Raw genomic sequence first — 56,834 nt, 5'->3', positions numbered from 1 at the left:
TTAACAATTGGATCGATTATTGTAGCGGGTTCATTAGAGCTTATTTTAGCTCCTAATGGATTAGTAGATGGCGGGGTAACAGCCATTGCTATTATGGCGAATAAAGTTGCTGGATTGCCGCTTTACGGGGTGTTCTTAGGAATTAATATCCCGATTTTATTATTTACTGCAAAAGTAATGGGAAAGAAGTTCTTTATCCGTACATCCTATGCAAACGTTGTTACAACACTCGGATTAATCTATTTAAAACCATTTCCAGCAATTACAACTTCTGAATTGTTAATTGTTCTTTATGGCGGAGTACTATTTGGTGTTGGTGTGGGGATTGTAGTGAAAATGGGCGGAGCAATAGATGGATCAGAAATGTTAGCAGTTTGGATGAACAAACATTTTAAAGTACCGATTAGTACATTTTTACTTGCTGTAAATGCAGTTATTTTCACATTTGTAGCGATTTTATTTTCAATTGAACAAGCGATGTTCTCACTAGCAATTTTCTATATTGTTACGAAGATGATTGATTTCATATTAGATGGTATTAACCAAGGAAAGAGCGTTATGATTATTTCTGGCAAAAATAAGGAAATAGGCGATCTACTCATGAAAGAATTACAATTATCTGTTACGTATCTACATGGAGAAGGTGGTTTTTTAGGGGAACATAAGAGAATCATTTATTGCATTACAAACCGTTTCATTTATCCGAAAATGAAAGATCTCGTTCTCTCTGTAGATCCAACCGCTATCATTGAAGCTTCCTATTCAACGGAAACAACTGGTGTTAAACGTCCGGGAAGGACAGCGAGATCAGAAAAATAGTGAATGAAAATAGCTCCACGTAAGTATAACTTGCGTGGAGCTATTTTTATTTAGGGAACCAGGCCTTTTTCAGTAATTGGACAACGGTTTCGATACAATCCTCTGGAATACTGCCAAAACCGAGCAATACATAAGAATCTTCTTTTACATTATGAACAGAATCGTATGTGGAGAGAGGGTATAACTTAATACGTTCTTTTGCGGCCGTATGAATAAGTTCTTGTTCATTCATCCCGTTATGAACGTGAAGTACGATATGAAGTCCTGATTGTTCCCCGAGTATACGAACGTTATTACCCATTTCGGTTGTAATACATTTAATTAAAGAAATGTGTTTTCTTTTATATAACGTACGACTGCGATTAATATGGCGTTCCCAATCACCATTTTGAATAAAGGTGGCAAAGGTAAGTTGTTGCAGCGTAGAAACCGTTTGTTTAAACATACCACCAAGATCTTGATAAGCTCTTAAAAGGTGAGGAGGTAAAACGATATACCCCATTCGTAAAGAAGGTAAAAAAGATTTTGAGAAAGTTCCCATATAAATAACACGTTCATTTGAATCTAGTCCTTGTAAAGAAGGAATGGGTTTTCCTATATAACGAAATTCCCCGTCATAATCATCTTCAATAATATATCCCTTACAATCATTCGCCCATTTTAATAACTCGAGTCTTTTAGATAACGGCATAATGATTCCAAGTGGAAATTGGTGAGAGGGAGTCACATACGCTACATTAGAACCCGATTCACGTAAAGCGGAAATATGAATCCCTTTATCGTCTAAAGGGATAGGGTGGACGGGAAGGCCAGAACTTTGAATCATAGCAGGTATACGGTGAAATCCAGGATTTTCGATTCCGTATTCTTTTTTTGAACCAAGCAGTTGAAGTAGTAGCCAAAGAAGAGGCTGCGTACCTGCTCCAATAATAATTTGATCAGGTGAAGAATGTACCCCGCGAGCATGATATAAATACTTTGAAATATGCTCTCGTAGAACGAGCTCACCTTGTGGATCTTCTTTAGCAAATAATTCATTTTCATACTGAAATAAAGTTTCGTGTAATGCTCTTTTCCAGTTTGTTATAGGAAAAGCTTTTTGATCAATAAGCCCTTGACTACAATCATAATCATATTGTTCGTATTCTTTATTATTTGCACTGTTTGACGCAATTTGCTGTTTCTTTTGAATGACATCAATATCAACTTCTGCAACAAAAATCCCACGTTTCGGTTTGCTTTCTACATACCCTTCAGCTAGTAATTGTTGATAAGCGGATTCCACTGTAATACGGCTCACATTAAGTTGCATAGCTAAATTTCTGTGAGAAGGAAGGCGTGTACCGGCACGTAGTGATCCATGAGAGATTTCTCGTTTCATATATTCATAAATTTGTAAGTAAAGGGGTGTTTTACTTTGTAATACTAATGGGATAGTCAGATCCATTCGTAGACGCTCCTTTTCATACTGGCCTTATAAAAAAGAATAAAACTGTCACTTAAGCTAAGGGCAGTGGCTTTCTATAATGATGATATAACATTTAGAAAATTTTATAAATAGTAAGGGGAGAATCATAATGAATATTAGAGAAGTAGTAACAGAAGCGGATTTACATGATGTATTTCCCGTATTACAGCAATTGCGAACTAAACTTTCAAGAGAAGAAGCAAGTTCTTTATTTCAAAAAATGAAAGAAGAAAACTATAAACTATTTTCGCTACGTAATGAAGAGGGAGAAGTTGTGAGTCTAGCTGGTGTAGCGATTTGTACGAACTTTTATAATGAGAAACATGTTTTCGTGTATGACCTTGTAACGGCAGAAGCTCACAGATCAAAAGGGTATGGTAAAGTTCTGTTGTCATATGTAGAAAAATGGGGGGAAGAAAAAGGGTGCAGCTCTATCGTTCTTACATCTGCGTTTCCAAGAATGGATGCACATCGTTTTTATGAAAGAGAGGGATATGATAAGGTAAGCTATTCTTTTTATAAAGAGTTATAATATTAAGTAGGTTCCGTGTGTGAAAATATATGGAACCTATTTTTGGCAGATTTGAGCTAGGAACAGGTCGAATATTAGAAATTAACAAGGGAATATTGAATTTGGAGAATGTTAGGGGCGTTTATATTTGGAAAAAATAAAGAAATTATCTATACCAAATGATGTACGAGTCATTATGATTTCTGATATTCATGGGGAATTAGATCTTTTTAAGGAACTACTACATAAAGTTAATTTTAAAGATGACGATTATTTAATTATTAATGGTGATCTTTGTGAGAAAGGAAGAAATAGTATTGGCGTCGTAAACTACGTGATGGATCTTATAGTTAGCAAGCCAAACGTTTATGTAATTGAAGGGAATTGTGAAGTTGTAGTGGAAGCGCTTGTAAATGAAAACCCTGCGCTAATACATTATTTATGTACGCGAAAGAATACAATTTTTAATGAGTGGCTAGGGCAATTGAAAGTTACCGTTAATGAAGAAAGTGATATTTGTGAAGTGAAAAACATATTGATGGGCCATTTTTCAAAAGAAATAAAGTGGCTAACAGAATTACCAACAGCGATTGAAACAGAAGATTATATCTTTGTACATGCTGGCCTTGAAGATAGAGAGGATTGGAAAGAAACAGAACGGAAAAGTGCGATAGCAATGCCGGAGTTTTTCAATAAATCACATAGAGCAAATAAGTATGTAGTTGTCGGTCATTGGCCTGTTGTAAACTATTCTGATGAAGCACCATCTAACAATCCAGTTATTGATAAGGAGAAAAAGATTATAGTAATTGATGGCGGAAATGCAATTAAAGAGGTAGGACAATTAAACGCATTTATCATTCAGAGGACAAGAGCAGGTGATACGTTTTCTTATACATATGTAGATTATTTTCCAGAGTATGAAGTAACAGCAGATTTTAATGCGAACTCAGAAATGCAGGGCGGAGTGACATATCCGTATTATTACATAGAACCGATGGAGAAGATGCAAGATTATACGATATGTAAGCAAAGAGAAACGAATAAATTACTCTCTGTGAAAAATGAATATATTAGGAAACTTGATTCAGGCGAATACACAGTGAAAACCGATATTTCTTGCGCACAAATAAGCGTAAGTAAAGGTGACATTGTTTCTCTCATTGATAACAGCTGTTCAGGATATGATTTAATTAAAAGAGATGGAGTAGAAGGCTGGATAGAGAAAGGTATTTTAGTTGAGATAGAAAAGATGAAATAGGAGGTATGGAGCCTCCTATTTTTTTATTATCTTTTTATATGAGTAGATTGCTTGCTGTCTTTCATAAGTAAGTAAATTGTACTCGGTAAAATGACAATCGTCATCCCTAAAATAATTGTGAGTATAGCATAACCTCTATACGGAGCAGGAATGATAAATGGAAGCCCAGCTAGGAAAATACCTGCTATCATCATTGAAATACTACAAATATTTGAAGCTCTTTTTTCAAGGTGCTTATCATTCCATTCCAATGAAATTGTTGATTTACTCGTATCAATTTTGGAACTGAAATAGCCTATTAATATAAATAAAAGCCCCAATGCTAAAAATATTAAATGATCAAGAGGGGGTGCGAAGCCAAGAGCGATGAGGACGATGACAATATCGACAAAAAATAAAAATAGTAAAATTGTGTTGCCGATCCAAAGGAAAGATTTCTGGTTACTCGCTGCTTTAGATAAAGCTAAAAATAAAAAGAATAAGAAGGAACATATAATTATATTTACGATAACAAAAGTGCTTTTATCCATTGTTGACGTAGGCGTTCCATTGAAGTCCCATTTCGTAACAATACTTAATGGTAAGAAGAAATAGAGAATAATATTTGTCGTAATAATAGTGAGAAATAAAGCAATACTAAATCGATTATTCATTGAATCACCAGCTTTCTACATGAATAATTGGTATCTTATAACAAAATTATACAATACAATAAACGATATTTGTTTTGATTTTTCTGAAAAAATATTATAATTATATATGAAATAAAGAGGATTGTAGGAGGGAATTATGCAAAACGTAATATTAAAAGGGAATAAAGTAACAATTCGTACAATTGAAGAATCAGATATAAACCCAATATGGAATCTCGTATTTAAAGAAGAAAATCCAGAATGGAAAAAATGGGATGCACCGTATTTTCCGTTTTCAATGCAAGAATACCAGCCTTATAAAGAGAGGATGCAAACGCGTTTAAAAGAAGAACCTCTATCTAATTTAATTATAGAAAATAACGGCCAAATTATAGGGACGGTCGGGTTTTATTGGGAATATAAACCGACGCGTTGGTTAGAGATGGGTCTTGTTATTTATAATCCAAATTACTGGAATGGTGGTTATGGTACAGAAGCGTTAACGTTATATCGAGATTTACTATTTGAAAAGATGGAGATTGGTAGAGTAGGGATCACGACTTGGTCTGGCAATGAACGCATGATGAAAGTAGCGGAGAAAATAGGAATGACTTTAGAAGGTAGAATGCGAAAATGCCGTTATTATAACGGGACGTACTATGATTCTATTCGAATGGGGATGATTCGTGAAGAATGGGAAGCGCTATATGTAACGAAGGGATGAGGAAGTATGTACGCTATTATTGCTACATTTGATCGTGTGTTTACTAATAAAATTATAGAATTGCAAAATGAAATAACAAATATCATTGGCACAAATCAATTAGCAGGAGTAGAACCTCATATTACATTAGCTGATTACCATGAGTTAGACGTTCATTTATATAAGAAGAAATTAGAGGCGTTTGTAGCTGTTCAAGAGAGTATGGCAGAGGTAACTTTTCCTTCTGTTGGAACTTTTCCTACTAACGGAACAATCTTTCTAGCACCGACTATTACAGATGAATTGTTAAGACTTCATCATTCTTACCATGATAATTTTAAAACTTTTCATGATAATCTTAATTCATATTATGTGCCAGGAAAATGGGTTCCGCATTGTACGATTGCAAATAAGTTACATGTAAATCAGTTTTTAAGTGCAATGGAATATATTTATGAAAAATTTGATCATGCAACAGCTTCAATTGAGAAATTAAAATTAATAAAGGTGAATTATGAAAATGGTACTGCCATTTCTTCTAGTATATTAGCAGAATATAATTTAAAGAGAATGGAGACAACGAGATGACATATGTAATTAGAGAAATGAAGCAAGAAGACATTCATGCTGTACAATCAGTAGCGAAAATAGCTTGGCATGATACATACGAAGGAATTATCCCGAGAAAGATTCAAGACAGTTTCTTAAACGAGGCTTATTCTGATGAAAAAATGAAATATCGTCTTGAAAATACATATTTATTCGTTGCGGAAGAAGAGGGAGAAGTAATTGGCTTTGCGAATTTTTCACCCGTTAGATTGCAAAACGAAGCAGAATTAGGCGCGATTTATTTGTTACCAGATCAGCAAGGAAAAGGGATAGGAAGTGCTTTATTAAAAAAAGGGTTAACGGCATTAAAAGGAATTCGAAAATTATACATTCATGTAGAAGCAGCGAATGAAAAAGGAAAACATTTTTATGAAGCGAAAGGTTTTGCGCAATTAGAGGAATTTGAAGAAGACTTTGAAGGACATATGATGCAGACAGTAAGGATGGTTTTATACGTATAGGGAGGACTAGTAATAAAAATTTTTGATTTTAGTGAAAAAGTAGAGAGCTATAGCTCTCTACTTTATTTAGCAATGAATCGTTTAGCTTTAATAATATGTTTCATTTCGATACGAGGTGTTACACCTTGTACCCAATCTGGATCAAATTCTATCCAATCCTTATCTAGGCTTTGTAACAAATCAAAGTCAAAAATTCTGGGCCAGGTAGCTAACATTTTATCTTTTGGAAAACCTTCTGTTTCAAATTGATCCCATTCCTCCTCCGATTTAGCTATAGGACCATTATTTAAAATAGAGTGCCAAGTATTAAAACAAGACCAAAGAATGTCTTCATCTCGTATGTCTAATGTAAGTATGACGCCTTTTTGACCTTTAGATAAAAGTGCTGGGCGGTTTTGATCAGGTCTTTTACTCCAAACCCATACAGGATAAGTTCGGCCATCATAATTAGGAATTCTCTCTTTCATCTGTCTCATCATCCATGCATATGGAGATTTGAAATGAGGCCAAACATATTTCTCATTTCCCTGATAAAAACCTTCTTCTTGCATTTTTCTATAAATGTGAAGTGGTTGTACAGTATATACTATCAAATAGACACTTCCAATCTAATCTAATCTAATTATGTAATGAATTTTTATTTACTTAATTATCTTGCATGGAAAAACACAAAATATCAAATTTGAAGTGCCCTTGAAGTGTTAGAGACATCTTTACAATTCAAGGTATTTTTTTGTTTTTGCAGAAATTATAAAAATATTTTTGCAATCAATATAAAATTTTATGTTTAGTTCACAAACTTTCGGAAAAACTAGGAAAGATATGACAAAGGAGGTTATGAACGGTGGATCATCCAATTCAAGGATTAATAAAAGCGGCAATGGAAAATTTAAAAGAAATGGTCGATGTAAATACGATTGTAGGAGAGCCTGTTCAAACGGCTGACGGTGGTGTGGTGTTAACGGTTTCTAAAGTAGCGTTCGGGTTTGGAGCAGGGGGTTCTGATTTCCAAACGAATGATGGACAAAGAGCGAACGGTAACCCTGCATTTGGTGGCGGTAGCGCGGGTGGTGTTTCTATTACACCGGTAGCATTTCTTGTGGTGAATAAAGATGGAGTAAATATTCTTCATCTACAAAATGCGACACATTTAGCAGAAAAAATGATTGAATTAGCTCCACAAACAATTGATAAAATTCAATCGATGTTCCAAAAAGATAAAAAGAAAGAGGGAAATCATCATCCTCAAAACCCAGATGAAATCCTTTAAAAACGCCTGCTCAGGAGCAGGTGTTTTTTCTTGTAATCAGTATGTAATAAAACACATGAAATTGTAAATAGTTTTTGAATTTTTTTCTATGTTTCTAAAATTTTTCATGTTAAAATATGCTATAGAATTGAAACATATAAAACGAAGGTGGCTAGGTGCTTTGTCTGGAGGATCTGACCAAGTAAAGAATATGATATACATTAATGGTAATCGTCGGGGTCATTGTTTTATTACATCAGGAATTACGTTTAAAGAGTTTGCAAGTAACATCCCTTCACCGCTTCATCAAGTGTTGCTTTTGAAGCATAACTTTGAATGGACAGATTTTCATTATCATACTTTATTTGAATATGTTGAGGAAGAAAATATACATAAGCTAATTCAAGCAGAGATTGATGAATTTGATGAATTTTGTTGGGTAGATTTTGATGATGCAAGCGATTTAGATGAATTAGAGCCAAAAGAAATTGCAGAGCTTTTATATTTGGCTCACAAAAAAGAACCACTTGCAAGAACATTCTTTCCGCTATTGAAAAATAGATTTGTTTATTTTTCACATGATGATGGATGGTACAACAAAGTGTATTATCGCAGAATTGCTGACTTTGTAGGCATGTTAAGTAAAGTCATTCCTTATAAACTCGGTGCTTTCGGTAAGAAACGTTTTTCTTTGTTCCAAAAATCAAAAATTTTCCCAGCAATTTCGAAAGAAGTGATTATGGGGCTTATTCCATTAATGGAAGATGGTCTTTATATTGATCTAGCAGGGAAAATTGAGTCAAGAAGGGGTCTAGAAATTCCGGTATATGTAGTTGGTTCGTATGAAAGTACGGATGAGGTACTAGACAATATCGATGAATTGAAAGAAGAAGCAACAGAGACAGGTTGGCTCATTTTTGATAAGAAAGAACAAGAATGGCAATGGGTTGTGGACTAAGAAAACTTGGCGCATGAAGTCAAGTTTTCTTGTCATTTGAAAGGAGTACAAATGAAGAAATATTATACAATTGTGGGTATGATAAGTATTATTCTCGTGGCTATTTTACTTATTACTTGTCCGAAAGAATCAGATTTTAAAGTGTATGTAGAGGACAAGTATGCATTAAAATGTGATGAGAGTAGTTTTGAATGCACACAAAATGTAGATGGTAAAAAAGAAAAGCTACAATTTGAAAGTACAGATGCACGAAATAGTGTATTCTTTATGACTGTAAAGCAAACATTTAAAACAGAAGCTGGTGTTACGAAAGAATATAGCGGAGTAGGGATGTTTGGTACATTTCTTTTTGTTTCAGAGAAGACTTTCTAGTAATAGAAGGTCTTTTTCTTATGCTTATGTTCATATAGATGAAGTAAGACAAGCATAGGAGGGGTAGTGATGAAGAAGACATGTATCGTTTGCGGTGGTGAGGAGTTTTTTTCCTCAACTTTGTATGCACGTACCAAACAAGATTGGGCATATGCACAAAATATGTATCGATTTGAAAAGGTGTTTATTGAGCATCGGGATGAAGAGAATTATCCAGTGTTTCAAGAAATTACAGCGAAACATTGCTGTGGATGCGGTCATATTATGTTGTATCACGAATGAACACACCAAGTATAACTTGGTGTGTTTTTTTAAAACGCTGACAAAGCAAGCGGATAGAGTAAAGTAAATAAAACAGAAAAACTACCAAAACCAATTGCAGTATATCCAAGTGTTCGTGCTCCGAAATTGACAGCTAATAAGCCGACTAAAATCGCAAGAGAGCCGAGTGTAACCGGATAAAATGCAATTGAGAAAAGCGAAAGAAATAAAGCGACATAGCCTACCATTGCACCGGTATTTGTACCTTCTATTTCATTTGCAATTTCTTTACGGTTATGTCTAATTGGAATGCCAGCTGGTGATATTTCAGCTGCATACTCTTCGTTTTTTTCACCACTTTTAAAATGATGATTTCTCTTTCTTCGCATGTACATCCCTCTCTTTCAATTGGGTGTACATATAGTATCTTACATAAATAGAAGAACATGAGTATGAGTTAAACCCAAGTAAAGCAAAAATTGGAGAATAAAGATTCCCTCGTTAGCTTGTACATCTCCTAATGAAGATAAAGTGAAACTTTAATAAGTGGGGGTTTTCTTCATCCCCCACTGATTATTAGCTGAACCAATCGGACTTTTATGGGCAGTTGATCCCCCACCTAACTTCTTTGCTTTCTCTGCATTTTGAGGTGGGGGTCTTACTGCCCATTAAAGCGGGATAAACAGGAATTTTGGAAAATGATGTAGAATGAAATGAGTGATAAAACGTGAAGGCAGGGGAATGTATGACGAAATTTAATTGGCATGAATCAGCAGAGAAAAAATGGGATAGTAGTGCAGAATTTTGGACTCAAAATAGTCAAGAGATGTGGGAAAGCGGGAGTAGGAGTACAATTATTCCATTTTTTGAACAATACGTGAAGAAAGAAGCTCAAGTGCTCGATGTTGGTTGTGGAGATGGATACGGTACATATAAATTAAGTCACGCGGGCTATAAAGCAGTTGGAGTAGATTTATCAGAAGTGATGATTCAAAAAGGGAAGGAGCGTGGAGAAGGACCGAATTTATCTTTTATAAAAGGGGATCTTTCTTCTTTACCATTTGAAAATGAGCAATTTGAATCAATTATGGCAATTAACTCTTTAGAATGGACCGAAGAGCCATTACGAGCATTAAATGAGATAAAGCGCGTTTTAAAAAGAGATGGGTATGCATGTATTGCAATTTTAGGACCGACAGCAAAGCCTCGAGAGAACAGTTATCCTCGTTTATACGGCAAAGACGTTGTTTGTAATACGATGATGCCTTGGGAGTTTGAACAGTTAGCGAAAGAACAAGGTTTTGAAGTTGTAGATGGCATCGGTGTATATAAGCGCGGAGTAAATGAGAAGATGTTAGGTCAACTACCTACAGAGTTACAACAATCGCTAACATTCTTATGGGTATTTATGTTAAAAAACATATAAAGAAGTGAAAGAATTTTTAGGAGGTAAATAAGTGCAGAAAATACAAAAAACTGATACAATATCATCAGAACCAATTAAAGGGGGACTAGGGTATATGACAACTACTACAACAGTTAAATCCGATATTGAAATCGCGCAAGAAGCGAGTATGAAGAAGATTCAAGAAATTGCAGCTGAATTAAATATTTTAGAAGATGAATTAGAGCCATACGGGCATTATAAAGGTAAGTTATCTCTTGACATTTTTAAGCGCTTACAGAACGAGAAAGACGGTAAAGTTGTTTTAGTAACAGCGATTAACCCAACTCCAGCTGGAGAAGGTAAATCAACAGTAACAGTTGGTTTAGGTCAAGCTTTTAATAAAATTGGTAGGAAAACAGTAATTGCACTTCGCGAACCATCTCTAGGACCAACGATGGGACTAAAAGGCGGGGCAGCAGGTGGTGGTTTTTCACAGGTTGTACCAATGGAAGACATTAACCTTCACTTTACTGGAGATATCCATGCGATCACAACTGCTAATAACGCGTTAGCGGCGTTTATTGATAATCATATCCAACAAGGAAACACACTTGGAATTGATACGCGTAAAATCGTTTGGAAACGCTGTGTTGACTTAAATGATCGTGCCCTACGTAACGTAGTAATTGGTCTTGGTGGACCAGTTCAAGGTGTACCACGTGAAGACGGTTTCGATATTACAGTAGCATCTGAAATTATGGCCGTATTCTGCCTTGCAACGGATATTCAAGATTTAAAAGCGCGTCTTTCTCGCATCGTAGTTGCTTATAACTTTACGAATCAACCTGTAACGGTTAAAGATTTAGGTGTAGAAGGTGCGTTAACATTATTATTAAAAGACGCATTAAAACCAAACTTAGTACAAACGTTAGAAAATACACCAGCTATCATTCACGGTGGACCATTTGCGAATATCGCTCACGGTTGTAACAGTGTTATCGCTACAACAATGGCAGCAAAATTAGGTGATTATGTTATTACAGAAGCTGGATTCGGTGCTGATTTAGGTGCAGAGAAGTTTTTAGATATAAAAGCTCGTGCAGCTGGAATTAAACCCGAAGCAGTTGTTATTGTTGCGACTATTCGTGCGCTTAAAATGCATGGCGGCGTGGCAAAAGATCAATTAAAAGAAGAAAATGTAGACGCATTAGCAAAAGGTATGGAAAACTTACAGAAGCATGTTGAAACAATTCAAAGTTTCGGTGTGCCTTTCGTAATTGCAATTAATAAATTCATTACAGATACAGATGCAGAAGTTACTTACTTACAAGAGTGGTGCAATGAGCGTGGCTATGCAGTATCCTTAACTGAAGTTTGGGAGAAAGGTGGCCAAGGCGGAGTTGACCTTGCTGAGAAAGTGTTAAAAGAAATTGAAAAAGGTGAAAACAACTACGCACCACTTTATGAATTAGAATTACCATTAGAAGAAAAAATTCGTACAATTGCTCAAAAAGTGTACGGCGCAAAGGATATTGAATTTGCTCCGAAAGCACGTAAGCAATTAGCTCAATATGAAGGAGAAGGATGGAGTAACCTACCAATTTGTATGGCGAAAACACAATATTCTCTTTCTGACGATGCAACAAAATTAGGTCGTCCATCTGACTTTATCGTTACAATTCGTGAGCTAAAACCATCTATTGGTGCAGGGTTTATCGTTGCGTTAACAGGAACAATGTTAACAATGCCAGGCCTTCCAAAACAGCCAGCAGCACTACAAATGGATGTAAATGAAGATGGAAAAGCAGTAGGTTTATTCTAAAAGGTTGTAATTCATCTCGTTTATCTGTAAACTATATATACATCAAGTGGCGCCTTTCCATCGAAAGGCGCCTGTTTTTTGGAGGAAATTATGTTTGATCCAACTGCTTTTGATAATTTAAAAGTAATCGTAGAAGGTGCTATTTATGATTTTGATTTACATGGAGATATTCTTGTAACAGATCGAAAAGATATGATGGACCTTGCTTCATTAAGTCGTATATACCATATTTCATTTCAATTGTCAGAACCGTTCGAACCGGTAGTAAAAGCAACATTTTCACTATCTGTAGATGCAAAGAACTTGTCTGGTGAAATATTGGAAGTACCACAATTTACACCAGGTTGTGAAATGAAGTTAGCATTTTCATTCCCGATAGAAAAGCCAGAGGTAGTGTGTGAAGAAATTGAAACTTTCATGCATTCTATATGGGGAAAAGAAAGAATGATTACGCAGAAAATTTCATACGAATATAATAAGCAAGCGATTTCATATCATAATAAGGTAGAGGTTCTATTTCAAAAAGCGATTACAGAAGACCATGTTGATGATTTAATAGCTGTTATTTCACACATGATAGAAACGGTGCGAACAATACAACATTTTCTTCAAAAATAGAGATAAAGGAGAAAAACAAATGATAAAAGATATGCAACCATTTTTACAACAAGCTTGGGAGAAGGCTGGTTTTAAAGAATTAACTGAAATTCAAAAACAAGCGATTCCAACTATTTTAGAAGGACAAGACGTTATAGCTGAATCTCCAACTGGAACAGGAAAAACATTAGCGTACTTATTACCCCTTTTACATAAAATTAATCCTGAAGTAAAACAACCACAAGTTGTTGTTTTAGCGCCAACACGTGAGCTTGTCATGCAAATTCACGAAGAGGTTCAAAAGTTTACAGCAGGGACTGAAATTTCAGGGGCATCTTTAATTGGTGGTGCAGATATTAAGCGCCAAGTTGAAAAATTAAAGAAACACCCGAGAGTAATTGTCGGTTCACCAGGACGTATTTTAGAATTAATTCGTATGAAAAAGCTAAAAATGCATGAAGTGAAAACAATTGTATTTGATGAATTTGATCAAATTGTAAAACAAAAGATGATGGGCGCAGTACAAGATGTAATTAAATCAACGATGCGCGACCGTCAATTAGTATTCTTCTCAGCGACAATTACCAAAGCTGCAGAAGACGCGGCACGTGATTTAGCAGTTGAACCACAAGTGGTACGTGTAACACGTGCAGAGTCAAAAAGCTTAGTTGAGCATACGTATATCATTTGTGAGCGACGCGAAAAAAATGATTACGTAAGAAGAATTATGCATATGGGCGATGTAAAAGCAGTTGCTTTCTTAAATGACCCATTCCGTTTAGATGAAATTACTCAGAAATTACAATTCCGTAAAATGAAAGCAGCAGCTCTTCATGCAGAAGCAGGTAAGCAAGAGCGTGAAGCAACGATGCGTGCTTTCCGCGGCGGGAAATTAGAAATTCTACTTGCTACTGATATTGCAGCACGCGGTATTGATATTGATGATTTAACACATGTAATCCACTTGGAGTTACCAGACACAGTAGACCAATATATTCACCGCTCAGGACGTACAGGACGTATGGGTAAAGAAGGAACTGTCGTTTCTCTTGTAACACAACAAGAAGAGCGTAAATTACTTCAATTTGCAAAAAAACTAGGTATCGTGTTTACGAAGCAAGAAATGTTCAACGGATCATTTGTAGAAACGAAACCGAAAGCACCAAAGAAAAAGAAACCAGCATTTACTGGGAAGAAAAAGCCTAGATAAATGAAGGAAAAGACGTAACTATGCGTAGTTACGTCTTTTTTTTTTGAGTTAAATCATTTGTATGATTTCTTGTGTTCTTTTCAGATAACTAAATATTTACTCTTAAAAATATCCAAAAAGCTCATTCACTAATTTAAATTTTTTCTAAGTAAATACAGGGATTTATTGGGATAATTAATTTTGCATTCCATTCGCCGAAGGGAACGAATTAGTGGCAGGTCCAGCTAATACAAATCTGCCACTAATTCTTCTAAGGGATCTAACTTCAAATGCTGACGGACCCGGGACACCAACATACGGGAATTTTACTAATGCGGGATTTCAAGATGCTTGGGTAAAGGTAGGACAAGGATAGGGTTTCACATATTTATAAAAAAAATACTCTTGTCCAATCCATTATTATTATCTAGCCATTTAATATTAAAAAGGGGGTGAGAACATGAAAAACAAGGAAAACATCATGTTTCGATTTGTAAAAAATGATGGCGAAGAAATTAATTTGGGAAATCTTGCTGATAAACGAAAAATTGTCATTGTCATTAATAATCAGATTACATTTGCACCGAATACAACACAAATTGCCAGTGGAGCCGGGAAAAACAGTGCAGCAGGAAATAATGCAGCACTCGATTCATCGAATACCGAACAGCAACAAGCGGTGGGCGCTGGAGGCGAAGCGATAAATAAAGGGATTAGTGGGGATCAGATTGAGTCGCATGAAATGAAAAAAGAAACTTCGAATGAAGAGGTAGAATTTGTTCTTATCATCAATAATCAAATTAATGAAACTAGTGAGGAACAGGCTAGTGCTACTCAAGTGGCAAGCGGTGGTGGAGATGACAGTGCAGCAGGAACCAACGCTGCCATCGAAAGTTCTAATACGAAACAGCAACATGCAGTGGGAGGCGGAACGGATAGTTTAGCAAAAAACGAAGGTGAAGAAGGAGACCAAATAGAAAAATTACAAAAATGCAAAAAACACAGAAAGAAATGTAAAAAACGCGATTAAAGAAAAAAATCTGGATCTTCAGGTCCAGATTTTTTTTGAACGTTTAGTGGGTACTTTAAAATCTTAGCTGGATTGGCAAGGGATATAAGCAACATTGCTACTAAGCAAATATTCTTAAGTTCCCTATAGCTAAAAGATAGCTTTTATATGAATAGCGATTTTATAAGCATTCAACTGAATGAAAAAGGGTTCATAAGAGCACCTGTAGAAACCTACATAGAATATAAAAAACATTAGGGGGAAATGAAATGATTCATAAAGTTGGACAAATTATGCTGTATGTAAATAATCAAGATGAGTCAGTAAATTTTTGGACGGAAAAGGTAGGGTTTCATGTAGTAGCAGAGGAAGATAATAAGCAAGGAATGAGATGGATTGAAATCGCTCCGACTAGCGGTGCAGAAACGAGCATTATATTACATAATAAAGAAGTTATTTCGAAAATGAGCCCAGAATTAAATCTTGGTACACCGTCCTTAATGTTCTTCTCAGAAAATCTTGATCAATTATATACAGATTTAAAAAATAAAAATGTTACTGTTGGCGAAATGGTAACTATGCCTGCTGGTAAAGTGTTTAACTTTGCTGATAGCGAAGAGAATTATTTTGCGGTTATGGAAAAGAACCAATAATATTGCTATGTGAAAATCCCCCTCATATATATTGAGGGGGATTAAATCTTTGAAATGAATTTTTCATTAGAGAGTTGTTTAATAAAAAATGCTCCTTTTTCAATAGCAGTTTCAATGTAACCGACAATTTGATTGAACGTAAACACCTGTAGGTCTTCATGCAAATGTTGCTCGGGATACAACATATCTTCAAAAAGATACTTTCGAAATTCTAAAACGTTTTCTTTAGAAACCTCTTCAATATCCGCAATGTGAGCCTCTTGATTGAGAAGAGAGGAGAGCTGTTGTTCTTTATCGTAATGATGAAGCAACTTTGCATTTAACAATTTGAAATCGTTATAGTACATAGGTGCGATAGTTTCGTCATGCTCTATTCTATTTTTTAGCCACGGTAGAAAAAAGCCGCTTAGCCAATTATCATCGGCAATGAGATGGGTGTAATAGCCTAAGAGAAAAGGGGAATCCATATGAGCTCTATATTTTTGGAAAAAAGAATTGAAATCTATCCTTCTCGTATAGTTTTTCGTTGTGCCAGCGTAAAAGTGTGAAGCTCCTTTTTCTTCTGCTGAATGAACCGCATCAGGGGCTACTCCTCCAAGTATGAAAGAAGTTTTATCTTGAATACATAATTTTTCGGCAATCTTGTTGGCGATAATAGCATGCATAATTCGTGATCCCATGAATGACACCTCGGTTTCAAGTATTCATTTCAGGAAGAGGACTGGACAGTTAGTATTACTTTCCCTGTACTTTTTCTACTTTCGACCCATTCATGTGCTTTCCCTGCATCTTGAAGTGGAAAAGATGTCGCAGCCTTAATTTGCAAACTTCCGTCACGTAAATAACGGAAAACTTCATTTGCAGTTTCTTGAAGTAGTTCGGGACGTTTTTTTCGTGTAGTACCAAAGCTAAAACCGAGTATAGAGCGACAACTTGCGTGTAAATCTTTCGTTTGAAAGTTACCAATTTCACCGCTTGCATTTCCGAAATGAACGAGGCGACCATAATAAGCAAGACATTTTAAACTTCTTTCCGAAACCGTTCCAGAAATTGAATCTAAAATTACATCAACCCCTTCACCGTTTGTCAGCTCATTGACTTTCTCTACAAAATCTACATCTTGATGACATATAACATAATCAGCTCCAGCATCTAAAGCGACTTTTCTTTTTACTTCATTTCCGACAGTACCGATAACCGTTCCAGCCCCTAATAGTTTTGCAAGTTGAATTGCTGTCGTACCAATTCCACCAGCCGCTGCATGGATGAGTACAGACTCGTCTTGTTGAACCCTTGCTACATTTGCGAGTAAATTAAAGCTTGTGAAAGATACGATAGGGCATGCCGCTGCAGTTTGAAAATCGACTGCATCAGGTAAAACGAAAGTAAGGTTTTCGTTTGCGACAACGTATTCTGCGTAAGATCCATTTTGAGGAAAAGCAATGACTCGCTGACCAGGATGAATATTTTTCACATGAGAACCTACACGTTCTACAATACCAGCAGCATCTATCCCTGGGATAAAGGGAAATGCTTTATTTCCTTTTTTGCCATATCGTGATTTCATATCAGCGAAATTTACACTAGTGGAAACAACACGAATTAAAACTTGATTGTCTGAAATAGTCGGCATATCTACATCTGTATATTTCATCACTTCAGGACCACCAAACGACGTTACAACGATAGCTTTCATCATATATCCTCCTAAATTTGACTATATAAATCATTTTAAATCTTCATTAGGAATTGGAAAATTATATAATTGTTATGCATGGTTATAAGTGAAGCTTATGAACCCATTGAATTATTATATTAATTAATATAAAAAACTTTTTGAAAAAATCGAACGAAATATCAATTACTTGCCAATATATAGTGTAAGACAAAGGAGGGGTGGTATATGAAGGATGAAACAGTGTATATGGATTTAATCCAATTAACTTTATCGGGCAATAAAGAAGCGTATAGCGAATTGTATGATAAAACGATTCAAGAAGTATATAAAACGGCGCATTTCTTAATAGATGATAAAACGGATGTAGATGATGTCGTTCAAGAAATATACATACAGCTATATGAATCGCTTCGTAAGTATGATAGCGAGAAGCCGTTTCGCCCTTGGTTAATTGGACTTACGATTAAACAAATTCATTCTTATAGAAGAAAGAGGTGGATGCGACTACGAATTATAAAAAAAGCAGAAGAGCAAAGAAAACCAGTGCAAATTGATTTTTCAAACGATGTTGTAAGTAAAATATCAAACCAAAAGCTAGTCGAACTCATTCATAAATTACCGTATAAATTGAAACAAGTAATTATTTTAAGATACTTACACGACTACTCACAAGAAGAAGTAGCACAAATATTACATATTCCACTTGGTACTGTGAAATCTAGAATTCATGCGGCATTAAAGAAACTACGTCAAAAAGAGCAAGTAGAAGAAATCTTTTTAGGAGAGGTAGGGAATGTGAAATGAGTTTAGATTGTAGAGTTAGAGAATCTATACGAGAAGAGGCGAAGGGGATTGTTGCCCCGCCGGAGTTAAAAGAAAAAATATTCGTTCAAATAAAAATGAATCAAGGAGGGCGTAAGAGAAAGAAACATCTTATTGCAGGAGTGCTTGCAGCAGCTCTTTTAATCCCGACGACTGGTTTTGCGTATCAATCTATTATGGCAGATGGTATATACGGGTCGTTTGAAAATTTAAAGCAGCATGCCGGTGCTATAACATTAGAAGGATACATGCGTTTTAATGCAAAGTTATCACAAGCGAAAGATGAAATGGGTGCAAAAGAACATGAAGAGTTTACAAAAGAACTAAAGAAATTAACAAATGCAAAGCTTGCATACGGGGATTCGAACGGTAATATTGATTATGATCAATTATCACCAGCTAAAAAAGAGGAAATGAAAAAGGTAAGTATGGGCCTTCAACCATACTTTGATAAATTAAATGGTCATAAATCTAGTAAAGAAGTATTAACACAAGACGAATTTGATCGCTATATGGAAGCATTAATGACACATGAAATAGTACGAGTGAAGACAAAATCAACTGGTGGAATGAAAGTAGAAGAAGTACCTGAGGCGTACAAAGAAAGATTTATTAAAGCGGAGCAGTTTATGGAGTATGTAGATGAAAAGGTGAGATAAGTAGAAAAGCTCAAAGCTTTAGCTTTGAGCTTTCTTTATTAAAACAAAATACAGTATTCAATTATATTTTTTCATATTTGCAGTATCTTTTTGTATAAAACAATCTAAAAGTGAATAACCAGCTATTAAACTAATTATCGTAACAAAAGTTGTGTTTATAAGAATAATATTAGCTAAATAAGGTAGGTATGCACCAACTGGTGAAAAGAGTAGAGCTGGAGAAAAGGAAATGAATAGCGTAGGCACAGTAATAGCAATAAATTTATCCGGTTGAAAGCGCCAGTTTTGTTTACTTGTTTCGCGATTAATGGATTGAAGGAACCGTAATAAAATACCAAATATAAGAGGGAAGAGTGTAAAGTAGAATAATCTTGGATAAACGTTAAAATTCACCTGCGCATCTGTATCTAAATAAAATTGAATTTTCACTCCGATAAATAATAATAAGACGATAAACAATGTGAAGCAGAGGTATAGCATCACTTTTTGCATTGCATTCCACCATCCTTTACTCAAAATATATTCAAAAAAAGAAGAGATATACAATAACTATTGTTGTATATCTCTTCTTTTACGGTTAGTTATTAGTGGAGTTTGCTTATTCTTGCTTCGTGAAATAATCTATAATGCCCATCGCGCTAATTTCTATATCTAGATGTAAAATGTTATAAACGGAATGATCTGATGGAACGTTTAACTTTGTAAGGTGGGAAGAGGTCTTATCCATTAATACAGTTTGTAAAGCTTTAGTCGCTTCATCGAAATCATTATACTGTTCAAAGACCTCTTTACCAGTATGAACGAAAATAGGTAACCAATATTCCAGTTGGTTATATACTTCTGTAACATTGGATGATGCGCCGTAATGGCCGAAATAAATAGTATCTACATTCATACTTTGAATGTGATTTTTAGAAGCAATCATCGCATCGGGTTGGAATTGTGAAGGGGACGTTGATGGTAAATATAGTTCTACACCAACGTCTGCGAGTTCTCTATAATAAATGCCAATTGTATCGCCAGTAAAAATGCCATTTGTTAATGAATCGTGAATGCTAATATGGTGCTTAGCATGTCCCGGTGTATCGTAAAATGTAAGGATGCGGTCTTCGGCAATTTGTAATGTATCACCATTTTGTACAATATGAACACGTTCTTCTTCTATAGGAAGAATTGGATCAAATAGTTTATCGAAATCTTCTTTGTACACAGCTTTTGCACCTAAAATGAGTTTTGTTGGATCAATCATATGACGAGCACCGCGAGAATGCACATATAAAGTAGCATTTGGGCACTTTTCCATCATTAAACCAGCAGCCCCGGCGTGATCTAAATGAACGTGTGTAACGATAATGTTTTTAACATCGTTTAAATCAATATGTAATTGTTCTAAGCCATCTAAAATATACGGAAGAGAAGGGGCTGCACAAGTTTCAATTAAAGTAATATCGTCACCTAATAAAACGTATGTACCAGTTCGTTCATTATGTTGTAAATCAAAATCATCAATAAGATATAGGTGAGAAGATAATTGCTCTACTTTTTTCATATTTACCACTCCTTATTTACTGTATGTTTCTATTATACGCTAAAATACAAAAAGGCAGAAAACGAAAGTTTCGTCTTCTGCCTTTTTGTAATGTAGTTATCCCGCATTAACGGGCAGTAAGACCCACACCTCAAAATTTAGCGAAAGCAAAGAAGTTAGGTGGGGATCAACTGCCCGTAAAAGCCCGATTGGTTCAAATAATAATCAGTGGGGGATGAAGCCCCCTACACTAATTAAAGTTTCACTTTATCTCGATTGTTCTTTATTGATAGACATAACGAACAATCCAACTATGCCACCAACGATTGGAAGCATAATCTCTCCTGCTAAATTAAAGTAGGAGCTTAAAAATAAACCATTTACATCGATTACCCAGCCAATCACATACAATAACATCATATATAGTACGAAATAAAACTCGCGATTTGAAATCGTTTCATGTTGTGCAGTTTTCATAATGAACACCATCCTTTTCTTTAATAATGGAATATAAACTGTCACATTTTGTTCACAATTCAATTGTAAAACTTTCCATTATAAAAGTCTAGTAGTCTGTGTCGAATTTTCGAACGAGAATAAAGCGCTAACATTTGATCTTATAAGTACGTAATAAGAGCTGTATATTCACGAATGTAGTATAGTATAAACATAGAATGATAGTGAAGAGAGGGGCAAGGACAATGACAGTTTATGATTTTTCGGCTAAAACGATAACAGGAGAAGATAAATCATTAAAAGATTACGAAGGAAAAGCACTTCTTATTGTAAATGTAGCTAGCAAATGTGGTTTTACACCGCAATATAAAGGATTACAAGAAGTATATGATAAATATAAAGACCAAGGACTTGAAATACTCGGTTTCCCTTGTAACCAATTTGGCGGACAAGAACCAGGTACAGAAGCAGATATTACTAGTTTTTGTGAATTAAACTTCGGTGTAAACTTCCCGATGTTTGCAAAGGTTGATGTAAAAGGTGATAAGGCACATCCTCTATATACATACATGACAGAACAAGCACCAGGTTTACTCGGTATGAAAGCAGTGAAATGGAACTTTACTAAGTTTCTAATCGGAAAAGACGGGAAAGTAGTAGGACGTTTTGCGCCGCAGACAAAGCCGGTAGATTTAGAGGTTGAGATTGAGAAGATACTTGGGGAATAACTAGGAGTTTCACATTATTAAAAAAAGCCTCAAAGAACAATGTAGTTCTTTGAGGCTTTTTCAAGATTAAATCGCTGAATAGAAGTCATTTGATTTAGGCGGAGAAGCTGCTTTTTTCATAAGGATTTCCCATAAGTGTACGGATTTTTCCCATTCTGCTGTGGCCTGTCCCTTTTGATACATAGCCTTTTCATAACTGAAAGTAAGCTGTTGCATATCATTCGAGTTGTAAAGTGTATCGATATGGAGAGCATATTCTCGGAATGTTTGACTTTCCTCTCGTGGTATACCAGTTCTCGCAAATTGGTTCAAAAGTGCACTGTAAGCTTTACTATAAACAGCATCATCTTTTCGATATTTATAGAAAAGAATGATAAAAAATGTAATCCATTTCATTCTAGTAGCGAAGAGAGCATAACTGATGATACTAATTGGTATCGTAGAAAGGAATACGTACCACCAAGAAAATTTATTTTTAGCATTTGTAATCTTTTTAGTAGGAGTTTCTTCTGTATCTTCTATTAAACTTTTAAGCTTTGCTTCATTGTTTCTTTGGTGCATTTGCTCGTTTTGAGAATTAGTTTCTTCGCTATTTTGTATAGTAGGAGCAGGAGTATTATTTGTAAAAGTATAGGGATTCGTAAATCCTTTTGTTGGTTCGAATGGAATCCATCCGTATCCAGGGAAATATACTTCGACCCAAGAGTGTGCGTTATCGTTCGCGATTTTATAAACATCCTCACCTTCAGCACCCACAAGCGTATTATCAAGAGTTCCTTCTGTATAACCTTTTACCCAGCGAGCGGGAATCCCAGCAGAACGTAGTAACACGATCATAGAGGTCGAGAAATTATTACAGTAGCCGCTTTTTGTATCGAAAAGAAATTGATCAACATAATCTTGGTTTTTGGCAGGGAACAACACATTCATTGTTTCATATACGAAAGAATGGTCGGTGAAGTAGTTTTCAATAGCCAATACTTTGTCATATCGGTTGTCTTTATGGTTTGTTAGATTAGCAGCTAAGTCTCTTACTCGCTGCGGTAATGATTCGGGAAGTTGCGTGTACTTTGTCATGAAATAAGGATTTGTTTCTTGACCTTCATTCATTTTTATAGCTTTTAAGTTTTCTATGGAAAACTTCGGGACCTCATATGTTACTTTATATGAATGTAAAGTAGTAGAAGAATCTCCGTCCATCGTATAGATTTTTTCTGAAAATGGGTCAACACTGTATTCTACATCAGAAGAAGCTTCAACTGATACTAACCCTGCTGGATAGGTAAGGTGTGGATAACTTTTTTGCATGGTAATTGTCGCCTCAGTTGCCTCTGTTTTTGTATTTTGTTCGTACCAGCTCACGACGTCATTTTTATTTTTAAAAGAAACCTTTTTTTGATTTTCAGAAACTTCCCAGCCTTTTCCTGTATAAAAATCTTTCGTTTCGACTCTCCAATATTGTTTGTTTTCTGTTTGTGCTGTGAATACAATTGTAGGATCAGCTTTAAAAGGACCACCTAATCTCGAGTCATCTAAACCATACCCAATTTTAGAAACTTCTTGCTTTTTACTTGCTTCGGATGTGTTAAATTTTAAAAAATCCATTGGGTTTGGCCATTGAGGGCCAAATTTTGGAGCAAAGTATGCGATGGTTGCTGACAATACAATAAATACTGTAAGAGGTCTAAGCAATTTTGAGATTTCTCTAGCATAATTTTGTAAGTGTTCCAACTCTTTTATTCGTTCTATGCGAAGAAGACTAAGCATAAAAAAGCCGATAACAACAGTACGAATAATAGCGTAGTTAGCATTATATAAATGCAGGTTATGAAAAACAGTGATATAAATAATAGTCAACATAAGAAATAACAACCCACGTTTTTTATGAATCATCCAAAAAGAGATGCAAGCACTCAAAAACCAAAATGATAAAAAAAATAAAAGTGTTGGAAAAACTGGAGAAATATCTAGCAAATTCCCCTGAAATAACAAGGAGGAATTTCGAGAAATATCAGTGAAAAAATTTGTTAGCCAAGATGGATTTATAAAAGCATTTTTATAATACAGGAAATGAATGATGAATAAAATTGTGACAATATTTATAGGAATCTGCCATTTTGTTTGAAAAAAAGAGAGAGTGAAACAAATCCCTATAAATATTACAAAAATATCTAATCTACCTACGTTTGTAATACCTATAAGAGGCCTTAGCCATTCTAGTAAAAGTAGAAATGCGCATGCATGCATGAAAAATCTATTCATATCCAATTGTTTTTTTGCCTGTAATGTTATCATTTGCTCACCTCAAAAAACACGTTTGTATACTGGTTTCCATAAACCACATTTACAAATATTTTTCTTTTTTGTAGAGTTTCTAGAATACTGAGTTCTCGATGTGAGAGTTGATTTGCTTTTTCTTTCACGACAAACACCATTAATTTTCTATTTTTTATAGCAGCAAAGTCAGCCGCCTTTTGAATATCGGGAGAAAGATCGCTTGTCACGAGTATAATCGTGACGGGCTCATAAATTTTTCTTAATTCCATTTCTACACTCCGTGAGAGCGGGAATACACTATCTGCTTGTACTTTCGCTAAATGACAAAAGATTTGATGCAACTGACTATCTCCATTGTCTAAAGGGAAAAAGGTTCGTTCTTTTCCGACAGATACGAATGACGCCGGTGAATTTTGCTTCAAGACAGATTTGACAATAGAGGCAGTAAATGTGACGACTGATTCGAATAGAGGGGATGGGGTTCTGTCCATGAATATCATAATATTATGGCTACGCTGTTGTTCAAACTCTTTCGTCATAATGTTGTTTGTTCGTGCAGTTGCTTTCCAATCAATCCATGAAAAGCGGTCACCAGGTTTATAGTCTCTCACACCGACAGAAATGGTAGAGTCTTTTACTAAATTTATATTTGCTGAAAGTGCTCCTTGTTCGAAATGATTTTCCATTTGTCGATATGTTATATCTATATACTGAGGGTAGACTAAAAATGTATCTGGAACTGAAAAAGTTACTTCCTTCTCCATCATACCGAATAAATCGCCAGTTTTGACACGTACGCTTGAAAAAGAGTGCTCTCCCCTAGGGATTGTGTCAATTGCATATTGAAACGAAATATTTCGTTTCAATCCTGGAAAGAGTATTACTTTATTCATCTTCGTTTGTTTACAATTTGTAAATTGTGATGGTAGCACATCTTCTATAATTAAATAAAGTAAGGGAAAAGGAAAACTTCTTTTTATTGTAATCGTACTTAAAAATGGTTCTCCTGCTACATATTCGTCTTGATTTGTTCTTCGTTTTACCTCGGCGTTCCGTAAAGCATAGAAGGGGAGTAATAGTGAATAAAGGCCAATAGGAATCATACTGTAAAACAAAAACCAACTTACAAATCCTCCTTGAAGCATAGCGTATACAAATGTTAAGACTAGGCATAACGGAATGAGTGATAACTTAGTAAAATGATAGAGTGCTCGTAGTATCCGTTTCATCAAAGGTTCATCTTCCTTTGAGTAGGTACGGTAGTTCGCGCAACGATTTTTGCGATAACTTGTTCACCTGTTATTCCTTCAAATTTTGCCTCCATTTTTAGAATGAGTCTGTGAGCCAATACGTAAGGAGCTAAAAATTTAACATCGTCTGGAATAACGTAATTTCTGCCATGGATGAATGCATAAGCTTGTGACGCTTTCATTAAAGCAATCGAGCCACGTGGACTTGCACCTAGTTGTATAGAACTATAAGAACGAGTCTGACTAACAAGCTTTACAATGTAATGCTTGATTGCTTTGTCTATACTTACTTCCTGTACGGTCTGTTGTAAATACAGTAATTCTTCTATTGTTGTAATAGCTTGTAAATGGGAGAGGGGATTTGTTTTTTCCATTCGGTTTAAAATTTCAAATTCTTCTTCTGGCGTAGGATAACCCATTTTTAGTTTCAATAAGAAACGATCGAGCTGGGCTTCTGGTAAAGGATATGTTCCTTCATATTCGACCGGATTTTGTGTAGCCATTACAAAGAACGGTTTTGGTAACGGTCTTGTCCTGCCATCTATTGTAATATTGCCTTCTTCCATACTTTCAAGTAAGGCAGATTGTGTTTTTGGAGATGTACGATTAATTTCATCAGCAAGTATAAAATTCCCCATGATTGGTCCAGGCTTGAACTCAAATTGGAGCTCTTTCGGATTATAAATAGAAACACCTGTTACATCTGACGGCAGTAAATCAGGTGTGAATTGAATGCGCTTGTAATCAGCATCAATAGATTTAGAAAGAGCACGTACTAACATTGTTTTCCCAACGCCAGGAACATCTTCTAATAGTACATGACCTTCAGCTAAGAGAGCTGACAAAGCTAAGATCGTTTCTTTTCGCTTTCCGACCATTAGCTTTTCAATATTGTTAATTATTTTTTCTACAATGGGATGTAATGAATCAAGCTGGTGCATCGTAAGCCTCCTAATGTTATTATCGTTTTCTAATCTATTTAGTGGAAAATAGAATGTATCCATCTAATTGCGGGCAGTAAAGATTTCATCTTTAATTCTAAGAATATTCAGATTATTTATTCTGATTACATCTAGTATAATTGTTTCCATAACTTAGGGCAATATGGTAAATAATGATTTGTATTTTTATATGAAATATGTCTTGCTATAAAATAATATCGTGAAGAAAAAATTCAAAACTCTGTTTCATATATTTATAAAGAAAAACGTAGGGACTCCTCCTACGTTTTTTCTTTTGTAAAATCGTCGATACCCCAAAATACTATTCTCGTAATAATCTAGATTAACCATAAATCTTCATAACGAAACAAAAGATTTTCTCACAAACTTATTTTCTACTGAATTTTTGACAATCTGTTGAACTGTGCGAAATGTCACATCGGTATTTTACAACCTCTCTTATAGTAAGGGTATGTAAGAGAGACGTATTAAAGGAGTGAACAGTATGAAGAAGAAACCTTCAGCACTAATGAGACGTTTAAAATATTTTTCACCAATAGATCGTTATAACGATAATCATACACAAGAAACATATGAAGATCGCGAATGGGAGAATGTGTACAGAAAGCGTTGGCAGCACGATAAAGTAATTCGTTCTACACACGGCGTGAACTGTACTGGTTCATGTAGCTGGAATATATATGTGAAAGATGGAATTGTAACTTGGGAAGGGCAGGAGCTTAACTATCCTACTACAGGTCCTGATATGCCTGATTTTGAACCAAGGGGATGTCCGCGTGGAGCAAGTTTTTCTTGGTACATTTATAGTCCACTTCGTGTGAAATATCCGTATGTACGTGGTGTTCTTTGGAATATGTGGCAAGAAGAGTTGCAAAATAACGAGTCACCATTAGACGCTTGGAAAAGCATTGTGGAAAACCCTGAAAAGGCACGTACGTATAAGCAGGCGCGTGGTAAAGGGGGATTCATTCGTGCGAATTGGGATGAAGTGTTACAACTCGTTTCAGCGTCTTTACTATACACAGTAATGAAATACGGTCCAGACCGAAATGTCGGTTTCTCACCAATTCCAGCAATGTCGATGTTAAGTCATGCAGCTGGTAGTCGCTTTATGCAACTTATGGGTGGACCGATGCTTAGCTTCTACGATTGGTACGCAGATTTACCACCAGCTTCTCCGCAAATTTGGGGCGATCAAACAGACGTGCCAGAAAGTAGTGATTGGTATAACTCTGGTTACATTATGACATGGGGTTCAAATGTACCGATGACGAGAACACCAGATGCACACTTTTTAGCAGAGGTTCGATATAAAGGAACGAAAGTCGTTTCTGTCAGTCCTGACTTCGCTGAATCTACAAAGTTTGCGGATGATTGGATTAGTGTGAAACAAGGTACAGATGGTGCACTTGCGATGGCAATGGGGCACGTAATCTTACAAGAATTTTACGTAGATAATCAAGTGGAATACTTCACAAAGTATGCGAAGCAATATACTGATTTTCCTTTCTTCGTCACATTGAAACAAAAAGGAGACCAATTCGTTGCGGATCGTTTCTTAAATGCTTCTGATATTGGACGCGAAACGAAGTTAGGAGAATGGAAACCTGTACTTTGGAACGAGAACACGAATGATTTTGCAACACCTCACGGCACAATGGGGTCACGTTGGGATAACGAAAAGAAATGGAACTTACGTTTAGAAGATGAAGAAACAGGTGAAAAGATTGAGCCACGCCTTTCTTTACTTGGAATGGAAGATGCTGTTGAAACGGTGCAAATTCCGTACTTCTCTGATGATGGAAATACAATATTAGAACGTACAATTCCAGTGAAAAAGGTTATGACAAAAGAAGGCGAAGTGTTCGTTACAACTGTATACGACTTAACGTTAGCAAATTACGGCGTGAACCGAGGTCTTGGCGGACAAGAGCCGAAAGACTTCAATGATGACGTACCGTTTACACCTGCATGGCAAGAGAAAATGACAGGGGTGAAACGAGAGCTTATTATTCAAATCGCTCGTGAGTTCGCACAAAATGCTGTTGATACGAATGGTCGCTCAATGATTATTGTTGGAGCTGGTATTAACCATTGGTTTAACTCTGATACGATTTATCGCGCCGTTTTAAATCTTGTTCTTCTCGTTGGGGCACAAGGTGTAAACGGGGGAGGTTGGGCGCATTATGTTGGTCAAGAAAAATTACGACCAGCAGAAGGGTGGCAAACGATCGCGATGGCAAAAGATTGGCAAGGGCCACCAAAATTACAAAACGGTACATCTTTCTTCTATTTCGTAACAGATCAATGGCGCTATGAAGATACACCAGTTGGACATTTAGCGTCACCAGTGGAAGGGAACTCTCGTTATCAACATCACGGTGATTATAACGTATTAGCAGCGCGTCTTGGCTGGTTACCTTCGTATCCAACATTCGAGAAAAATGGAATTGAATTATATAAAGAAGCTGTTGCTGCTGGTGCAACAACGCAAGAAGAAATCGGAAAATACGTTGCGCAAAAATTAAAAGATAAAGAACTGAAATTTGCGATTGAAGATCCTGATAATAAAAATAACTTCCCGCGCAACTTATTCGTATGGCGTGCAAACTTAATTTCAAGTTCTGGTAAAGGACATGAATATTTCTTAAAACATTTATTAGGTACAACGAACGGATTAATGAATGACGATAGTGATTCGTTGCGACCAGAAGAAATTAAGTGGCATGAAGAAGCACCAGAAGGGAAGTTAGATTTACTCATTAATTTAGATTTCCGTATGGCTGGAACCGCACTTTATTCTGATATCGTCTTACCTACTTCGACTTGGTACGAAAAGCATGATTTAAGCAGTACAGATATGCATCCATTTGTACATCCATTTAATCCAGCAATCGGTTCACCGTGGGAAGCGCGCTCTGATTGGGACATATTCACCTCTCTTTCTAAAGCTGTGTCAGATTTAGCGAAGAAAATCGATCTTGAACCAATGAAAGAAGTTGTCGCAACACCACTTCTTCACGATACACCGCAAGAATTAGCGCAACCACTTGGCAAAATTAAAGACTGGAGCAAAGGTGAGTGTGAACCAATTCCAGGTAAAACGATGCCACAAATTCATGTTGTCGAAAGGGATTATAAAACGATTTATGACAAAATGACTGCACTAGGACCAAATACCGGAAAACAACCGATTGGTACGAAAGGGATTTCTTGGTCTGCAGAAAAAGAATATGAGCAATTAAAGAGCCGATTAGGAGTCGTTCGAACGGATTCTATTGCGAAAGGTTGCCCAGACATAAAAGAAGCAATCAATGCTGCTGAAGTGGTATTAACACTTTCTTCTACAACAAACGGTCATATGGCTGTAAAAGCATGGGAAGCACTTGAAAAACAAACGGATTTAAAATTACGTGATTTAGCAGAAGAACGTGAAGAAGAATGCTTCACATTTGAACAAATTACAGCGCAGCCAAAAACAGTAATTACTTCTCCGGCCTTTACAGGTTCTGAAAAAGGTGGACGCCGTTACTCACCGTTTACAACAAATGTGGAACGTCTCATTCCTTGGAGAACGATAACGGGTCGACAATCTTTCTACTTAGATCATGACATGATGAAAGAATTTGGTGAAACGATGGCAACATTTAAACCAATTCTGCAACATAAACCGTTCCGTAAATCACGACCTGAAGTAGAAGGAAAAGAAATAACATTAAACTATTTAACGCCGCATAATAAGTGGTCCATTCATAGTATGTATTTCGATTCATTACCGATGTTAACGCTGTTTAGAGGTGGTCCAACCGTTTGGATGAATAAAGAGGATGCTGAAGAAGCCGGCGTTGCAGATAATGATTGGATCGAGTGCTTTAACCGTAACGGTGTTGTTGTAGCGCGTGCTGTTGTAACGCACCGTATACCGAGAGGAATGGCATTTATGCACCATGCGCAAGATCGTCACATTAACGTACCTGGTACGAAATTAACAAGTAATCGCGGTGGAACACATAATAGTCCAACTCGAATTCATGTGAAACCGACACATATGATTGGTGGATATGGTCAATTAAGTTATGGATTTAACTATTATGGTCCAACTGGGAACCAGCGTGACTTAAACGTTGTAATTCGCAAACTGAAGGAGGTAGATTGGCTTGAAGATTAAAGCGCAAGTCGGAATGGTAATGAATCTAGATAAATGCATCGGCTGCCATACTTGTAGCGTAACGTGCAAAAACACCTGGACAAATCGTCCAGGTGCTGAATATATGTACTTCAATAACGTAGAAACGAAACCTGGTATCGGTTATCCAAAGCAATGGGAAGATCAGGAGAAATATAAAGGCGGCTGGGAATTGAAAAATGGTGAAATTCAGCTGAAATCCGGTTCAAAAATGAAGCGCCTTATGAATATTTTCCACAATCCAGATCAACCAACAATTGATGATTACTTTGAACCTTGGAACTATGACTATGAAACGTTAACAAATAGTCCGCAGCGTAAGCATCAGCCAGTTGCTCGTCCGAAATCAGCAATTACAGGTGAATTTATCGATAAAATTGAATGGGGTCCGAACTGGGAAGATGATTTAGCTGGTGGACATATAACAGGATTACAAGATCCGAACGTAAAGAAAATGGAAGAAGAAATTAAAACGGATTTTGAAAATGTCTTTATGATGTATTTACCACGCATATGCGAACATTGTATGAATCCATCTTGTGTATCTTCTTGTCCATCTGGTGCGATGTATAAACGTGAAGAAGATGGGATTGTTCTTGTCGATCAAAATGCATGTCGTGCTTGGAGATTTTGTGTATCTTCTTGTCCATATAAAAAAGTGTATTTTAACTGGCAAACGAATAAAGCTGAAAAATGCACAATGTGTTTCCCTCGTATTGAAGCTGGTATGCCGACGATTTGTTCGGAAACATGTGTAGGACGTATTCGATATATTGGAGTAATGCTATATGACGCTGACAAAGTAAAAGAAGCGGCTTCTGTTGAAGATGAAAAAGATTTATATGAATCTCAGCTTACTGTTTTCCTAGATCCAAATGATCCAGAAGTGGCAGCAGAAGCGAAAAAACAAGGAATTCCTGAAGAATGGATAAAAGCGGCACAACAGTCGCCAATCTATAAAATGATTATCGATTGGAAAATCGCTCTACCTCTTCACCCAGAGTATCGCACTATGCCAATGGTTTGGTATATCCCGCCGCTTAGCCCAATTATGAACATGGTGGAAGGGAAAGGGAGTAACTGGAAAGCAGAAGAGATTTTCCCTGCTATTGATAATATGCGTATTCCAATACAATATTTAGCGAATTTACTCACTGCAGGAGATGAATCCCATATTCGTCTAACATTGAAAAAAATGGCTGTTATGCGAACGCATATGAGAGCACTTCAAATTAATAAAGAGCCAAATGAAGCTGTATTAAAAGAACTCGGTTTAACGAAACAGGATGTAGAAGATATGTATCGTCTTCTTGCGATCGCGAAATATAAAGATCGCTTCGTAATCCCAACGTCTCACCGCGAACAAGTTGCAGATTTATATAACGAACAAGGAAGCTGTGGTTTATCCTTCGTAGGTGGCCCAGGTTCTTGTATGACAATTTCTTAAATAATGGGGGCGGAAACATATGAAACAAAGTTTGCAAACTGCTTTTTCGTGTTCTTCATTTCTTCTCTCCTACCCGGAACTAGGGTGGAGAGAAGCTTTAACTGAATTACAAGAAGAGGTTGAAGCGATTGAACAGGACGATGTTAAAGCTTCACTTACAGTATTTATAGAACAAGCATTAAATAAAACGAATGATCAATTAATTGATGGTTACGTATATACATTTGATTTTGGTAAAAAGACTAATATGTATCTTACTTATATGAACACTGGTGAACAAAGAGAAAGAGGTATTGAATTACTAGAGTTAAAGCAGCATTATAAAAAATCTGGTTTTGAAGTAACAGATAAAGAACTCCCTGATTATTTACCACTTTTACTTGAGTTTTTTGCAAATGCAAATGAGCAAGACAGTGAACCAATTATGAGTAAATACAAAGAGAACATACAAGCATTACACGTTCAGTTAAAAGAAGCAGGTAGCATGTATGAACCAATTCTTGCGGCTGTTCTACTCGCTATCGATACATGGGGTGTACAGACAAATTAGAAAGGAGAGTTGTTGAAATGATGGATCAATTTCTATGGGTATTGTTTCCCTATATCATTTTTGCGATTTTTATCGGTGGACATATTTTCAGATACAACTATGATCAATTTGGATGGACATCAAAATCTAGTGAACTATTAGAAAAGAAAATGCTCCGAATCGGAAGTCTATTATTCCACTTTGGAATCATGTTCGTAATTGGCGGTCATGTTATGGGGATTTTAATTCCAGAAGCTGTATATCGGTCAATAGGTATTTCTGAACATACGTATCACATAATAGCAATTAGTTTCGGACTTCCGGCAGGTATTGCTTCTATCATCGGTTTAATTATATTAACGTACCGCCGCGTAACAGTAAAACGTATCATTGCAACGAGTACAAAGGGAGATTATATTGCGCTTATTTTATTACTTATCGTAATGCTAGCAGGACTTTCTTCAACTTTTTTAAACATCGACTCAAAAGGGTTTGATTATCGTACAACAATCGGCCCTTGGTTCCGAAGTCTCTTTATTTTCCAACCGAAAGTCGAATATATGATGGAAGTACCAGTATGGTTTAAAATTCATATTCTTGCAGGGTTGGGGCTATTTGCAGTATGGCCATTTACTAGACTTGTACATGTATTTAGTGCCCCAATTAAATATTTAAGTCGTAGTTATGTAATTTACAGAAGACGTATTCCTAATGAGTTGAAAAAATAATTTTGTATTATATGTTTAGTAACTTATAAGGAAAGCCGAGATCTAATTGGAGACCTCGGCTTTCTTTATAAGTAAAAGTTAATCAATGCTACAAACAGAAGCAGAGCAATCTTCACAAGCAATTTCACATTTTAAAAATTGTAAATCGTGAATGGTAATCTTTCCTTTATGAATAGAAAGTGTACCTTGCTTTTTTAATTCATTTAACATCCGATTTACGCTTTCACGTGACGTTGCACAGAAATTAGCAAGTTCTTGATTCGTTAAAGGTAAATCGATAAGAATCCCGTTTTCTTTTAACACACCATAACTATTTGTCATTCGAATGAGAGTAGAATACAGGGCACCTTTTTTGCCGTGTAATACTAAATCTCGGAACTTCGTTTGCATTCTTCTTAAATGTTCACTAATCCATTTCATAAATTCAAATACAAGTGCTGGCTTTTGGAGTAATTCTCTTTCTAGGGCTTCGCGCTTTATAACGCCTACTTCAACATCTTCAAGGCATTTTGAATTTAATAAATACTTCGCATCGTCCGTGAACAATGTTAATTCTCCAATAATGTCATATGCCGAACAAATACGGAGTGTCAATTCTTGCCCATCAGCACTAAGTTTACTGATCTGTACTTTTCCGGAGTGGATGATATAGATCTCTGTTGCCTCCATACCTTCTTGAAAAATAAAACTTCCTTTTTTAATTTGCATTTTATATTCAACAGATGCAAGTAATTCCTTTAAATCTTGAGATAATGTCATACTGTTTGCCACAGCGATCACCTTTCTTCTCATAAAGTGAAACTTTAATCAGTGGGTGTGTGTTCATTTCCCACTAATTATTAGTTTAACCAATCGGGCATTAACGGGACAGCCCGACTCCCATCTAACTTATTTGACTCAGCCGAATAGCGGGATAAACAATATATTTCTTATTTTGAATGTAATTATGATGAAAATGCAAGAGATATTTTTGAAAAAAAGTGAAATTTCAATGACCGTAAGGGGGAAGGCTGGAGATGTGAACAAAATGCGAACAGATTTGTGAAGAATTTTTGAATGGGGAAAGTGATGTGAGAAAAGTCACATTGAATTTGTAGCTTATTTTTTATAATAAAGGCAAATAAAAAATTGAAAGCTTATAAGGATTGCAGCAGAAAAGAAGGGATATAGATGCACGAGAAAATGAAAGATTCATTAGAACGGCCACTTCAAGATTTACGTATTTCAGTTATTGATCGTTGTAATTTCAGGTGCACGTACTGTATGCCTGCTGAAGTGTTCGGACCTGATTACGCTTTTTTGCAAGAAGAGTTTTTATTAACGTTCGATGAAATAGAAAGATTAGCAAGATTATTTATAAGTATGGGAGTCAATAAAATTAGGCTTACTGGCGGTGAACCGTTATTGCGTAAAGACTTACCGCAGTTAATTGCAAGGCTTACAAAGCTAGAAGGTTTAAAAGATATTGGGCTCACAACAAACGGAATTCATTTAGCAAAACAAGCAAAGGCGCTAAAAGACGCGGGATTAAAACGTGTAAATATTAGTTTAGATGCGATAGAGGATCATGTCTTCCAAAAAATTAACGGAAGAAATGTAAATACAAAACCTGTACTGAAAGGAATTGAAGCAGCAAAGGCTGCTGGATTAGAAATAAAGGTAAATATGGTCGTAAAAAAAGGAATGAATGATAGTCAAATCCTTCATATGGCTCGTTATTTTAAAGAACAAGAAATTCAGCTTCGTTTCATTGAGTTTATGGATGTAGGCAGTACGAACGGGTGGAATTTTGAACAAGTGATTACGAAGGAACAATTAATAGAGAAAATTAATCGAGTATATCCAATTGAGCCTGTTCCACCTCGCTACTTTGGAGAAGTTGCGAAATTGTATCGATATGTAGGGAGCGATTCAGAAGTTGGATTTATTACTTCAGTATCAGAGTCATTTTGTTCTTCTTGTACGAGAGCTCGTATTTCGGCAGACGGCAAGTTTTTTACGTGCCTATTTGGAACGAAAGGAACGGATTTGCGAACGCTTCTTCGAGAAAATATTTCTGATGCATCACTATTGAAAATTTTACAACATACATGGAGATATAGAACAGATCGATATTCAGATGAAAGAACGGCGGAAAGTACAAATAAACGTCCAAAAGTTGAAATGTCATACATTGGCGGATAGCGAAAGGAGGATTCCCAATGCAAGAGCGATATTCAAGGCAAGTATTGTTTTCTGGAATTGGTGAAATGGGACAAAGAAAAATAAGAGAAAGGCATGTGCTCCTAATCGGTGCGGGTGCACTAGGAGCTGCAAATGCGGAAGCGCTCGTTAGGATGGGAATTGGGAAATTGACAATTGCCGATCGTGACTACGTCGAATGGAGTAATTTACAGCGGCAACAGTTATATACAGAAGAAAATGCACAGCAGTGTAAACCGAAAGCAATTGCAGCGGCAGAACATTTAAGAAAGATTAATTCTGAAGTGGAAATTGTACCAGTTGTAACGGATGTCACAATGCAAGAAATAGAAGAGTTAACAAAAGATGTGGGTCTCATATTAGATGCGACTGACAATTTTGATACGCGCCTACTTATAAATGACATTTCGCAAAAAGAAAATATACCTTGGATATACGGTGGATGCATTGGAAGCTACGGCGTAACGTATACAATTCTTCCTGGGAAAACACCATGTTTTCGCTGTCTGATGGATCATCCTATGGGGGGTGCAACATGCGATACAGCCGGAATTATTCAGCCTGCTGTACAGATGGTTGTTGCTCACCAAGTTACAGAGGCGATGAAAATATTGGTGGATGATTATGAGTCGCTAAGAGGTACGATGTTATCATTTGATATTTGGAACAATCAATATCTCTCATTAAAAGTAAATAGACAGAAGAAAAGTACATGTCCATCTTGTGGGAAATCACGAACGTATCCAAGTTTAACATTTGAAACGCAGATGAAAACGGAAGTGTTATGCGGACGGAATACAGTTCAAATCCGTTCAGGAATAAAGAGAGATCTTAATTTAACCGAAATTCAAAAACGATTACAAAAAAGTGTACGTGTCAAAAAAACGCCGTACTTACTATCATTTCTAATTGATGAATATCGTTTCGTTTTATTTACAGACGGTAGGGCATTTATTCATGGGACAAATGATGTGAAAATAGCAAAACGATTATACGCAAAATATATGGGATGAAGAGAAAGAAAAGTTCTCCTTATTAAAACGAGGTGAAAAAAGAATGTTAGAAAAACGTATACCAATTCCAGTAGCAGAAGCAGTTGCACGTGTAATGGAATATGCTTACCAGGGTGAAGTAGAAAAGGTTTCTCTTATAGAAAGCTACGGTAGAACGCTTGGAGAAGATGTTATTGCAGATCATGATGTCCCACATTTTGATCGCTCTCCGTACGACGGGTTTGCAATTCGAGCGGAAGATACAAAAGGAGCAAGTAGTAGTAATCCCATTCAGTTTGAAGTAATTGGTGAAATTGGAGCAGGTTTTGTTTTTACAGAAGAAGTGAAACCATTTCAAGCTGTCCGTATTATGACAGGTGCGGCAATTCCAGCTGGGTGTAATGCCGTTGTTATGTTAGAGCTAACGGAAGGATTTGAAGAAAACGAAAAGACTTATATGGTATTAAAACGCTCTTTCTCTTCGGGGGATAACATTTCTTTTAAAGGAGAAGATGTAAAACAAAATAGCATCCTTGTGAAAAAGGGGACTGTTATTAATCCTGGAGTAGTAGCACTTCTTGCTACGTTTGGTTATAGTTCAGTACATGTTGTAAAACAGCCGGTTATTGGAATTGTAACGACAGGAAGCGAACTGCTCGAAGTACATGAACACTTAAAGCTAGGGAAGATTCGAAATAGTAATTCCTATATGATTGCTGCTCAAATTGAACGAGCGGGCGGAGTTGTACAGTATTATGGACAAATGGCTGACGATTTAGAGACGTGTTATAACACTGTAAAAAAAGCGATAAAAGAAGTTGATATTTTAATTACGACTGGTGGCGTTTCGGTAGGAGACTATGACTATTTACCTGCTATTTATGAGAGATTGCAAGCTAATGTACTTTTCAACAAAATAGCGATGCGACCAGGAAGTGTGACAACTGTAGCTGAGGTAGAAGGAAAACTACTATTTGGTCTATCTGGTAATCCTTCTGCTTGTTATGTCGGATGTGAATTATATGTTCGACCAGTCATTCGAACATACTTGCATAAGAAAAATCCGCACGTATTTCGTGCAGAGGCAATATTACAGAAAGACTGTCCGAAAGCAAACCCATTTACTCGTTTTGTAAGAGGGAGAGTGGAAGTTGTAGATGGAACATTGCAAGCTATACCAGTTGGTTTAGATAAATCTAGTGCCATTTCTTCACTTGCAGAGGCGAACGCATTTATCGTCCTACCGGGAGGAACGAGAGGGTTTGAAGCAGGAATAACTGTTTCGGTACTGTTATTAGAATCAAACGCTGGAAGTGAGTGGCCGTGGGAAGAAGCGCTTCGATCGTACAAATAATAGAAAAATAGATTGCTAATTTAAATGAAGATAAGAGGTGCAAGATGATACAAACGTATTATGAAGTGATTGATACACCTATTTCAATTGAGGAAGTTACAAACAAAGTAATTCGTCGTGAGTGCGGCGCAGTTACTACTTTCATTGGTACTGTTAGAGAATTTACGAAAGGACGTCGTACGCTTTATTTAGAGTATGAAGCATATAAAACAATGGCAGAAAAACAGCTTGAGAAAATTGGTACCGAAGTAGGAGAGAAGTGGCCTAGGACATATGTCTCCATTACACATCGCATTGGTATATTGCAGATTTCTGATCTTGCTGTTGTCGTTGCTGTTTCTACACCACACCGGAAAGCTGCCTATGAGGCGAACGAATATATTATGGAGCGTATAAAACAAATTGTTCCGATTTGGAAGAAAGAGTTTTGGAAAGATGGTGAATCATGGATTGGTGATCAGTTAGAGAATGTAGCATATGAGAATGGTGAGCCTGAAAAGGAGATGAGAATATGATTGAAGTACTATTATTCGCACATTTACAAGAAGAAGTAAGTAAGCCAGCATTACACATAGAGTGTGAAAATATTACGGTTGCGAAGCTAAAGGAAGTACTCATTAAGAAATACAACGTAGCGATTTCAAGTGAGATTATGGTTGCTATAAATGAAGAGTATGCAAATGAGGATGACATCATTCAAACTGGCGATGTTGTAGCAATGATTCCGCCAGTAAGTGGTGGTTGATTCTTTTCAGCCTAATCATGTTAGGACGTGATTAGGCTGGAGGGAATGAATATAACTATGCATACATAGGAGGGAACAGGATGAAAAGTCCAAATTTTCAATTAAGTTTACAAACTTCTAATCTAGTTATCGGTTTTATGGTATGGGTCATTTTATCATCATTAATGCCTTATATTAAAGCGGATATTCCATTAACTGCGGGACAAATTTCAATGGTAACAGCAGTACCGGTTATTTTAGGTTCTGTTCTTCGCATTCCGATTGGTTATTGGACAAATCGTTTCGGAGCAAGAAAATTATTCTTTATTAGTTTTATTCTATTATTATTTCCTGTCTTTTATATTAGTGTTGCTAATTCAATGATGGATTTAATTATTGGTGGATTATTTGTCGGAATCGGTGGGGCCGTATTCTCCGTAGGGGTAACTTCTTTACCGAAATATTTTCCGAAAGAGAGTCACGGTTTTGTAAATGGTATTTACGGTGTCGGTAACGCCGGAACAGCCATTACTTCGTTTTTAGCACCTGTCATTGCAACTTCAGTTGGCTGGAGAACGACAGTACAGTGTTATTTAGTTTTACTTGCAGCGTTTGCACTTATGAACTTTTTATTAGGCGATCGTAAGGAGAAAAAGGTGAATACACCATTAATGGAACAAATAAAAGGTGTATATAAAAATGAAAAACTTTGGTTTCTATGTATCTTTTACTTTTTAACATTCGGATCGTTTGTCGCATTTACAGTATACTTACCAAACTTCTTAGTATCTCACTTCGGATTAGAGAAAGTGGATGCAGGTATGCGGACTGCTGGATTCATTGTACTCGCAACAATGATGCGTCCAATTGGCGGTTGGCTTGGTGATAAATTTAACCCATTTAAAATATTAATCTTCGTATTTATCGGTTTAACACTTTCTGGTATTATTTTATCATTTATGCCTAGTATGAACGTGTATACATTTGGTTGCTTACTAGTCGCATTTTGTGCAGGTATTGGTAATGGTACAATCTTCAAACTCGTTCCAATGTACTTCTCAGAACAAGCTGGTATTGTAAATGGACTCGTTTCAGCTTTAGGTGGACTAGGAGGGTTCTTCCCACCATTAATTTTAACTTTACTATTCCAACTAACAGGTCATTATGCAATTGGATTTATGGCATTATCAGAAGTCGCACTTGCTTGTTTAATCATTACAGTGTGGATGTATAGTCAAGAAAAACTGTTAGTGATGTTAAAGAATCATTAAAAAAGAAAAAGAGCCGTCCCGAAGTATTTTGGGATGGTTCTTTTAGTAATAGGCTTCAACTTGTTTTTTATTGATATCTTAACAAATGTTTGTTTTCTAAAATAATGTGGTTTTAAAATGAAAAACAGAAGGAGAATGGAATTTTATGTTAAAATATAGATATCAGATGTTATTCAATTAAAGGGCAGGTTAGTTAAAGAAAGTTTAAATTTCTTCCAAAGATCGAACTAATTTTTAACATACAAATATTTAATTGGATCGGGGTGTTTAGATGAAAAAATTATATAAGTCCACTCAAGATAAACAAGTTTCAGGTGTGTTAGGTGGCTTAAGCGACAAGTATGGAATTGATGTAAGTATTCTTCGCATAGTAACTGCATTATCAGCTTTTTTTACTAGTGGATTTACAGTGTTACTTTATATAATCGCTGCAATTGTTTTGCCTACAGATAAAGAAATTAAGCGATAAATGTATAAAATTAAATCGAATTCCACAATGGGGAACTTTAAAGGAACGAGTAGATAAAGGTACTTCGCCTCTTACACGTCTAGTGTAAGAGAAAGGGACTTTTCCTTTGTCGGAATATATCGAGAATGAAAATAATAACTTTTGAATTAAACGATGACTATTGATTGCTAATGAATCGATTAATAGTCGCTCCTTTCTAAAAGCTATATATTAATATATTTAAAGATTCTGAAATTAAATAGCGCATGGAGGTATCTATAACAAGAAAAAACTGCATATTTTTTTAGGATCAGATTTTTGGGTAAGGCAAATGGATATTGTGAAAAAGTACACTTAAAATAAAGAATACAGTTTAGGTTGATAAGATAAAATTATGAATTTGTATAAATAATCCATAATTTTCTTTGTGAGTCATATTTGATATGTTAAAGAAAAGAGAGGCTTTAAACCAACTAAAATATATGTAGAATGAGGTTTTAAATGTTTATTTTTATTATATTAGACGTAATATTACCAATATTAATATTGATGTTAATTGGTGCAATCTTACAAAGAAAGTTCCAATTTAACTTAAAGCAGCTATCTACACTTATTACTTATTGCTTGATGCCAGCGGCTGTATTTGTGAATATATATGATATTAGTATAGAAACAGGTTTGTTGCTCCAGATTATGTACTATTTAATGCTTTATAGTCTGAGTCTAATGCTGGTAAGTCATTTCATTTCAAAAACATTAAAGTTAGAAAAAGGAGAAAGTGCAGCTCTAAAAAATAGCATTTCGTTAATGAATTCTGGTAATTATGGATTACCAGTAAGTCAATTGATTTTCAGTCATAATCCAGTGGGGGTTTCCATTCAGATTTTTATTGTGATTTTCCAGAATCTTTTAACTTATTCATATGGGATATATAACTTACTATCAGCAACAAAAACAATCGGAGGTATTATTCAATCATTTCTAAGACTGCCTGTATTTCATGCGCTCGTATTAGGGATTCTCTTTCAATCGTTTACATTTCAAATACCTAATTCTATCTTTCTACCTCTTAATCAGCTTGCGAATAGTTTTGTTGCAATAGCTCTCATATTGCTAGGAGCACAATTATCCAACATTAAGCTTAATTTTTTCCATCGAGTCATAACATGGGCTTTAGTAGGAAGGTTACTGATGGGGCCATTATTAGCACTTGCCATGATCTACCTACTAAACATTGATGGTATTGTTGCACAATCATTATTTATTGCAAGTTCTTTTCCTACTTCAAGAAATACATCAACCATTGCTATGGAGTATCAAATAGAGCCTGAATTACATGCACAAATCGTTTTGTTTTCAACACTTTTCAGCATTATTACAGTAACCGTCGTTATTTATTTGTCATATATTTTGTTTTGAATATGCGTTTAAAAACGAATAGATTTGAGGCGGTAAATGATGGACGGAAATCCCATCGATATGAGAGGAAAACAGTCTTTGATATATTAGGTGTCGTTTACAATTGTACCATGCCTGATAATTAAGCGGCTTAATTCAAAAAAGGAACCAAAACAAAAAGAACAAACGCTTCTAAAAAACGTTTGTCCAAAGTAAATTCATAGTTAGATAATAGGTAGATTACGATTTATGTGTACGAGAAAGCTTTTTTATAAGAGTAGGAAAAATAGATGTTAGTTCCTGCTTCAAACGCTTCGTAAACGATGGATCCTTACCTGAAGTTGAAATCGTTATAACATATTCATCATGTCGGATGACGCCAGGTGTGTGAAAAGATGATTCTGTACCATCACTTACAACGTTAACCCACTGGAAATCGTGGGCGGCCTGTTTAACCATCAGATTTACAGCATGTTGATTTGTAGCTGCATAAATAAGGTGAGCATCTTTAATATCATCATTACTAAAAGTTTTTTGCTTCCAAGTAATATAAGGAAGTTCCTTCATTTCTTCGCAAATTTCTGGGCTGATAACGGTGACAAAAGCGCCTGTATCTTTTAATCCAGACGCTTTTCGATATGCGATTTTACCTCCACCAATAATAACGACCACTTTTTTATTTAAATTAAGCATAAGAGGGTACATGTTATACATACACACATGCCTCCATTCGTTCTAATAATGTTAACTTCATATATGTATCAAACTGAAGGCAGTTACAAGTCGTAACGTAATCATATTTTCTCGTATGCAATTTAATTTTTTGAAGCAACAGTCCGGTAAAGAGAAGGTACGGCATGACGTATACACGTGGTGCAGTTGATGTTATAGTCTTCAGCTCAGCAGTAAAAGAGGGCGTTCCTTTCGTTAAAAAGGAACACGATACTGACATACCGAGTTTTTGTTCGACAGCTGATCCGATTTGTTGTAACTCATGTATTGGCTGTGGATCACTACTGCCCCTACCTACGAGTAAAATACTACTACCTTGCATTGGCATAGCTTCACGTATTCTTTTTACTACAAGTTCCACCATATGTGGATGCGTACTAAAAGGTGGTACAACTGAAAATGTTATTTGGGTATATTTCTTTTGTAATTGCTCAATCTCAAAAGGAATATCACGTTTATAGTGAGCTGCTGCAAATAATAAAACAGGTACAATCATTATTTCAGTTGCGCCCTCTAGTATCGCTTCTGTAACTGCATCCAAAATAGTAGGTGTTGTTAGTTCTAAAAAAGCTATTTTTTGAATTCTTTCGTTACGTTCTTTCATAACAGATTGAATAAAGTGAATGAATTGTTCATTACCTTCTTGGAGCCGGCTCCCGTGTCCAACATATACAATTCCTTTCATCGTACCACCAAATCTTTCTCCATAATCATGTCTTGTAATTGCTCATCTACATCTTGAAATCCGACTTTATTCGCATAGTGTAAAGTTGGAATGTCGGTATACGAGAAGGGAAGAGTAAGGATATCGATAAAGCCAAGGCGTTTTACTTCTGATAGAAACGTATCAATTGAGGCACGGCCGTCAAATACAATGCTATCCCATGAGAATTCAGAAAGCATACGAGAATGGACTTCATCGAAACGATGATCAATCGTATACGCATGAGTCATCATATAAGACCCGGCACCAATTTTCTCTTGAATAAAAGCAATTCGATTAATATTTCTGCCTAAATAAACAGTAGTATCGGAAGAGAACTCTGCTTGTTTACTTAGTAGCCCATATTGCATAAGTTTTTCTTGAGTGGCAACGTTCATATATTGCAGTTGCGCCTGTAAGGAACGAATATCTTTCTGATGTTTACTACATGATTGCATCAATATTTCTACACTTTCAGCGGAACAAAACACAAGGCGATCAACGTTGAAAATTTCATTGATTTGTTCAGAGGTTAATGTGTTTTCTTCCTTTTTCAAAGTAGGAATTTGATATATTTCTGCACCGCCTTCTTGTAATTTTTGCTTCATTAAACTTGTTTTATTTGTTGCGGATGCAAATAAAACCTTTTTACCATGTAATGGCTTACGTTCTTTCCAAGCGATTTGATCCCGTAAGGAAACGACATCACCAACAATTGTCATGGATGGATTGGAAATATTTTCTTTTTTGACGATAGGAACAATGGTTGAAAGTGTTCCTGTGACAACACGCTGTTTTCCAGTTGTACCCCATTCAATAACTGCTACGGGTGTATCGTCTTTTTTTCCTGCTTGTAGTAAGTTATCGCAAATTGTAGGTAAGTTTTTTATACCCATGTAGTAGGCGATTGTGTCGCCATTGTGGGATGAATTACATTTTCCATGATCGGTTAAAGGACCTTTTGCATGCCCAGTTAGTAAAGTGACACTATTACTGTAGTTGCGGTGGGTGAGGGGGATACCTGCATAACTACTAGCAGCAATGCTAGATGTAATACCTGGTACAATTTCATATGGAATGTTCGCTGTTGCTAAAGTTTCTGCTTCTTCACCAACACGGCCAAAAATAGATGGATCTCCGCCCTTTAAGCGGACAACGATTTTTCCTTCTTTCGCAAATTGAAGGAGGTGGGCATTTATCATTTCTTGTCGCATAATATGATTCTTTGGCATTTTTCCGCAATAAATAAGTTCACATGTTTCTTTTGTATAACTAAGAAAGAAAGGGTTTAATAAACGGTCATATAAAACGATATCTGCGCGCTTTAAACAATCTATCGCTTTCTTTGTAATAAGCCCTTCATCACCTGGTCCTGCACCAACTAAATATACATATCCGTTCATAATCGCACCTCATCAATTTTTATTTAAAAGGAAGCCAGAGGAGGCTTCCTTTCGTAAATTACATGTATAAATAAATGTCACCATCATTAACTTCTACTTCGTACGTTTGAATACAACCGTCATCAGGTTTTTGAACTTCACCTGTTATTAGTGAGATTTTCCAATCATGCAGTGGACAAAAGACGAATTCTCCAGATACAATTCCTTCTGCTAACGGTCCGTTTTTATGAGGACAACGATTTTCTACAGCTCGAATATCACCATTTGAAAGGCGGAATAGGGCGATAGACATACCTTTCATTTGCACCTCTTTACCGATTTGAGTAGGAAGGTCTTCTGCACGCATAACTTTTATTTTTTCTTTCGTTTGTATCATTTAGATCACAGCTCCTTATTTCACAGTTTCTACTTCATACATCGCTTTTAATGACTTCGTTTCTAGTGCTTGTCCCCAAGCTTCCGTATATGTGCTACGAGCTGTTTGGAAACGATCATTTAGCATAGTAACCATACTTTCATCTTGTAGTATTTCTTTTATGTGATCGAAGCCTAAACGCTCTGTCCAGTAGGCAGTACGCTCTCCGTAAATGCCAGTTTCACGATAATATTGCATATAAGCTGTAGCGATGCGAAGGACATCATCTTCGGTAGGGACAATCATGACAAAATCAGCTTCGCGTACTTCTGTACCACCATTTCCGCCGATATAAAGTTGATATCCATTTTCGACACAAACAACGCCAAAATCTTTCGTCAATACTTCTGCACAGTTACGCGGACAGCCCGTTACACCCATCTTCATTTTATGAGGTGTATCTACCATTTCTAATGATTGTTCAAGGAGCATACCAAGTCCTAATGAATCTTTCGTACCGAAACGGCAGAAGCGAGAGCCAACACATGATTTTACATTACGAAGAGATTTTGAATACGCATATCCAGAAGTCATATGTAAGTCAGCCCATACGTTAGGTAAATCTTGTTTCTTCACACCATATAAGCCGATTCGGCTCGCACCTGTAATTTTTATAAGTGGAACGTCATATTTCTTCGCAACTTCAGCAATTTTCATTAAATCATCTGCTGTTGTAACGCCTCCGTACATACGTGGAATAACAGAGAATGTACCATCGTGCTGGATATTACCGTTCATTCTTTCATTCACGAAACGGGACGCTTTATCATCTTCGTATTCTTCTGGAATCGCCATACGTAAATAGTAGTTCAAAGCAGGGCGACATTTCGAACAGCCGTCTTCCTGTACAAAACCAAGAACATTTCGTACTTCTTTTGGAGATTTTAAACCTTTCTCGTGAATGGCCGCTACGACTTCATCACGTGATAAAGTTGTACATCCGCACATACCAGTAGACTGCATAGAAGCATCAAAAGCATCTCCGAGTGTATGAGATAAAACTTGTTCCACAAGCGGACGACATTTACCACAAGAACCAGCGGCTTTCGTGCATCCTTTTACCTCTTCAAAAGTAGTTAACTCTTGCTCTAAAATAGCATGAACGATTGTACCTTTCGTAACACCATTACATCCACAAATCGTGTCATCCGCACTCATTGTAGCAACGTCAAGTTCACTTTCTTCACCAGCTTTGTGAAGAAGGGAAGCGGTTGTATATTCTTGTATATCTTCTTCTTTCTTTAACATGCTAAAGAGACGTGTACCATCAGCAGTATCCCCGTATAAAACGATACCAACGACTTTATTGTCACGAATTAATACTTTTTTATAGGAACGTTTACATTCATCAAAGATTGATATTGCTTTCGTTTGATCATCTTCATAAATTTGGCCAGCAGAGAATAAGTCACAACCAGCAACTTTTAATTGCGTACCAACGATACTGCCCGTGTATCCATTCGTTTGTAAATTCGTTATATGTTTCGCTAATATTGTGCCTTGTTCATAGAGAGGGGCAACAAGTCCATATGCAATACCATCATGTTCTGCACATTCACCAACTGCATAAATGGATTCATCATTTGTTAGCATATAGTCATTGACTACAATGCCGCGATTGACAAGTAAACCAGTATCTCTTGCTATTTGAGTATTTGGGCGTATTCCGACAGCCATTACGATTAAATCACAATCTACAACTTCACCATCTTCAAATTGAATGCCCTCAACATGTTCTGTACCAAGAATTTTTACAGTTTTCTTTTCCATTAGAAACTTCATGCCTTGCGCTTCTAAATCTTTACGAAGAAGAGAAGCTGCTTTCGTATCTAGTTGTTGCTCCATTAAGCTAGGCATTAAATGAACAACATGTACGTCCATTCCTAAGTCAATTAGACCTCTTGCGGCCTCTAAACCAAGTAACCCGCCACCAATGACAACGGCTTTTTTCTTTTCTTTAGCGGTATCAATCATAAATTGTGTATCTTCAATAGTTCGAAATCCTGTTACACCAGGAAGAGTGGAACCTTCAACAGGTAAAATAAAAGCGCTAGAACCTGTTGCGACAATGAGTTTGTCATATGTAACAGTACGATTCTTTTCTGTGATAATGATTTTTTCTTCACGGTTAATACTCTGAACTCTTTCATCTGTATACAAGGTTATTTCGTTTTCCTCATACCAACTGTATTCATTCATAATGATATCTTTCATATTTGTTTTGCCTTGTAAAACATGAGAGAGCATAATGCGATTGTAGTTTGGATGCGGTTCATCTCCAAAAATAGTAATCTCATATAAATCATTATCATGTTTTAATATTTCTTCGATACAACGTATGCCAGCCATACCATTTCCGATCATAACTAAACGTTTTTTCATTTTCGTTTCCCCTTTTTATGTGAAATATTGAACAAAGGATTATATTTTTATTATAGAAAATCAAATAAGGGGGAGATGTGATATTTATCACATTTTTATAATGATTCACAAATTGTTAAAATTCGGTTTTATGTGAAGGGGGTGTGGATATTTTTCGCAAAATGAAAAAGCAGGACATAAGTATTTACACTCATGTCCTGCAATTGATCTATGCTTTTGTAATGGCACGTGGAAATAAAATATTATTTTCTAAATGAATATGCTCAAATAAATCAGACTCTAGCGATTCAAGACGTTGGTAGACAAGTCGATAAGTACCGCAAGCGCCTTCTGGAGGAGTAAAGTCATTTGTCACTTTACGAAGTTCTTTTATAATATTTCCGGCATGATTGTGCTCATTTTCTAGTTCATCTACTACTTTACGTAACTTTATATAGTTTTCATCGGTTGGATTTTGTTCAAATTCTAAAATTAATGGGAAATCTTCTGTTTCTTCTTTAATTAAATGCTGTTCTAATTCCATTTTAAGTTCGTGAAATAGCTTATGAATTTGAGCTAAATGAGGCTGACTTGCTCCATGAACACGTAACACTTTCGTCACATAAGGACTTAATTGTGGCAACTCTTCATTTAAATAACGATGATGCTTATTTATAACATAATCAATCAATTCGCGATAAGAAGCACTTTTCCAATCAATTTCAGATTCATTTAATCGTTTCGTATTATGATAAAGCGTATTTAACTCTGTAATTACTTCATCCGCCGATAAATTTCTTTCATGAATTGCATCAATAAGTGGCTTATTACCACCACAACAAAAATCTATTCTATATGATTTAAAGAGATCACTAGCTTTCGGAAATTGTGTGACAATCTCACCAACAATTGAAGTTTCAGTAAATGTATGTTCCATATGAATGCCTCCATAAAGTTTAAATGTAATATCTAAATTAAGAATAGCGATAAATGAAAAACAATGTGGTGATTGAAATCACTTTTTATGTGTCTGATTTGAGAATAATAGGATTATTCTTCAACAGAGGACATTATAGAAAAGACGGCGAAGAATTTTGGGATAGGAAGTATATCTTTTATAGGAGGTTTTTATGGAATATGTTTATCATATGGTACCAGAAGAACTAAAAGGAGAATATTTAATCCCATTAAATGAATTGAAAAGTGTATATCCAAATTTATACGGTGAGTATATCCAAAAATATAAAGATCATCCTCACAGGGAGAAATTATTAACACGTAAAATACCAAAACTAGAATGTTTATGGAATGATGTTGTGCATTTTTTACCATTACATCCTTATGAGATTTATAAAGTATCACTGGAAATAGGAATAAACCTTCATACAAATAAACTGTTTTATAAAGTTCCTATTAGCGCATTGAAGGGTCAGTGTATGGCAATATACAAGTACTCAAAGCATAATTGGGGTGGACCAAATAGAGAATTAAAAGAATGCGAAATAGAAATCATCAACTTTAATGAATATAGAGAATTAAAGCAATTAAATACCTGCACCAAAGAATATTACAGGGAGGAATATGAAAAGGGTAGAAGATTTGGGATGTTTCACTTAATTCCACATGTTCTTGTCAAAGGAAAAATAGAGGTGAAAAATCTTGAAATAATAAATTGGAGTATTGCTCCAGTTAATGATTAATATTACAAGCATTTAAAAAATAAGATGTCAATTTGAATTGATATATGGCTTACAAGAATGGAAGAGTAATAACTATACGTAATAGTAAAAAAGAAGCCTACTAGAAGCTTCTTTTTTACTACTATTTTTCACATGCAACTCCATCGCCATCACGATCAAGATGTGAGGCATAACCTGGTTGTCCTTTATATAGAGGGGCTTTCCCAGCTTCTCTAACTGCAGCACAATTTTTGTAGTATGCATTACTAGTATTTCCAGCAGCAGGTTGTGTTTGAGCTTGCTGTGCTTTTTTCTGTTCCTCTTGTTGTTTGCGAGCTTGTTCATCAGCTTGGCGTTTTTGCTCTTCTTGTTGTTTACGAGCTTGTTCATCAGCTTGGCGTTTTTGCTCTTCTTGTTGTTTACGAGCTTGCTCATCAGCGATACGTTTTTGTTCTTCTTGCTTACGAGCTTGTTCCTCGGCTTGACGTTTTTCATCCTCTTGCTTCCGATTTTGTTCTTCAGCTTGACGCTTCTCATCTTCTTGTTTTTGAGTTTTTTCGTCCGCTTCTTTCTTTTCTAGTTCTTTTTTCTTCTCGCTCTCTTTTTCTTCTGCATTGTTAGAAGTAACTTTTTTACTAGTTGCTGTCGTTTTTTCAGAAGAAGGAGCTGAAATACTTGAGAGTGCAACAAAAATGACAAATAAAATAGCTGTGATAATAAATTGTTTTTTTGCTACACCTGTCTTTTTAATTACAGATAAGATTGCTAGTGCAAGGAAGAAAACAAATAAAACAAAACTTAAAATAGAAAAGAATTCAACAATTGGGTTATTAGAAGTCTCAGCACTAGTTATTATTAATACAATCGAAATCATAAAAAGAATAACGGCAGGACGACCATATTGTTTAGCTTTTCCATTTCTCTTGAAAAACGAGATGATGCATAGAATTAAAAGAATAAAAGCAATAAAAAATAAAGCTGCACCAATATTACTCAAAATCGTCATTTTTATACCTCCATTTGTAAGATTTTTACTATTGATTATATAGGAATTTATTGGATATTACACGATTTATATAAATTTAGAAAATTAGTATTTTTAATAGACTAACAAATATTTATTTATATATAAGGAAAAATAGATATATTTCCTATTTCATTTTCAAAGAGAATTCATAAAGTATAATATATCGATTGAAAGGAGGGGGTTTAAATGGAATTTCAATTATTGGTAACTTGTATATTACAAGAAGGTAATGCTTTCTTTTTAGTAACGAAAGTAGACGATGTTATTACGTTAAAAGTACCGATTACTGCGGGAGTAGCAGGTTTATTCTTAGCTTTAGGTGTACCAAGATGTTCTTAATTTAAATCTCTACAGTAGAAAGAGGAGGACAAGCCTCTTTCTACTGGTACATAATTATTTTATGTAAACTAAAATGTTATTTTAGTAATAGCACATTTAAAATGGACATGCATATACTATAATGTTTTTTAAGTTATGAAATTAAAGAGGTGCTATTATATATGAAAAGAAGAACATTTGATATTCCAGTTACATTACGAAGAGAGTGGTTTTTAATAGAATTAGCCCATTTAACGAAAAAATATGGAATTGAAATTGCAAATAGCAAAATGGAAGCTGCACCGTTTTTAAGAGATCAAGTTACGGAATCAAAAATAGGATCAGGGCTCCAATACGATAAATATGATGATGAGTATATAATTGAAAATTAAAGAGTAACAGCAAAAATAAATTTCTTTATAACAAAATATAAAATAAAGCAGATTCTAAATATGGAATCTGCTTTATTATGAAATACTTCTAGTCAACTAGCCTCTTTCTAGTGTTTTTCCTACATATTTCTCTTGCGTTATTCCAAAAGATTCACGAAGAATGCGAGCATAATCTTTTGATTCTATTGGTCGTTTATTTTTTGTGCCTTTAAAGGTTTCTGTATAATTTTTATTTGTTAATGATACGTGACCATAATCAGTTAATTTACAAGTAATAGCCCCTTTATTAAAAGGAGATTCTTTATGCTCTACAATCACTTTTTGAATGTTATTCACTTTTTTCTCATCTATTGGATCTAAAGTGAAAGCATAGCCTATTTTCCATTCATGTGAAGGTTCAGATTGCAAGAAATTTGTAGATTCCCCGTTAGCCCCTTTTCTCATTTCTAAAATGTGTGTGCCTTTTCGGGTAGTTCGTTTGCGAATTTGATATTCTCCTGTTTGAGAAGAGATGACTTCGCCGTTAAAAGGGACTGGATGTAAAGGTAGATGAGATGCAAACCCTGCATCTATAACATAATCTTTATTATTATGATTTAATATGATAATGACATGACCATCATCGGGTTTCCATTTATTATCGTAAAGATCATAAACAGTACCAGCTACTTTATATACTTGAAATCCACAGTCCATTAAAAAGTAATACAATAAGGAGTTTAATTCATAACAAAGACCGCCTCGTTTTTGAATAAGTAACTTTTCTACTAAGTTCTTTTTTGAGATGTCTTTAAAAGTACCAGCCATAATATCAAGATTTTCATAGGGGAGAATCAATCCCATTTTTAAGAGGATTTCATCTAAATCATCAAATGTTATTTCTTTTGCAGGAATTTTTAATCGTTTAAAAAATTCCTTTTGTAACTTGGTCATCATAAAGCATTCTCCTTTCTTTTTACAGAATTTTCTTCTGCTCATCGCTAGGTTAGTACTTCTAAAATTTTAATTCAAGGCTGCGAAAATTATCATAATATATGTTTCTGGAAATCTTATTTTCTATTCGGAAATTTCAGTTTAGTTTTTAATCGTAGGAAAGTCTTACAATATAAGCTTCTATTCCTTTAGTTTGTATTTAATTAAATAAAAGTACATATCTTCATTAATCTTTTTTATAACTAGCTGGTAATAAAGTGTTTTTTTACTAAAGTTTTTTCAAGATTTGTATACTTTATATAAACAATAATGGTTTAGGGATATTTAGATTTAATAAAGTTAAAAATTATTGAGAAACTTTTTTGTAGTGTTCTCTCAAAAGGAAGAGATAGAAACAAAGAGAATAACGTGTGTTAAGGAAGAGGGTGTACTAGTAATCTCTTGAAAATAGGGCAAAATCTTGTTTAAGTAAAAAGATTATCTATTATTAAGAGTGAAGATAAAAAATATTACAAAGAGCACCTTCTTTCAAAAAAAGTGGGGGGAATAACATGCGATTGATGAGAAGATGTGTTACTTTACTAATTATATTTTTTATCATGGCTCCAATAATTAGCACGAATGTACGGGCAGAAGTTGTAAAAGAGCTTGGAAAGGGATTTCCTGATACAGAAGTATTTACACCTGGAGAATGGTTTTTAGGTCAAAAACCTGCAAATTATGATGAGAATAAGCCTCCAATTCTTTTTGTACAAGGAAGGAATGGGAATGCTGATAGTTGGTATGGTAAGACAGTGTATCATGATATAAATGATATGTATGACTATGCTTTGAAAGCAGGCTATCAAACAGTTTTTATACAATTATATGATGCTGCTGGAAAAGGGTCAGCTAGTCAGTGGGACAACGGAAAATTGTTAGCACAAAAATTAGAAGAAATATATAATCATTTCGGTAAAAAAGTTAATATTGTAGCACATAGTAAAGGCGGTATTGATACACAGGCTGCATTAGTAGGATATGGTGCAAATCGATTTGTCGGAAATGTTATTACACTTGCGACGCCACATCATGGATCAAACTTAGCGGATTTATCATATAGTTGGTGGGCAGGATGGCTTGCTTCTATATTAGGTCAAAAAGATGATGGTACGTATTCATTACAAATGGGGGAAATGGCAAAGTTTCGTTCAACGATTGATAATAATCCAGCAGCTAAATTAAACCGTTACTATACGGCTACTGGGACTAGCTGGGGACCAGTATTTTCTGCTTTATCTATGGGTGGGTTATATTTGTCATCATACGGTTCAAATGATGGATTAGTAAATGAGTGGAGTGCTAAGTTACCGTATGGAACGCATTTATTTACAGATTCCAAATTTGATCATGATAATATACGAAAAGGATCTGCTGTTTTCTCTCGCATTGAACCATATTTACGTACATCAAATGTAGCCGTACCAGCTTTAGTAGCATCGAGTACTAGTTCAAATGAAAATATAGAACAATTAAATACAACTTCAAATCAAAACATTTTAGGAGGAGAATTGCCACAAAATCAGTGGATTGAGCAAACCGTTACAGTTGATAAAAAGGCAGAAGGAATCGTTTCTATCTTAACTGCTTCTTCTGATGTAGACGTACAAATGATATCTCCAAAAGGAAAAATGTATACAAATAAGGATAGCGTTATAACTACTGGTGAAGGTGAATCTTTCTTTGGTGGTGCGACAATTAGAACTTTTAAATTTGATAAAATGGATGTAGGAGAATGGAAAGTTAAAATGATGGCGAAGCAGTCGAAAGACGCATATTTAGTTGTAAGCGATTACAAGAGTGGCGCACCATTTGTTCTCCAAATGCCTACAAAAGTTAAAGTGAATAAATCTGAGTATAAACTGAAAAAATCACCTGTGGCACCTGAAATGAAAGGGGATCTTTCTATAACAGTAAGAGTCGTGAATAAAGAAGGGAAACTAGTCTCTGAATACAATGAACTACAAAATGTTAATAACAATACATTTACTGGTGCTTTGAAGGACATAAAGCAACCAGGAGTATATAACGTTACGATGGATATAAAAGGAATGAATAAAGAAGGGCAACCGTATAATCGTACAATTGTTAAGTCGGTTTATGTGGAGAAGTAAGAAAGAATAAGAAGTTTTTAATATAAAAAGTACCGAACTTTTGTAGAAGAGTTCGGTACTTTTTTCATGTCTATTAGATGAACTGAAAGATACAATGGAATTTATGTTCGATGATGGGAATTTAAAGAACATTATTCAATAAAAAAGATGCTGAAATAGCATCTGAATGTGAAGATGATTATTAACTTAGTTTTATAACTGTTAATTCAACTGCATTGATACCATTATCACAAGTTATAATACTCTGACGATTAAAACCACTATTATTTTTCAGTTGAAGAGTTGAATTAGCGGGAACTGTAACAATCGTTTCGCCTGTTAGTTGAAGGCATTCGTTATTTGATGAAGTATTCATTTGAAAAGCAAAGTCACCTTGACTATTAGCAAGTGGATTATTATTTAAAAATATAGTCATGACTGGTATATGTGGAAACACAGGATTTAAAGTAGTGTTAATTGTTGAAATGAAAGAAACTCTATAATCACCCGCTTGACTAAATTGTATAGTAGTAGGATTTAGTAAGGAAACGCCTCCTGCTATAGGGCCAACGTGATTAAATGGAAAAGGATCTCCAAACGGAACAGTTATAAACTCAGTTTGCCAAAAAGTACCGTATGCCGGACAGCTTTTTTTATGTGAATGGTCGCATGAACATTTTTTATATGAACTAGAAGAGCAGTTGCATGAGCATTTTTTATATGAGCTGAAAGAAGAGTTACATGAACATTTTTTATTTGAGTCTGAAGAATGATAGTATGAACCCAATATATTACCTCCTATTATGAATGAAGTTTATACTCATAGTATTTTATGCTTGTCTTATATAAAAGGTGATAGATGTGAAGTGTAAAGTGCTAATACGATGAAATGTAGTAATAGAATAGTAGCTGTAACAATTTTGAAGAAGAAAAGGTTGATGTTTTGGTAAAAATACCAGTGGAATATCGAAGTGGAGCGGGAACGCATATTTTACTCTCACATGTAAAAATAAAACCAGTATCCTCAGTTGCGATGGTGTGATCGTTTAAGTGAATGCCTGTCATTTAAAACGTTTGTATATTAGAGTTTATGGTTGTTTATCTTTATTTACGTAGTGGGGCAGGAAGAAGACGAAAAGTATCGAATGAATGTACATATGTAGCATTGTTTGCTTTTGGTGTGAATAGTAGTAAAAGATACGTTGAAATATTTTAAACCGTAACAAAAGAGCGATTAAATAATAGAGGGAGCAACTTACATGGAAAATATATTAAAGGTATCTTCAAAATCAAAACCAAATTCAGTGGCAGGTGCAATTGCAGGTGTACTAAGAACAAGTGGAAATGTAGAAATTCAAGCGATTGGGGCGGGTTCTTTAAATCAAGCAATTAAAGCAATTGCGATTGCAAGAGGATTTGTCGCTCCAAGTGGTATTGACTTAGCTTTTGTTCCGGCATTTCAAGAGGTTACTATTAATGATCAAGAAAGAACGGCGATTAAATTAATTATTGGTCCTAGAAGGAAAAGGTAACTGCAGTAACTCAGTATTGAAATGATATTTAATATAACAAACAAAAAGTGTCACAAATGCTTATAAAACCAGGCATTTGTGACACTTTTTTTGTTTTATTTAAAATGAAAGGAACAACCCTAAAACTGCTCATTCTTCTCCCAAGATTCCACAATATAATGTGCAATCGTCGGGTTGAATCCTTTCCCAACTAAAAACATAATCGCAGCAACTTCTGTTAAAGCGTGTTTGTGTGATGTATGTTTTGCTTCATTTAAACCGTAATCTACCCAAGGTTTTACGAAATCTAATACAGGTTTCTTTAAAGGTAAAAACTGTGTACCGACAACTTGCTGGATTTGTTGTTGCGTTGGTTCTGTAATCGGTCCAGGTGGTAAGATTTGAGGTTGTGTAATATCAAATGTTGGTCCAGGTGGTAAGATTTGTGGTTGCGTAGGATCGATTGTAGGACCAGGCGGTAAAATTTGTGGTTGCGTAGGATCAAGTGTTGGTGGTTTGGGCGGTGAAACACGCGCGTCATAGTTTGGTTGATACATTTGCGGCTGATATTGTGGTTGTTGAGGCTGAGTTGCGTATGGATTTTGTTGAAATTGTTGTTCTTGATTTTGTGGTGCTGCATATGGATTTTGAGGGTATTCATAATTTGGACGTGAGTCGTATGGATTTTGTTGATATTCAGTTTCTTGATTTTGCGTTGTTGCATATGGGTTTTGCTGAAATTGTTGTTCTTGATTTTGTGGTGCTACATATGGATTTTGCTGAAATTGTTGTTCTTGATTTTGCGGTGCTGCATATGGGTTTTGAGGATATTCATAATTTGGACGTGTGTCGTATGCGTTTTGCTGATATTGTTGCTCTTGATTTTGCGGTATTGCGTATGGATTTTGTTCATATTGTTGCTCTTGTTCTTCATATTGTTCTTCATACCGTTGTTCCTGTTGCTGAGGGTAAAATGGTTGTTGTGGATAAGGCGGTTGATTATTATAGAACATATTTATTCCTCCTTCATGATGATGCTTACCACTCAGTGTATGGGCGGACAAGAAAATATGTGATGAAAAAATGCGGGCGTGTTACAATAAGTAACTGGGTGAAGATAAAATGACAAAACAAGAAAAGATTCAAAAAACAATTACTTTTGTAAAACATATTTTAGAAAAAGATGCGAGTGGGCATGATTGGTATCATATTGAACGCGTACATAAACTGGCGATTTCATTATCCGAGCAAGAAGGAGGAAATCGTTTTATAATTGAAATGGCAGCATTACTTCACGATGTGGCAGATGAGAAGTTAAATGAAAGTGAAGAAGCAGGAATGAAAAAAGTTTCTGATTGGTTAGAAGAATTACATGTGGAAGAAGAGGAAAGTAAACATGTTCTTCAGATCATTGCCAATATGTCTTATAAAGGTGGTCATGGCGGTAAAGTGGAGTCACTTGAAGGGAAGCTTGTTCAAGATGCGGATCGCTTAGACGCACTTGGAGCAATTGGAATAGCTCGCACATTTGCGTATGGTGGGGCGAAAGGGAGATTAATGTATGATCCCACTATTCCTCCACGTGAAGTGATGACGAAAGATGAATATAGAAAAAATAACGATCCATC

General features: G+C 35.6%; 60 protein-coding genes (2 of these 60 only partly in view). 37 read left to right on the top strand and 23 right to left on the bottom strand.

All coding sequences use genetic code 11. The annotated features are described in order from the left end of the window. Positions 1-819 carry the 3' portion of a YitT family protein gene (locus tag ACTFOB_RS03845; protein WP_440024599.1) on the top strand. 27 nt of this gene lie to the left of the window's left edge, so only the last 819 of its 846 coding nucleotides appear in the window; the start codon falls outside the window, past its left edge; the stop codon is at positions 817-819. A 46-nt stretch (positions 820-865) separates the two neighbouring features. Here the strand turns inward: ACTFOB_RS03845 and pdxR are convergent, their stop codons facing one another. Further along, a complete protein-coding gene (pdxR, locus tag ACTFOB_RS03840; RefSeq protein ID WP_440024597.1) occupies positions 866-2,266 on the bottom strand; it encodes a MocR-like pyridoxine biosynthesis transcription factor PdxR in 1,401 nt (466 codons plus the stop codon). A 130-nt stretch (positions 2,267-2,396) separates the two neighbouring features. Between pdxR and ACTFOB_RS03835 the strand changes: the two genes are divergently transcribed. Together ACTFOB_RS03835 and ACTFOB_RS03830 are read left to right on the top strand one after the other, a co-directional pair. Next, positions 2,397-2,819, top strand: a complete 423-nt coding sequence (locus ACTFOB_RS03835; protein WP_440024595.1) for a GNAT family N-acetyltransferase — start codon at positions 2,397-2,399, stop codon at positions 2,817-2,819. 127 nt (positions 2,820-2,946) lie between these two features. Beyond that, positions 2,947-4,059: a metallophosphoesterase gene (locus tag ACTFOB_RS03830; RefSeq protein ID WP_440024594.1), complete on the top strand. Its 1,113-nt coding sequence runs from the start codon at positions 2,947-2,949 to the stop codon at positions 4,057-4,059. 26 nt (positions 4,060-4,085) lie between these two features. Here ACTFOB_RS03830 and ACTFOB_RS03825 read toward each other — a convergent pair whose 3' ends face one another. Continuing rightward, entirely contained in the window at positions 4,086-4,712 is a 627-nt protein-coding gene (locus ACTFOB_RS03825) for a DUF1648 domain-containing protein (RefSeq protein ID WP_440024593.1), read from the bottom strand. Between the two features lie 136 nt (positions 4,713-4,848). On the opposite strand from ACTFOB_RS03825, the gene ACTFOB_RS03820 reads away from it, so the two are divergent. The 3 genes from ACTFOB_RS03820 to ACTFOB_RS03810 are packed head-to-tail and all read left to right on the top strand — an operon-like array spanning position 4,849 to position 6,464. Next, positions 4,849-5,415 (top strand): GNAT family N-acetyltransferase, encoded by a 567-nt coding sequence (locus ACTFOB_RS03820; RefSeq protein ID WP_440024592.1) that lies wholly within the window; start codon positions 4,849-4,851, stop codon positions 5,413-5,415. A 6-nt stretch (positions 5,416-5,421) separates the two neighbouring features. Further along, positions 5,422-5,982, top strand: a complete 561-nt coding sequence (locus tag ACTFOB_RS03815; protein ID WP_440024591.1) for a 2'-5' RNA ligase family protein — start codon at positions 5,422-5,424, stop codon at positions 5,980-5,982. Beyond that, positions 5,979-6,464, top strand: a complete 486-nt coding sequence (locus ACTFOB_RS03810) for an N-acetyltransferase family protein (protein ID WP_440024589.1) — start codon at positions 5,979-5,981, stop codon at positions 6,462-6,464. Before ACTFOB_RS03815 ends, ACTFOB_RS03810 begins: the two co-directional genes overlap by 4 nt. A 62-nt stretch (positions 6,465-6,526) precedes the next feature. Here the strand turns inward: ACTFOB_RS03810 and ACTFOB_RS03805 are convergent, their stop codons facing one another. Next, the gene (locus tag ACTFOB_RS03805) at positions 6,527-7,057 is read right to left on the bottom strand and encodes a DUF3841 domain-containing protein (protein WP_440024588.1); all 531 of its coding nucleotides are present in this window, start codon (positions 7,055-7,057) and stop codon (positions 6,527-6,529) included. 251 nt (positions 7,058-7,308) lie between these two features. On the opposite strand from ACTFOB_RS03805, the gene ytfJ reads away from it, so the two are divergent. The 4 genes from ytfJ to ACTFOB_RS03785 all read left to right on the top strand — a co-directional run bounded on the left by ytfJ (position 7,309) and on the right by ACTFOB_RS03785 (position 9,325). Then, the gene (gene ytfJ, locus ACTFOB_RS03800; RefSeq protein ID WP_440024586.1) at positions 7,309-7,734 is read left to right on the top strand and encodes a GerW family sporulation protein; all 426 of its coding nucleotides are present in this window, start codon (positions 7,309-7,311) and stop codon (positions 7,732-7,734) included. A gap of 160 nt (positions 7,735-7,894) precedes the next feature. After that, entirely contained in the window at positions 7,895-8,671 is a 777-nt protein-coding gene (locus ACTFOB_RS03795) for a hypothetical protein (RefSeq protein ID WP_000014093.1), read from the top strand. A gap of 51 nt (positions 8,672-8,722) precedes the next feature. Next, complete coding sequence (locus ACTFOB_RS03790) at positions 8,723-9,043, top strand: hypothetical protein (protein WP_151630659.1); 321 nt, start codon at positions 8,723-8,725, stop codon at positions 9,041-9,043. 69 nt (positions 9,044-9,112) lie between these two features. Next, the gene (locus ACTFOB_RS03785) at positions 9,113-9,325 is read left to right on the top strand and encodes a hypothetical protein (protein WP_151630658.1); all 213 of its coding nucleotides are present in this window, start codon (positions 9,113-9,115) and stop codon (positions 9,323-9,325) included. Positions 9,326-9,354: 29 nt separating this feature from the next. Here ACTFOB_RS03785 and ACTFOB_RS03780 read toward each other — a convergent pair whose 3' ends face one another. Continuing rightward, entirely contained in the window at positions 9,355-9,693 is a 339-nt protein-coding gene (locus ACTFOB_RS03780; protein ID WP_001253205.1) for a hypothetical protein, read from the bottom strand. 356 nt (positions 9,694-10,049) lie between these two features. Between ACTFOB_RS03780 and ACTFOB_RS03775 the strand changes: the two genes are divergently transcribed. From ACTFOB_RS03775 to ACTFOB_RS03750, 6 genes are all read left to right on the top strand, one after another. Beyond that, entirely contained in the window at positions 10,050-10,730 is a 681-nt protein-coding gene (locus ACTFOB_RS03775; protein ID WP_440024584.1) for a class I SAM-dependent methyltransferase, read from the top strand. 94 nt (positions 10,731-10,824) lie between these two features. Next, positions 10,825-12,513 (top strand): formate--tetrahydrofolate ligase, encoded by a 1,689-nt coding sequence (locus tag ACTFOB_RS03770; protein ID WP_440024801.1) that lies wholly within the window; start codon positions 10,825-10,827, stop codon positions 12,511-12,513. Positions 12,514-12,603: 90 nt separating this feature from the next. Next, entirely contained in the window at positions 12,604-13,131 is a 528-nt protein-coding gene (locus ACTFOB_RS03765) for a hypothetical protein (RefSeq protein WP_440024582.1), read from the top strand. A gap of 19 nt (positions 13,132-13,150) precedes the next feature. Further along, a complete protein-coding gene (locus tag ACTFOB_RS03760; RefSeq protein ID WP_061678608.1) occupies positions 13,151-14,320 on the top strand; it encodes a DEAD/DEAH box helicase in 1,170 nt (389 codons plus the stop codon). A 439-nt stretch (positions 14,321-14,759) separates the two neighbouring features. After that, positions 14,760-15,329 carry a hypothetical protein gene (locus ACTFOB_RS03755; protein WP_440024580.1) on the top strand — a complete coding sequence of 190 codons (570 nt, stop codon included), beginning with the start codon at positions 14,760-14,762 and terminating at the stop codon, positions 15,327-15,329. 248 nt (positions 15,330-15,577) lie between these two features. Further along, complete coding sequence (locus ACTFOB_RS03750; protein WP_440024578.1) at positions 15,578-15,961, top strand: VOC family protein; 384 nt, start codon at positions 15,578-15,580, stop codon at positions 15,959-15,961. 41 nt (positions 15,962-16,002) lie between these two features. Here the strand turns inward: ACTFOB_RS03750 and ACTFOB_RS03745 are convergent, their stop codons facing one another. Both ACTFOB_RS03745 and ACTFOB_RS03740 read right to left on the bottom strand, forming a co-directional pair. After that, positions 16,003-16,641 carry a zinc dependent phospholipase C family protein gene (locus ACTFOB_RS03745; RefSeq protein WP_151630653.1) on the bottom strand — a complete coding sequence of 213 codons (639 nt, stop codon included), beginning with the start codon at positions 16,639-16,641 and terminating at the stop codon, positions 16,003-16,005. Positions 16,642-16,670: 29 nt separating this feature from the next. Then, positions 16,671-17,657, bottom strand: a complete 987-nt coding sequence (locus ACTFOB_RS03740; protein WP_440024576.1) for a quinone oxidoreductase family protein — start codon at positions 17,655-17,657, stop codon at positions 16,671-16,673. Between the two features lie 207 nt (positions 17,658-17,864). On the opposite strand from ACTFOB_RS03740, the gene ACTFOB_RS03735 reads away from it, so the two are divergent. Both ACTFOB_RS03735 and ACTFOB_RS03730 read left to right on the top strand, forming a co-directional pair. After that, complete coding sequence (locus ACTFOB_RS03735; protein WP_440024575.1) at positions 17,865-18,443, top strand: sigma-70 family RNA polymerase sigma factor; 579 nt, start codon at positions 17,865-17,867, stop codon at positions 18,441-18,443. After that, positions 18,440-19,120, top strand: coding sequence for a DUF3600 domain-containing protein (locus ACTFOB_RS03730; RefSeq protein ID WP_440024574.1), 681 nt, complete (start codon positions 18,440-18,442; stop codon positions 19,118-19,120). Before ACTFOB_RS03735 ends, ACTFOB_RS03730 begins: the two co-directional genes overlap by 4 nt. A gap of 57 nt (positions 19,121-19,177) precedes the next feature. Here the strand turns inward: ACTFOB_RS03730 and ACTFOB_RS03725 are convergent, their stop codons facing one another. The 3 genes from ACTFOB_RS03725 to ACTFOB_RS03715 form a co-directional block, all read right to left on the bottom strand. After that, positions 19,178-19,612, bottom strand: coding sequence for a hypothetical protein (locus tag ACTFOB_RS03725; RefSeq protein ID WP_440024573.1), 435 nt, complete (start codon positions 19,610-19,612; stop codon positions 19,178-19,180). Positions 19,613-19,718: 106 nt separating this feature from the next. Then, positions 19,719-20,669: an MBL fold metallo-hydrolase gene (locus ACTFOB_RS03720; RefSeq protein WP_440024571.1), complete on the bottom strand. Its 951-nt coding sequence runs from the start codon at positions 20,667-20,669 to the stop codon at positions 19,719-19,721. A 246-nt stretch (positions 20,670-20,915) separates the two neighbouring features. Beyond that, positions 20,916-21,125, bottom strand: coding sequence for a DUF3925 family protein (locus ACTFOB_RS03715; protein WP_440024569.1), 210 nt, complete (start codon positions 21,123-21,125; stop codon positions 20,916-20,918). A 224-nt stretch (positions 21,126-21,349) separates the two neighbouring features. Here ACTFOB_RS03715 and bsaA point away from each other — a divergent pair, with 224 nt between their 5' ends. Beyond that, positions 21,350-21,832 carry a glutathione peroxidase gene (bsaA, locus tag ACTFOB_RS03710; RefSeq protein WP_440024567.1) on the top strand — a complete coding sequence of 161 codons (483 nt, stop codon included), beginning with the start codon at positions 21,350-21,352 and terminating at the stop codon, positions 21,830-21,832. Between the two features lie 66 nt (positions 21,833-21,898). On the opposite strand, the gene ACTFOB_RS03705 is transcribed toward bsaA, so the two are convergent. The 3 genes from ACTFOB_RS03705 to ACTFOB_RS03695 are packed head-to-tail and all read right to left on the bottom strand — an operon-like array spanning position 21,899 to position 26,300. Then, positions 21,899-24,127: a transglutaminase TgpA family protein gene (locus tag ACTFOB_RS03705; protein ID WP_440024565.1), complete on the bottom strand. Its 2,229-nt coding sequence runs from the start codon at positions 24,125-24,127 to the stop codon at positions 21,899-21,901. Then, positions 24,124-25,338: a DUF58 domain-containing protein gene (locus ACTFOB_RS03700; RefSeq protein WP_440024800.1), complete on the bottom strand. Its 1,215-nt coding sequence runs from the start codon at positions 25,336-25,338 to the stop codon at positions 24,124-24,126. The genes ACTFOB_RS03705 and ACTFOB_RS03700 overlap by 4 nt, the downstream gene beginning before the upstream one ends. Continuing rightward, positions 25,338-26,300 (bottom strand): AAA family ATPase, encoded by a 963-nt coding sequence (locus ACTFOB_RS03695; RefSeq protein WP_440024563.1) that lies wholly within the window; start codon positions 26,298-26,300, stop codon positions 25,338-25,340. Before ACTFOB_RS03695 ends, ACTFOB_RS03700 begins: the two co-directional genes overlap by 1 nt. 505 nt (positions 26,301-26,805) lie before the next feature. Between ACTFOB_RS03695 and ACTFOB_RS03690 the strand changes: the two genes are divergently transcribed. From ACTFOB_RS03690 to narI, 4 genes are read left to right on the top strand one after another with little or no spacing between them, the layout of a single operon-like run. Then, a complete protein-coding gene (locus ACTFOB_RS03690; protein WP_440024562.1) occupies positions 26,806-30,489 on the top strand; it encodes a nitrate reductase subunit alpha in 3,684 nt (1,227 codons plus the stop codon). After that, positions 30,479-31,954 (top strand): nitrate reductase subunit beta, encoded by a 1,476-nt coding sequence (gene narH / locus ACTFOB_RS03685; RefSeq protein WP_440024561.1) that lies wholly within the window; start codon positions 30,479-30,481, stop codon positions 31,952-31,954. Before ACTFOB_RS03690 ends, narH begins: the two co-directional genes overlap by 11 nt. A 19-nt stretch (positions 31,955-31,973) precedes the next feature. Next, the gene (gene narJ / locus ACTFOB_RS03680; RefSeq protein WP_440024560.1) at positions 31,974-32,504 is read left to right on the top strand and encodes a nitrate reductase molybdenum cofactor assembly chaperone; all 531 of its coding nucleotides are present in this window, start codon (positions 31,974-31,976) and stop codon (positions 32,502-32,504) included. Between the two features lie 17 nt (positions 32,505-32,521). Continuing rightward, positions 32,522-33,211 carry a respiratory nitrate reductase subunit gamma gene (gene narI / locus ACTFOB_RS03675; protein ID WP_440024558.1) on the top strand — a complete coding sequence of 230 codons (690 nt, stop codon included), beginning with the start codon at positions 32,522-32,524 and terminating at the stop codon, positions 33,209-33,211. A gap of 78 nt (positions 33,212-33,289) precedes the next feature. On the opposite strand, the gene ACTFOB_RS03670 is transcribed toward narI, so the two are convergent. Next, positions 33,290-33,982 (bottom strand): Crp/Fnr family transcriptional regulator, encoded by a 693-nt coding sequence (locus ACTFOB_RS03670; protein WP_283791300.1) that lies wholly within the window; start codon positions 33,980-33,982, stop codon positions 33,290-33,292. Between the two features lie 399 nt (positions 33,983-34,381). Here ACTFOB_RS03670 and moaA point away from each other — a divergent pair, with 399 nt between their 5' ends. From moaA to ACTFOB_RS03630, 8 genes are all read left to right on the top strand, one after another. Next, the gene (gene moaA, locus ACTFOB_RS03665; RefSeq protein ID WP_440024556.1) at positions 34,382-35,395 is read left to right on the top strand and encodes a GTP 3',8-cyclase MoaA; all 1,014 of its coding nucleotides are present in this window, start codon (positions 34,382-34,384) and stop codon (positions 35,393-35,395) included. A gap of 17 nt (positions 35,396-35,412) precedes the next feature. Continuing rightward, on the top strand, positions 35,413-36,426 hold the full coding sequence (locus ACTFOB_RS03660) for a molybdopterin-synthase adenylyltransferase MoeB (RefSeq protein WP_440024554.1): 1,014 nt from the start codon (positions 35,413-35,415) through the stop codon (positions 36,424-36,426). 43 nt (positions 36,427-36,469) lie between these two features. After that, positions 36,470-37,759: a molybdopterin molybdotransferase MoeA gene (locus ACTFOB_RS03655; RefSeq protein ID WP_440024552.1), complete on the top strand. Its 1,290-nt coding sequence runs from the start codon at positions 36,470-36,472 to the stop codon at positions 37,757-37,759. A gap of 44 nt (positions 37,760-37,803) precedes the next feature. After that, on the top strand, positions 37,804-38,274 hold the full coding sequence (locus tag ACTFOB_RS03650) for a molybdenum cofactor biosynthesis protein MoaE (protein WP_440024551.1): 471 nt from the start codon (positions 37,804-37,806) through the stop codon (positions 38,272-38,274). Next, positions 38,271-38,504: a molybdopterin converting factor subunit 1 gene (moaD, locus tag ACTFOB_RS03645; RefSeq protein ID WP_440024550.1), complete on the top strand. Its 234-nt coding sequence runs from the start codon at positions 38,271-38,273 to the stop codon at positions 38,502-38,504. The genes ACTFOB_RS03650 and moaD overlap by 4 nt, the downstream gene beginning before the upstream one ends. A gap of 80 nt (positions 38,505-38,584) precedes the next feature. Beyond that, complete coding sequence (gene narK / locus ACTFOB_RS03640; RefSeq protein ID WP_000841867.1) at positions 38,585-39,754, top strand: nitrate transporter NarK; 1,170 nt, start codon at positions 38,585-38,587, stop codon at positions 39,752-39,754. A gap of 271 nt (positions 39,755-40,025) precedes the next feature. Further along, entirely contained in the window at positions 40,026-40,223 is a 198-nt protein-coding gene (locus ACTFOB_RS03635) for a PspC domain-containing protein (protein WP_064473971.1), read from the top strand. A gap of 480 nt (positions 40,224-40,703) precedes the next feature. After that, a complete protein-coding gene (locus ACTFOB_RS03630; protein WP_440024549.1) occupies positions 40,704-41,621 on the top strand; it encodes an AEC family transporter in 918 nt (305 codons plus the stop codon). Between the two features lie 219 nt (positions 41,622-41,840). Here ACTFOB_RS03630 and ACTFOB_RS03625 read toward each other — a convergent pair whose 3' ends face one another. The 6 genes from ACTFOB_RS03625 to ric form a co-directional block, all read right to left on the bottom strand. After that, a complete protein-coding gene (locus ACTFOB_RS03625) occupies positions 41,841-42,314 on the bottom strand; it encodes a precorrin-2 dehydrogenase (RefSeq protein ID WP_440024547.1) in 474 nt (157 codons plus the stop codon). Continuing rightward, positions 42,307-43,017, bottom strand: a complete 711-nt coding sequence (locus ACTFOB_RS03620) for a sirohydrochlorin chelatase (RefSeq protein WP_440024546.1) — start codon at positions 43,015-43,017, stop codon at positions 42,307-42,309. The genes ACTFOB_RS03625 and ACTFOB_RS03620 overlap by 8 nt, the downstream gene beginning before the upstream one ends. Then, positions 43,014-44,438 carry a uroporphyrin-III C-methyltransferase gene (locus ACTFOB_RS03615; RefSeq protein WP_440024545.1) on the bottom strand — a complete coding sequence of 475 codons (1,425 nt, stop codon included), beginning with the start codon at positions 44,436-44,438 and terminating at the stop codon, positions 43,014-43,016. The genes ACTFOB_RS03620 and ACTFOB_RS03615 overlap by 4 nt, the downstream gene beginning before the upstream one ends. 58 nt (positions 44,439-44,496) lie before the next feature. Beyond that, positions 44,497-44,814: a nitrite reductase small subunit NirD gene (gene nirD / locus ACTFOB_RS03610; RefSeq protein ID WP_440024544.1), complete on the bottom strand. Its 318-nt coding sequence runs from the start codon at positions 44,812-44,814 to the stop codon at positions 44,497-44,499. Between the two features lie 15 nt (positions 44,815-44,829). Next, a complete protein-coding gene (nirB, locus tag ACTFOB_RS03605; protein ID WP_440024543.1) occupies positions 44,830-47,235 on the bottom strand; it encodes an NADPH-nitrite reductase large subunit in 2,406 nt (801 codons plus the stop codon). Between the two features lie 208 nt (positions 47,236-47,443). After that, positions 47,444-48,151 carry an iron-sulfur cluster repair di-iron protein gene (gene ric, locus ACTFOB_RS03600; protein ID WP_440024542.1) on the bottom strand — a complete coding sequence of 236 codons (708 nt, stop codon included), beginning with the start codon at positions 48,149-48,151 and terminating at the stop codon, positions 47,444-47,446. Between the two features lie 193 nt (positions 48,152-48,344). Here ric and ACTFOB_RS03595 point away from each other — a divergent pair, with 193 nt between their 5' ends. Beyond that, complete coding sequence (locus tag ACTFOB_RS03595; protein ID WP_163255207.1) at positions 48,345-48,914, top strand: group-specific protein; 570 nt, start codon at positions 48,345-48,347, stop codon at positions 48,912-48,914. Between the two features lie 121 nt (positions 48,915-49,035). Here the strand turns inward: ACTFOB_RS03595 and ACTFOB_RS03590 are convergent, their stop codons facing one another. Further along, positions 49,036-49,899 carry an excalibur calcium-binding domain-containing protein gene (locus tag ACTFOB_RS03590; RefSeq protein ID WP_440024541.1) on the bottom strand — a complete coding sequence of 288 codons (864 nt, stop codon included), beginning with the start codon at positions 49,897-49,899 and terminating at the stop codon, positions 49,036-49,038. A gap of 207 nt (positions 49,900-50,106) precedes the next feature. Here ACTFOB_RS03590 and exsG point away from each other — a divergent pair, with 207 nt between their 5' ends. Together exsG and ACTFOB_RS03580 are read left to right on the top strand one after the other, a co-directional pair. Then, entirely contained in the window at positions 50,107-50,259 is a 153-nt protein-coding gene (gene exsG, locus ACTFOB_RS03585) for an exosporium protein ExsG (protein ID WP_000395678.1), read from the top strand. A gap of 161 nt (positions 50,260-50,420) precedes the next feature. Then, entirely contained in the window at positions 50,421-50,630 is a 210-nt protein-coding gene (locus ACTFOB_RS03580; RefSeq protein WP_440024540.1) for a hypothetical protein, read from the top strand. A 96-nt stretch (positions 50,631-50,726) separates the two neighbouring features. Here ACTFOB_RS03580 and ACTFOB_RS03575 read toward each other — a convergent pair whose 3' ends face one another. Beyond that, positions 50,727-51,566: an arylamine N-acetyltransferase family protein gene (locus ACTFOB_RS03575; protein ID WP_327959037.1), complete on the bottom strand. Its 840-nt coding sequence runs from the start codon at positions 51,564-51,566 to the stop codon at positions 50,727-50,729. A gap of 548 nt (positions 51,567-52,114) precedes the next feature. Here ACTFOB_RS03575 and ACTFOB_RS03570 point away from each other — a divergent pair. Beyond that, positions 52,115-53,716, top strand: a complete 1,602-nt coding sequence (locus ACTFOB_RS03570) for an esterase/lipase family protein (protein WP_440024538.1) — start codon at positions 52,115-52,117, stop codon at positions 53,714-53,716. Positions 53,717-53,897: 181 nt separating this feature from the next. On the opposite strand, the gene ACTFOB_RS03565 is transcribed toward ACTFOB_RS03570, so the two are convergent. Further along, entirely contained in the window at positions 53,898-54,482 is a 585-nt protein-coding gene (locus ACTFOB_RS03565; protein WP_440024537.1) for a preprotein translocase, read from the bottom strand. Positions 54,483-54,954: 472 nt separating this feature from the next. Here ACTFOB_RS03565 and spoVS point away from each other — a divergent pair, with 472 nt between their 5' ends. Continuing rightward, on the top strand, positions 54,955-55,227 hold the full coding sequence (spoVS, locus tag ACTFOB_RS03560) for a stage V sporulation protein SpoVS (RefSeq protein WP_088096245.1): 273 nt from the start codon (positions 54,955-54,957) through the stop codon (positions 55,225-55,227). Between the two features lie 119 nt (positions 55,228-55,346). Here spoVS and ACTFOB_RS03555 read toward each other — a convergent pair whose 3' ends face one another. Continuing rightward, positions 55,347-56,219 carry a hypothetical protein gene (locus ACTFOB_RS03555; protein WP_440024536.1) on the bottom strand — a complete coding sequence of 291 codons (873 nt, stop codon included), beginning with the start codon at positions 56,217-56,219 and terminating at the stop codon, positions 55,347-55,349. Positions 56,220-56,328: 109 nt separating this feature from the next. Between ACTFOB_RS03555 and ACTFOB_RS03550 the strand changes: the two genes are divergently transcribed. Next, positions 56,329-56,834 carry the 5' portion of an HD domain-containing protein gene (locus ACTFOB_RS03550; RefSeq protein WP_440024535.1) on the top strand. It continues 142 nt past the right edge of the window, so 506 of the gene's 648 nt are visible here — the first part of the coding sequence; its start codon is at positions 56,329-56,331; its stop codon lies off the right edge, out of view.

The organism is Bacillus cereus group sp. MYBK79-1 (assembly GCF_051915365.1).
Classification (GTDB): domain Bacteria; phylum Bacillota; class Bacilli; order Bacillales; family Bacillaceae_G; genus Bacillus_A.
Note: the sequence above shows the minus strand (reverse complement) of the source record. Positions and strands in the feature narration are given on the sequence as shown.

What these genes read in the sequence shown, in the direction of transcription:
- ACTFOB_RS03735 (WP_440024575.1), top strand. Translation starts at nt 17,865, where the DNA reads ATGAAGGATGAAACAGTGTATATGGATTTAATCCAATTAACTTTATCG.
- ACTFOB_RS03570 (WP_440024538.1), top strand. Translation starts at nt 52,115, where the DNA reads ATGCGATTGATGAGAAGATGTGTTACTTTACTAATTATATTTTTTATC.
- ACTFOB_RS03760 (WP_061678608.1), top strand. Translation starts at nt 13,151, where the DNA reads ATGATAAAAGATATGCAACCATTTTTACAACAAGCTTGGGAGAAGGCT.
- ACTFOB_RS03625 (WP_440024547.1), bottom strand. Translation starts at nt 42,314, where the DNA reads ATGTATAACATGTACCCTCTTATGCTTAATTTAAATAAAAAAGTGGTC.
- moaD (WP_440024550.1), top strand. Translation starts at nt 38,271, where the DNA reads ATGATTGAAGTACTATTATTCGCACATTTACAAGAAGAAGTAAGTAAG.
- ACTFOB_RS03780 (WP_001253205.1), bottom strand. Translation starts at nt 9,693, where the DNA reads ATGCGAAGAAAGAGAAATCATCATTTTAAAAGTGGTGAAAAAAACGAA.
- ACTFOB_RS03660 (WP_440024554.1), top strand. Translation starts at nt 35,413, where the DNA reads ATGCAAGAGCGATATTCAAGGCAAGTATTGTTTTCTGGAATTGGTGAA.
- ACTFOB_RS03835 (WP_440024595.1), top strand. Translation starts at nt 2,397, where the DNA reads ATGAATATTAGAGAAGTAGTAACAGAAGCGGATTTACATGATGTATTT.
- ACTFOB_RS03615 (WP_440024545.1), bottom strand. Translation starts at nt 44,438, where the DNA reads ATGAACGGATATGTATATTTAGTTGGTGCAGGACCAGGTGATGAAGGG.
- ACTFOB_RS03620 (WP_440024546.1), bottom strand. Translation starts at nt 43,017, where the DNA reads ATGAAAGGAATTGTATATGTTGGACACGGGAGCCGGCTCCAAGAAGGT.
- ACTFOB_RS03575 (WP_327959037.1), bottom strand. Translation starts at nt 51,566, where the DNA reads ATGATGACCAAGTTACAAAAGGAATTTTTTAAACGATTAAAAATTCCT.
- ACTFOB_RS03765 (WP_440024582.1), top strand. Translation starts at nt 12,604, where the DNA reads ATGTTTGATCCAACTGCTTTTGATAATTTAAAAGTAATCGTAGAAGGT.
- nirB (WP_440024543.1), bottom strand. Translation starts at nt 47,235, where the DNA reads ATGAAAAAACGTTTAGTTATGATCGGAAATGGTATGGCTGGCATACGT.
- ACTFOB_RS03740 (WP_440024576.1), bottom strand. Translation starts at nt 17,657, where the DNA reads ATGAAAGCTATCGTTGTAACGTCGTTTGGTGGTCCTGAAGTGATGAAA.
- ACTFOB_RS03750 (WP_440024578.1), top strand. Translation starts at nt 15,578, where the DNA reads ATGATTCATAAAGTTGGACAAATTATGCTGTATGTAAATAATCAAGAT.
- ACTFOB_RS03790 (WP_151630659.1), top strand. Translation starts at nt 8,723, where the DNA reads ATGAAGAAATATTATACAATTGTGGGTATGATAAGTATTATTCTCGTG.
- ACTFOB_RS03810 (WP_440024589.1), top strand. Translation starts at nt 5,979, where the DNA reads ATGACATATGTAATTAGAGAAATGAAGCAAGAAGACATTCATGCTGTA.
- ACTFOB_RS03825 (WP_440024593.1), bottom strand. Translation starts at nt 4,712, where the DNA reads ATGAATAATCGATTTAGTATTGCTTTATTTCTCACTATTATTACGACA.
- ACTFOB_RS03785 (WP_151630658.1), top strand. Translation starts at nt 9,113, where the DNA reads ATGAAGAAGACATGTATCGTTTGCGGTGGTGAGGAGTTTTTTTCCTCA.
- pdxR (WP_440024597.1), bottom strand. Translation starts at nt 2,266, where the DNA reads ATGGATCTGACTATCCCATTAGTATTACAAAGTAAAACACCCCTTTAC.
- moaA (WP_440024556.1), top strand. Translation starts at nt 34,382, where the DNA reads ATGCACGAGAAAATGAAAGATTCATTAGAACGGCCACTTCAAGATTTA.
- ACTFOB_RS03820 (WP_440024592.1), top strand. Translation starts at nt 4,849, where the DNA reads ATGCAAAACGTAATATTAAAAGGGAATAAAGTAACAATTCGTACAATT.
- ACTFOB_RS03715 (WP_440024569.1), bottom strand. Translation starts at nt 21,125, where the DNA reads ATGAAAACTGCACAACATGAAACGATTTCAAATCGCGAGTTTTATTTC.
- ACTFOB_RS03725 (WP_440024573.1), bottom strand. Translation starts at nt 19,612, where the DNA reads ATGCAAAAAGTGATGCTATACCTCTGCTTCACATTGTTTATCGTCTTA.
- ACTFOB_RS03555 (WP_440024536.1), bottom strand. Translation starts at nt 56,219, where the DNA reads ATGTTCTATAATAATCAACCGCCTTATCCACAACAACCATTTTACCCT.
- ACTFOB_RS03730 (WP_440024574.1), top strand. Translation starts at nt 18,440, where the DNA reads ATGAGTTTAGATTGTAGAGTTAGAGAATCTATACGAGAAGAGGCGAAG.
- ACTFOB_RS03655 (WP_440024552.1), top strand. Translation starts at nt 36,470, where the DNA reads ATGTTAGAAAAACGTATACCAATTCCAGTAGCAGAAGCAGTTGCACGT.
- narJ (WP_440024560.1), top strand. Translation starts at nt 31,974, where the DNA reads ATGAAACAAAGTTTGCAAACTGCTTTTTCGTGTTCTTCATTTCTTCTC.
- exsG (WP_000395678.1), top strand. Translation starts at nt 50,107, where the DNA reads ATGGAATTTCAATTATTGGTAACTTGTATATTACAAGAAGGTAATGCT.
- narI (WP_440024558.1), top strand. Translation starts at nt 32,522, where the DNA reads ATGATGGATCAATTTCTATGGGTATTGTTTCCCTATATCATTTTTGCG.
- ACTFOB_RS03630 (WP_440024549.1), top strand. Translation starts at nt 40,704, where the DNA reads ATGTTTATTTTTATTATATTAGACGTAATATTACCAATATTAATATTG.
- ACTFOB_RS03690 (WP_440024562.1), top strand. Translation starts at nt 26,806, where the DNA reads ATGAAGAAGAAACCTTCAGCACTAATGAGACGTTTAAAATATTTTTCA.
- ACTFOB_RS03705 (WP_440024565.1), bottom strand. Translation starts at nt 24,127, where the DNA reads ATGATAACATTACAGGCAAAAAAACAATTGGATATGAATAGATTTTTC.
- ACTFOB_RS03775 (WP_440024584.1), top strand. Translation starts at nt 10,050, where the DNA reads ATGACGAAATTTAATTGGCATGAATCAGCAGAGAAAAAATGGGATAGT.
- ACTFOB_RS03580 (WP_440024540.1), top strand. Translation starts at nt 50,421, where the DNA reads ATGAAAAGAAGAACATTTGATATTCCAGTTACATTACGAAGAGAGTGG.
- ACTFOB_RS03770 (WP_440024801.1), top strand. Translation starts at nt 10,825, where the DNA reads ATGACAACTACTACAACAGTTAAATCCGATATTGAAATCGCGCAAGAA.
- ACTFOB_RS03755 (WP_440024580.1), top strand. Translation starts at nt 14,760, where the DNA reads ATGAAAAACAAGGAAAACATCATGTTTCGATTTGTAAAAAATGATGGC.
- spoVS (WP_088096245.1), top strand. Translation starts at nt 54,955, where the DNA reads ATGGAAAATATATTAAAGGTATCTTCAAAATCAAAACCAAATTCAGTG.
- nirD (WP_440024544.1), bottom strand. Translation starts at nt 44,814, where the DNA reads ATGATACAAACGAAAGAAAAAATAAAAGTTATGCGTGCAGAAGACCTT.
- narK (WP_000841867.1), top strand. Translation starts at nt 38,585, where the DNA reads ATGAAAAGTCCAAATTTTCAATTAAGTTTACAAACTTCTAATCTAGTT.
- ACTFOB_RS03590 (WP_440024541.1), bottom strand. Translation starts at nt 49,899, where the DNA reads ATGACGATTTTGAGTAATATTGGTGCAGCTTTATTTTTTATTGCTTTT.
- ACTFOB_RS03700 (WP_440024800.1), bottom strand. Translation starts at nt 25,338, where the DNA reads ATGAAACGGATACTACGAGCACTCTATCATTTTACTAAGTTATCACTC.
- ACTFOB_RS03595 (WP_163255207.1), top strand. Translation starts at nt 48,345, where the DNA reads ATGGAATATGTTTATCATATGGTACCAGAAGAACTAAAAGGAGAATAT.
- ACTFOB_RS03635 (WP_064473971.1), top strand. Translation starts at nt 40,026, where the DNA reads ATGAAAAAATTATATAAGTCCACTCAAGATAAACAAGTTTCAGGTGTG.
- ric (WP_440024542.1), bottom strand. Translation starts at nt 48,151, where the DNA reads ATGGAACATACATTTACTGAAACTTCAATTGTTGGTGAGATTGTCACA.
- ACTFOB_RS03650 (WP_440024551.1), top strand. Translation starts at nt 37,804, where the DNA reads ATGATACAAACGTATTATGAAGTGATTGATACACCTATTTCAATTGAG.
- ACTFOB_RS03745 (WP_151630653.1), bottom strand. Translation starts at nt 16,641, where the DNA reads ATGGGATCACGAATTATGCATGCTATTATCGCCAACAAGATTGCCGAA.
- ACTFOB_RS03815 (WP_440024591.1), top strand. Translation starts at nt 5,422, where the DNA reads ATGTACGCTATTATTGCTACATTTGATCGTGTGTTTACTAATAAAATT.
- ACTFOB_RS03720 (WP_440024571.1), bottom strand. Translation starts at nt 20,669, where the DNA reads ATGAAAAAAGTAGAGCAATTATCTTCTCACCTATATCTTATTGATGAT.
- ACTFOB_RS03695 (WP_440024563.1), bottom strand. Translation starts at nt 26,300, where the DNA reads ATGCACCAGCTTGATTCATTACATCCCATTGTAGAAAAAATAATTAAC.
- bsaA (WP_440024567.1), top strand. Translation starts at nt 21,350, where the DNA reads ATGACAGTTTATGATTTTTCGGCTAAAACGATAACAGGAGAAGATAAA.